Source organism: Pedobacter paludis (assembly GCF_003173575.1).
GTDB lineage: Bacteria > Bacteroidota > Bacteroidia > Sphingobacteriales > Sphingobacteriaceae > Pedobacter > Pedobacter paludis.
The window spans coordinates 115,344-173,014 of record NZ_QGNY01000008.1 but is presented as its reverse complement, the minus strand read 5'-3'; the positions used below and the strand labels follow the sequence as shown (position 1 = coordinate 173,014).

Annotated in this window: 46 protein-coding genes and 1 tRNA gene (1 of these 47 only partly in view); 36 read left to right on the top strand and 11 right to left on the bottom strand. The window is 35.0% G+C overall.

All coding sequences use genetic code 11. From position 1 onward, the window contains the following. Nucleotides 1-154 precede the first annotated feature (154 nt). Nucleotides 155-442: a hypothetical protein gene (locus tag DF947_RS19640; protein ID WP_109932146.1), complete on the top strand. Its 288-nt coding sequence runs from the start codon at nt 155-157 to the stop codon at nt 440-442. Between the two features lie 131 nt (nt 443-573). Continuing rightward, complete coding sequence (locus tag DF947_RS19635; protein ID WP_109932144.1) at nt 574-771, top strand: cold-shock protein; 198 nt, start codon at nt 574-576, stop codon at nt 769-771. 129 nt (nt 772-900) lie between these two features. On the opposite strand, the gene DF947_RS19630 is transcribed toward DF947_RS19635, so the two are convergent. Together DF947_RS19630 and DF947_RS19625 are read right to left on the bottom strand one after the other, a co-directional pair. After that, nucleotides 901-1,080: a hypothetical protein gene (locus tag DF947_RS19630; RefSeq protein WP_109932142.1), complete on the bottom strand. Its 180-nt coding sequence runs from the start codon at nt 1,078-1,080 to the stop codon at nt 901-903. A gap of 109 nt (nt 1,081-1,189) precedes the next feature. Beyond that, nucleotides 1,190-1,711, bottom strand: coding sequence for an RNA polymerase sigma factor (locus DF947_RS19625; RefSeq protein WP_109932140.1), 522 nt, complete (start codon nt 1,709-1,711; stop codon nt 1,190-1,192). A 299-nt stretch (nt 1,712-2,010) separates the two neighbouring features. Here DF947_RS19625 and DF947_RS19620 point away from each other — a divergent pair, with 299 nt between their 5' ends. From DF947_RS19620 to treY, 3 genes are all read left to right on the top strand, one after another. Continuing rightward, on the top strand, nt 2,011-2,244 hold the full coding sequence (locus DF947_RS19620) for a hypothetical protein (RefSeq protein ID WP_109932138.1): 234 nt from the start codon (nt 2,011-2,013) through the stop codon (nt 2,242-2,244). An 85-nt stretch (nt 2,245-2,329) separates the two neighbouring features. Continuing rightward, entirely contained in the window at nt 2,330-4,204 is a 1,875-nt protein-coding gene (treZ, locus tag DF947_RS19615; RefSeq protein ID WP_109932136.1) for a malto-oligosyltrehalose trehalohydrolase, read from the top strand. Further along, nucleotides 4,197-8,252 (top strand): malto-oligosyltrehalose synthase, encoded by a 4,056-nt coding sequence (treY, locus tag DF947_RS19610; protein WP_109932134.1) that lies wholly within the window; start codon nt 4,197-4,199, stop codon nt 8,250-8,252. Before treZ ends, treY begins: the two co-directional genes overlap by 8 nt. Nucleotides 8,253-8,279: 27 nt before the next feature. Here treY and DF947_RS19605 read toward each other — a convergent pair whose 3' ends face one another. Together DF947_RS19605 and DF947_RS19600 are read right to left on the bottom strand one after the other, a co-directional pair. After that, nucleotides 8,280-8,777 (bottom strand): YciE/YciF ferroxidase family protein, encoded by a 498-nt coding sequence (locus DF947_RS19605; protein WP_240615430.1) that lies wholly within the window; start codon nt 8,775-8,777, stop codon nt 8,280-8,282. 355 nt (nt 8,778-9,132) lie between these two features. After that, complete coding sequence (locus DF947_RS19600; RefSeq protein ID WP_109932132.1) at nt 9,133-9,327, bottom strand: DUF3606 domain-containing protein; 195 nt, start codon at nt 9,325-9,327, stop codon at nt 9,133-9,135. Between the two features lie 177 nt (nt 9,328-9,504). Between DF947_RS19600 and DF947_RS19595 the strand changes: the two genes are divergently transcribed. The 12 genes from DF947_RS19595 (at nt 9,505) to DF947_RS19540 (ending at nt 20,887) form a co-directional block, all read left to right on the top strand. Continuing rightward, the gene (locus DF947_RS19595) at nt 9,505-10,314 is read left to right on the top strand and encodes an alpha/beta hydrolase (RefSeq protein WP_109932130.1); all 810 of its coding nucleotides are present in this window, start codon (nt 9,505-9,507) and stop codon (nt 10,312-10,314) included. Nucleotides 10,315-10,444: 130 nt separating this feature from the next. Continuing rightward, on the top strand, nt 10,445-11,524 hold the full coding sequence (locus DF947_RS19590) for a PAS domain-containing sensor histidine kinase (RefSeq protein WP_109932127.1): 1,080 nt from the start codon (nt 10,445-10,447) through the stop codon (nt 11,522-11,524). A 39-nt stretch (nt 11,525-11,563) separates the two neighbouring features. Next, nucleotides 11,564-12,214, top strand: a complete 651-nt coding sequence (locus DF947_RS19585; protein WP_109932125.1) for a response regulator — start codon at nt 11,564-11,566, stop codon at nt 12,212-12,214. Between the two features lie 132 nt (nt 12,215-12,346). Continuing rightward, nucleotides 12,347-12,865: an RNA polymerase sigma factor gene (locus DF947_RS19580; protein ID WP_109932123.1), complete on the top strand. Its 519-nt coding sequence runs from the start codon at nt 12,347-12,349 to the stop codon at nt 12,863-12,865. Nucleotides 12,866-13,287: 422 nt separating this feature from the next. Further along, nucleotides 13,288-13,692, top strand: a complete 405-nt coding sequence (locus tag DF947_RS19575; protein WP_109932121.1) for a LytR/AlgR family response regulator transcription factor — start codon at nt 13,288-13,290, stop codon at nt 13,690-13,692. Between the two features lie 130 nt (nt 13,693-13,822). Beyond that, on the top strand, nt 13,823-15,208 hold the full coding sequence (locus DF947_RS19570) for a mercuric reductase (RefSeq protein ID WP_109932119.1): 1,386 nt from the start codon (nt 13,823-13,825) through the stop codon (nt 15,206-15,208). 8 nt (nt 15,209-15,216) lie between these two features. After that, a complete protein-coding gene (locus tag DF947_RS19565) occupies nt 15,217-16,179 on the top strand; it encodes an ABC transporter ATP-binding protein (RefSeq protein WP_109932116.1) in 963 nt (320 codons plus the stop codon). Further along, nucleotides 16,172-17,743 carry an ABC transporter permease/substrate-binding protein gene (locus tag DF947_RS19560; RefSeq protein ID WP_109932114.1) on the top strand — a complete coding sequence of 524 codons (1,572 nt, stop codon included), beginning with the start codon at nt 16,172-16,174 and terminating at the stop codon, nt 17,741-17,743. Before DF947_RS19565 ends, DF947_RS19560 begins: the two co-directional genes overlap by 8 nt. Then, nucleotides 17,743-18,891 (top strand): ergothioneine biosynthesis protein EgtB, encoded by a 1,149-nt coding sequence (gene egtB / locus DF947_RS19555; RefSeq protein WP_109932111.1) that lies wholly within the window; start codon nt 17,743-17,745, stop codon nt 18,889-18,891. The genes DF947_RS19560 and egtB overlap by 1 nt, the downstream gene beginning before the upstream one ends. Nucleotides 18,892-18,899: 8 nt before the next feature. Continuing rightward, a complete protein-coding gene (locus DF947_RS19550; RefSeq protein ID WP_109932109.1) occupies nt 18,900-19,874 on the top strand; it encodes an L-histidine N(alpha)-methyltransferase in 975 nt (324 codons plus the stop codon). A gap of 57 nt (nt 19,875-19,931) precedes the next feature. Then, nucleotides 19,932-20,402, top strand: coding sequence for a DinB family protein (locus tag DF947_RS19545; RefSeq protein WP_109932107.1), 471 nt, complete (start codon nt 19,932-19,934; stop codon nt 20,400-20,402). Nucleotides 20,403-20,503: 101 nt separating this feature from the next. Continuing rightward, nucleotides 20,504-20,887 (top strand): VOC family protein, encoded by a 384-nt coding sequence (locus DF947_RS19540; protein WP_109932105.1) that lies wholly within the window; start codon nt 20,504-20,506, stop codon nt 20,885-20,887. A 1-nt stretch (nt 20,888) separates the two neighbouring features. Here the strand turns inward: DF947_RS19540 and DF947_RS19535 are convergent, their stop codons facing one another. Beyond that, on the bottom strand, nt 20,889-21,347 hold the full coding sequence (locus tag DF947_RS19535; protein WP_109932103.1) for a MaoC family dehydratase: 459 nt from the start codon (nt 21,345-21,347) through the stop codon (nt 20,889-20,891). A 184-nt stretch (nt 21,348-21,531) separates the two neighbouring features. Then, nucleotides 21,532-21,605: transfer RNA gene (locus DF947_RS19530), tRNA-Ile, on the bottom strand. 412 nt (nt 21,606-22,017) lie between these two features. Between DF947_RS19530 and DF947_RS19525 the strand changes: the two genes are divergently transcribed. The 5 genes from DF947_RS19525 (at nt 22,018) to DF947_RS19505 (ending at nt 32,377) form a co-directional block, all read left to right on the top strand. After that, complete coding sequence (locus tag DF947_RS19525) at nt 22,018-23,232, top strand: Pycsar system effector family protein (protein WP_109932101.1); 1,215 nt, start codon at nt 22,018-22,020, stop codon at nt 23,230-23,232. Continuing rightward, on the top strand, nt 23,232-25,274 hold the full coding sequence (gene ppk1, locus DF947_RS19520) for a polyphosphate kinase 1 (protein ID WP_317046777.1): 2,043 nt from the start codon (nt 23,232-23,234) through the stop codon (nt 25,272-25,274). Before DF947_RS19525 ends, ppk1 begins: the two co-directional genes overlap by 1 nt. A 6-nt stretch (nt 25,275-25,280) precedes the next feature. Next, nucleotides 25,281-26,183, top strand: coding sequence for an SdiA-regulated domain-containing protein (locus DF947_RS19515; protein ID WP_240615424.1), 903 nt, complete (start codon nt 25,281-25,283; stop codon nt 26,181-26,183). 34 nt (nt 26,184-26,217) lie between these two features. Next, nucleotides 26,218-29,823 carry a BamA/TamA family outer membrane protein gene (locus tag DF947_RS19510; protein WP_109932099.1) on the top strand — a complete coding sequence of 1,202 codons (3,606 nt, stop codon included), beginning with the start codon at nt 26,218-26,220 and terminating at the stop codon, nt 29,821-29,823. Nucleotides 29,824-29,968: 145 nt separating this feature from the next. Then, entirely contained in the window at nt 29,969-32,377 is a 2,409-nt protein-coding gene (locus DF947_RS19505) for a GAF domain-containing protein (RefSeq protein ID WP_109932097.1), read from the top strand. Between the two features lie 61 nt (nt 32,378-32,438). On the opposite strand, the gene DF947_RS19500 is transcribed toward DF947_RS19505, so the two are convergent. Next, nucleotides 32,439-34,385 carry an LTA synthase family protein gene (locus tag DF947_RS19500; RefSeq protein WP_109932095.1) on the bottom strand — a complete coding sequence of 649 codons (1,947 nt, stop codon included), beginning with the start codon at nt 34,383-34,385 and terminating at the stop codon, nt 32,439-32,441. A gap of 198 nt (nt 34,386-34,583) precedes the next feature. Here DF947_RS19500 and DF947_RS19495 point away from each other — a divergent pair, with 198 nt between their 5' ends. From DF947_RS19495 to DF947_RS19460, 8 genes are all read left to right on the top strand, one after another. Beyond that, nucleotides 34,584-35,144: an RNA polymerase sigma factor gene (locus DF947_RS19495; protein WP_146202952.1), complete on the top strand. Its 561-nt coding sequence runs from the start codon at nt 34,584-34,586 to the stop codon at nt 35,142-35,144. 125 nt (nt 35,145-35,269) lie between these two features. Continuing rightward, nucleotides 35,270-36,427 carry a FecR family protein gene (locus DF947_RS19490; RefSeq protein ID WP_109932091.1) on the top strand — a complete coding sequence of 386 codons (1,158 nt, stop codon included), beginning with the start codon at nt 35,270-35,272 and terminating at the stop codon, nt 36,425-36,427. A gap of 54 nt (nt 36,428-36,481) precedes the next feature. Continuing rightward, nucleotides 36,482-40,105: a SusC/RagA family TonB-linked outer membrane protein gene (locus DF947_RS19485; protein WP_109932089.1), complete on the top strand. Its 3,624-nt coding sequence runs from the start codon at nt 36,482-36,484 to the stop codon at nt 40,103-40,105. A gap of 10 nt (nt 40,106-40,115) precedes the next feature. Then, the gene (locus tag DF947_RS19480; RefSeq protein WP_158526300.1) at nt 40,116-41,576 is read left to right on the top strand and encodes a RagB/SusD family nutrient uptake outer membrane protein; all 1,461 of its coding nucleotides are present in this window, start codon (nt 40,116-40,118) and stop codon (nt 41,574-41,576) included. 17 nt (nt 41,577-41,593) lie between these two features. Continuing rightward, nucleotides 41,594-42,454, top strand: coding sequence for a putative zinc-binding metallopeptidase (locus DF947_RS19475; protein ID WP_109932085.1), 861 nt, complete (start codon nt 41,594-41,596; stop codon nt 42,452-42,454). A gap of 2 nt (nt 42,455-42,456) precedes the next feature. After that, nucleotides 42,457-43,881 (top strand): TlpA family protein disulfide reductase, encoded by a 1,425-nt coding sequence (locus tag DF947_RS19470; protein WP_109932083.1) that lies wholly within the window; start codon nt 42,457-42,459, stop codon nt 43,879-43,881. 33 nt (nt 43,882-43,914) lie between these two features. Beyond that, nucleotides 43,915-45,540: a S8 family serine peptidase gene (locus tag DF947_RS19465; protein WP_109932081.1), complete on the top strand. Its 1,626-nt coding sequence runs from the start codon at nt 43,915-43,917 to the stop codon at nt 45,538-45,540. 21 nt (nt 45,541-45,561) lie between these two features. Further along, entirely contained in the window at nt 45,562-47,091 is a 1,530-nt protein-coding gene (locus DF947_RS19460) for an aspartyl protease family protein (RefSeq protein ID WP_109932079.1), read from the top strand. A 69-nt stretch (nt 47,092-47,160) separates the two neighbouring features. Here the strand turns inward: DF947_RS19460 and DF947_RS19455 are convergent, their stop codons facing one another. Then, nucleotides 47,161-47,763 (bottom strand): GIN domain-containing protein, encoded by a 603-nt coding sequence (locus DF947_RS19455; protein WP_109932077.1) that lies wholly within the window; start codon nt 47,761-47,763, stop codon nt 47,161-47,163. A gap of 232 nt (nt 47,764-47,995) precedes the next feature. Here DF947_RS19455 and DF947_RS19450 point away from each other — a divergent pair, with 232 nt between their 5' ends. Beyond that, on the top strand, nt 47,996-48,352 hold the full coding sequence (locus tag DF947_RS19450; protein ID WP_109932075.1) for a response regulator: 357 nt from the start codon (nt 47,996-47,998) through the stop codon (nt 48,350-48,352). Here DF947_RS19450 and DF947_RS19445 read toward each other — a convergent pair. Next, a complete protein-coding gene (locus DF947_RS19445; protein ID WP_109932073.1) occupies nt 48,349-49,659 on the bottom strand; it encodes an ABC1 kinase family protein in 1,311 nt (436 codons plus the stop codon). The genes DF947_RS19450 and DF947_RS19445 overlap by 4 nt on opposite strands. Before the next feature lie 6 nt (nt 49,660-49,665). Beyond that, on the bottom strand, nt 49,666-50,319 hold the full coding sequence (locus tag DF947_RS19440; RefSeq protein WP_109932071.1) for a TetR family transcriptional regulator C-terminal domain-containing protein: 654 nt from the start codon (nt 50,317-50,319) through the stop codon (nt 49,666-49,668). Nucleotides 50,320-50,540: 221 nt separating this feature from the next. On the opposite strand from DF947_RS19440, the gene DF947_RS19435 reads away from it, so the two are divergent. The 5 genes from DF947_RS19435 (at nt 50,541) to DF947_RS19415 (ending at nt 56,621) form a co-directional block, all read left to right on the top strand. Beyond that, a complete protein-coding gene (locus DF947_RS19435) occupies nt 50,541-51,395 on the top strand; it encodes an HD domain-containing protein (protein WP_109932069.1) in 855 nt (284 codons plus the stop codon). A 51-nt stretch (nt 51,396-51,446) separates the two neighbouring features. After that, nucleotides 51,447-51,587, top strand: a complete 141-nt coding sequence (locus DF947_RS19430) for a Sec-independent protein translocase subunit TatA/TatB (RefSeq protein ID WP_109932067.1) — start codon at nt 51,447-51,449, stop codon at nt 51,585-51,587. 58 nt (nt 51,588-51,645) lie between these two features. Beyond that, nucleotides 51,646-51,849, top strand: coding sequence for a hypothetical protein (locus DF947_RS19425; RefSeq protein ID WP_109932065.1), 204 nt, complete (start codon nt 51,646-51,648; stop codon nt 51,847-51,849). A 261-nt stretch (nt 51,850-52,110) separates the two neighbouring features. Then, nucleotides 52,111-55,605, top strand: coding sequence for a PKD domain-containing protein (locus DF947_RS19420; RefSeq protein WP_109932063.1), 3,495 nt, complete (start codon nt 52,111-52,113; stop codon nt 55,603-55,605). Nucleotides 55,606-55,607: 2 nt separating this feature from the next. Next, on the top strand, nt 55,608-56,621 hold the full coding sequence (locus DF947_RS19415) for a PorP/SprF family type IX secretion system membrane protein (protein ID WP_109932061.1): 1,014 nt from the start codon (nt 55,608-55,610) through the stop codon (nt 56,619-56,621). Nucleotides 56,622-56,714: 93 nt separating this feature from the next. Here DF947_RS19415 and rpoN read toward each other — a convergent pair whose 3' ends face one another. Continuing rightward, nucleotides 56,715-57,671 carry the 3' portion of an RNA polymerase factor sigma-54 gene (gene rpoN / locus DF947_RS19410; protein WP_109932059.1) on the bottom strand. 516 nt of this gene lie beyond the right edge of the window, so 957 of the gene's 1,473 nt are visible here — the last part of the coding sequence; its start codon lies beyond the right edge, outside the window; it ends in the stop codon at nt 56,715-56,717.

The following is a 57,671-nucleotide window of genomic DNA, read 5'->3' as shown; positions in this document are numbered from 1 at the left end:
TTTGCACAATAATTTTGCACAATCTGTTAGTAACTAACATTTTGTAATTTTTCTTAAAAGAAATTGCCTTACCCTATTCATTTTAGCCATTATATTCCGATTAGCTATGAAATTTAGACTAACGATGTAATTTTGGAGCTGATAAGTTTGAGCTATGAATATAACATTTCGTCTCACTCGTGAAAAGGCTAGGTTACTGGACGATATTCTTAATGAGTTTGGAGAAGAGAAGATAATAAGTACAAAAAGAGTATTGAAATTGTTTAAGGGAAAGGAAAATTTAGCAGTTGAATATATTGCTTTATTGGTTAACCTTAATTTGATTAAAAGAATTGGAATTATAGAAGGTAAGGATTTTCCTACAAGATTGGGGAAGTTGCCTAATGCAGAAGATTTAATGTTGATTGGTGGTTTTGCAGATGTGCATGATATGGAAAGTTGAGACAAGTTAGATAATTGGATAAGATTACATCATCAGGATATAGAGAATAATCTATTAATGAGATGGCTACATCTATAATTTTTATAAAACAATCCTATTTTTATTATGTTTAGATAATAAATCTAACGCAAATGAAGCTAGGAACGGTAAAATTTTATGATAAGGAGCAAGGTTTTGGATTCATTACCTCTTCTAATGGATGTTTTGAATTAAGAGTTTATGCTCATGGCGTAATAGATCCGATAGAATCCAACAACATTGTTCAGTTTGATGTTGAACAAACTAAACTTGGCGTCGAAGCTGTAAAAGTTACAGTGCTTAGTGCGTAATTAAATTAATTGTTCAATTTGTTCAAATAAGAGCAAATAAAAAAGTAATAACTAAATTTATTATAGCTTCTCAGGATTGAAGGCCATATAGAAATAATGACAAAAGGGTAGGGCTTAAGCCTTACCCTTTTATTTTATAATTAAAATTGTTCCGCTGTTTTTTAATTTAAAGTAATATTGATTGCTATTGCGGTGCTTAAGCACTTCAATTTCTTCAACGTAACCTTCTTTTCCATATTCATCTTTTACTTTATCTCCAACTTTAATCGATTCCAGATCTTTTATCGAACTCGTATGCTTAATAATCATGATCCAATAATTAGAATTTAATAGAATAATGTTAAATACGTAACTATTTGATATTCAGATTTTCTACTAAACTATTCATGTTTTTTTTAAAGGTTTTAAAATAAAATCGTTAATGGTTCTCTTCAATTTTTGAATAGGTTTTTAAATACTTTTTGAGCATTTCTCTGGCCACGTGGATTCGCGTTTTTACCGTACCCAATGGAATTCCGAGCTCATCCGCAATTTCATGATATTTAAATCCTTCAAAATACTTAACAAATGGAACACTGTAAGCCTCGGGCAAATGATTTAAGGCTTTGTCAATGTCATCAACAATCATTTTACTAATTGATCCATTTTTTTCCGAACTGTACATTAAATTCATCGAAGAGATATCTTCCTCTTGCGTAATTAAGGTTTTCGACTTCACTATCTTGCGATAATTATTAATGAACGTATTTTTCATAATCACAAAAAGCCATCCCTTAAAGTTTGTTCCTTCTTCGAAATTATTATAAAAACGAATGGCTTTAAGCATAGTATCCTGTACCAAATCGTTAGCATCTTCTACATCTTTGGTAAAATTTAACGCATGCATTTTTAGGGATGCGGAGTGGCTGTTAACCATGTTGTTAAATTCAATTTGAGTCATGATATATAGGTTAGGGTGATATTAAATTTTTAACAAACGCTGTACCATTCCAAAACAATCCTTTTTGTATTAAATACCCGATTAATTACGATTAAATACGCTCTGGCGCAATAGGAATCAATAATAATCGATCGTAATAAATCTGTGATTTTAAATATTGAGTATTAATACGCAGATTTTGTTAATCTTTTTGAAACAGTGTGTTTAAAATATTGTACAATTTTTCCCTATAAGAAAAATGCTGTTTTTTAAACAAAACATTTTGACCGTAAATAAGCTTATAATAAAAACCTAAAACAATGAACGAATTAATAAATCAGCTTAATTATTTTTTTGGCGATAAATCACTGGAGATCAATTTAATTGGGCCTGCCGAAATAAATATTGTTTTGAAAGATCAAGACGATGCGCCTCAGCTATCTCAAGATTTGCAAAATCACATTGTTCAAATTGTAAACGAAGATACACTTGCAAAGATCAATTTCGTAAATGGAGAAGGAAAAACCTTAGATAGCTTTGCTTTAAATCAATAACAGATTTTATTTCTAAGCATTTGTTTTCTTAAAAACCATTAGAATTTTTTGTTGTTCTCAATGGAGAATTGCTGATGCCCAAACGATGGAAATAAATATTCTCAAGAGAAAGATAGGATTAAACTTTAACGAAATTGGGATAGCTGAGATCTGGCTTTGGGCACCTTTTGCTTCTGAAGTTTCGGTTTTGATAAACGATTCAAAATTAAATCTGCCTTTGCAAAAACAGAATTTTGGATATTGGTTTTTGCAATCCGATTTGATTCACCCACTTGATGAGTATCATTTCGAGATATTAAGTAAAGAGGTAAAAGAATCGAAAGAACACAAACTATTGAAAAGGGCAGATCCAGCTTCACTATTTCAGTTTAATGGTGTAAATGGAACGTCTAGAGCCTTTGATCTAAATGCCTTCCAATGGACCGATGAAAATTGGACAGGAATAAATTTAGAAAGCTTCATCATCTATGAACTTCATGTTGGTACTTTTACATCAGAAGGTAAGTTTTCATCAATAGAAAATAAACTGGATTATCTTATTTCGTTAGGGATAACGGCAATTGAGCTTATGCCTGTTGCTCAATATCCCGGAAATAGAAACTGGGGCTATGATGGTGTATTTCCATTTGCCGTTCAGGAAAGTTATGGAGGTCCAACCGCTTTGCAGCACTTGGTTAATGTCTGTCATTTAAAAGGGTTGGCCGTAATTTTAGATGTTGTTTATAACCACTTCGGGCCAGAGGGAAATTTCTTTGCAGATTTTGGCCATTACTTTACAGATAAATATCAAACTCCATGGGGACAGGCCATAAATTTCGATGATGCCAATTGCGACAGTGTAAGAATTTTTTTTATCGAAAATGCTCTGATGTGGTTTAGAGATTTTCATATTGATGCTTTACGAATGGATGCTGTACATGCCATTAGAGATTTTGGAGCCGTGCATATCTTATCAGAAATTAAAACCCATGTAAATCAACTCACAAAGGCTATAGGCAAAAAGCATGAGCTTATTGTCGAACTCGACTTAAACGATAATCGATACATCAATCCACAAGACAAAGGTGGTTTTGGTATGGATGGCCAATGGATTGACGAATTTCATCATGCCTTAAGGGTATCGGCGGGGCAAGAGCGCCACGGTTATTATGCCGATTTTAATGGTGTTGATGATTTGGCAAAATCTTATAATGATGCTTACGTGTACGATGGGCAATACTCTACCCATAGAGAAAAACATTTTGGAACACCAGCTCATGGAAACCTAGGAAAACAATTTGTTGTCTTTTCTCAAAATCACGATCAAGTTGGAAACAGAATGCTTGGAGAAAGAACCAGCGTTTTAGTAAGTTTCGAAATGCTAAAATTAATGGCTGGTGCGGTATTCTGTAGTCCGTTTTTACCCTTAATCTTTATGGGCGAAGAATGGGCAGAAACCAATCCTTTTCAGTTTTTTGTTAGCCATAGCGATAAAGATTTAGTGGAAGCGGTTCGAAAAGGCAGAAAAGCAGAGTTTAAAGACTTTCATAACGAAAGTGATACGCCAGATCCACAAAGTGAAGAAACATTTTATCAATCAAAATTAGATTGGAATAAATTAAATGTCGATCAACACAAAACCATGTTGAATTATTACAGGAAATTAATAGCCCTTAGAAAAAGCAATCCGGTTTTAGCCAATCTTAATCGTAATAATACGAATGCAGAAGCATTTTCAATGCAACAATGTGTGCTGTTAAAACGATGGAATGACCATCAAAAAATAGTGTGTGTAATGAATTTTTCAAATGTGGAGCAGGAAATTCACATCGATAAAGATTTTAAAAATTTAAGCCCATTGTTAGATTCATCTGCAACCGAATGGGCCGGACCAAACCTGTATTCTAATTCTATCTCGCCCGAAGGCAAAATTTCCATTTCAGCAGAATCCATTCTTATTTTTTATAGCCAAGATGTTTAAACCTAGTTCAACTTACCGCATCCAATTTCATAAAGATTTCGATTTTAATGCACTTGATCAAATCATTCCTTACCTAATCAAATTGGGTATCGATACCTTGTATGCCTCACCAATTTTCGAAGCTGTTCCTGGCAGTACACATGGTTATGATGTTGTTAACCCATGGATGATAAATCCTGAGATTGGAACAGAACAACAGTTAATTGCCATTTCCAAAAACCTAAAACATGCCGGAATTTCATGGCTACAGGATATTGTTCCCAATCATATGGCATTTCATCCCGATAATAAATGGTTAATGGACGTTTTAAAAAACGGATCAGAATCAGCATTCGCTTCATTTTTTGACATCGATTTTAAGCAGGGCGATGGTAAGTTAATGGTTCCCTTTTTGGGCGAGGATTTGGATGAGGCTATAGCCAATAAAACATTAAAAGTAGAAGAAATAGATGGAACATATTTTCTGAATAGTGGCGATGCAAATTGGCCCTTAAATGCCGAAACGGTTAAAAAACTATCCAAAGAAAATTTAAAAGCACTAAACAAAAATGATGGCGAATTAAAAAAGATTGTAAATGCACAACATTATCGTTTATGCAATTGGCAGGAGACAAATACGCGGATTAATTATCGTAGATTTTTTACCGTTAATGGTTTAATCTGCATCAATATCCAACATCAAAAGGCTTACGACCTTTATCATAAATATATTTTTGAACTTGTAGAAAAAGGAGTTTTTCAAGGATTGAGAATCGATCACATCGATGGTCTCTACGATCCAAAACAATATCTAGATCGCTTGCGAAAATCGCTCGGGAATGAAGTTTACATTGTTGTTGAGAAAATTCTCGAAAGTGGGGAGGAAATGCCAAGCAACTGGAATGCCCAAGGCAATACAGGCTACGATTTTTTGGCCATAGCGAACAATCTTTTTACCAATACACAATCAAAAAAAAGGTTTAATGAAATCTATCAGCAAGTTATAGATAAAAAGTTAAACCCTTCTGCTTTGATCCACCAAAAGAAAACCGCTATTTTATTTGAGCATATGCAAGGCGAATTGAACAATTTATGCGCCCTGTTTCTTTCTTTAAAATTGATTGAGGTTCCGGAGTCTGAATTAAAAAACCTAAAGTTAGCCATAGCAGAAATGCTTATTCAAATGCCCGTATATCGGTATTATAATTATGGCTTTCCTTTAAATACTGAGGATGAAAAATCAATAAAAACATTGCTAAAACCCATTCTTCTTAACAAAAAACTAAGTAATGCTGGCAATTTACTTTATGAGGCATTCCTAGAAAAACCATTGCTCAATAATGTAAATTACAATAAAAAAATAAAACAGTTTTACCAGCGGTGCATGCAGTTTACCGGTCCGTTGATGGCAAAAGGGGTAGAAGATACGGTGATGTTTACCTACAATCGTTTTATTGGGCATACAGAAGTTGGAGATGCGCCAGATGCTTTTGGTTTAACAGCAAATGAATTCCACCAAAAAATGCTTGATAGGCAAAAAAAATGGCCTCTAAGCTTAAATGGAAGTTCTACCCACGATACAAAAAAAGGCGAAGACGTGCGGGCAAGGTTAAATGTGCTTACAGATTTACCAAAAGATTGGGCCAATTTAGTCGATAGCTTACTGCATAACTTCAAGGAACTTCAATCCATTTATCCATCATTTAAATGGCTTCATAAAAATGATATTTACCTAATCATTCAAACCATTATTGGTGCCTTGCCCTTTACTGGAGAAGAAGATGATGATATTGATCTCCGCTTAGAACAGTTTATACAAAAGGCCCTTCGCGAGGCTAAAAAAAGATCGGATTGGGCAGAGCCGAACGAAAAGTATGAGGCAGAAATGAACAACTTTTCTCAGGCCATCTTGCATAAGAAACACAACAGTAGAATAAAGATTAAAGACTTTTTAAATGATATTTCTGATTTTGCCATTGTAAATAGCTTAGCTCAGTTAACTTTGAAATTTACCTGTCCGGGCATTCCAGATCTTTATCAAGGAACAGAGCTTTGGGATTTAAGTCTTGTTGACCCAGATAATAGGAGGCCAGTTGATTTCGAAATTAGAGATAAATATCTAAATGAGATTGATGGTACACCGATCAAAACACTTTGGACAGAACGTTCATCTGGCAAAGTAAAATTATGGCTTACCAAACAATTACTAGAAATTAGAAAAGTTAATAAAGATGTTTTTGAACAAGGTGCTTACATTCCCCTGCAGGTTAAGGGTAAATTCTCCAAACATGTTTTTGCCTTCGCCAGAAAGTTTGAAGAGGATTGGATAATGACAACAATTCCGCTCGGGCTGGCGGAACTTTGCAAATCACAAAATGTATCTGCTTCTAAATTCAATTGGGCAGATACCCAGATTCTTCTGCCAATTGATGCTCCATCAACTTGGATGGATTTGCTGACAGATAAACAAAGTAATAAAGACATTCTTAACGAAGGCATTTCTTTAAATGAAATTTTTAATGAAATACCAATATCCGTGATTAAACTTTTGCCTAAGAATCACGATCGTTCTGCAGGGATATTAATGCATATAAGTTCTTTACCATCTAATTTTGGAATTGGAGATTTTGGTAAAAATGCATTCGTATTCGTTGATTTTCTACAGCAATCAAAACAAAAATATTGGCAGATTTTACCGCTTAACCCAACTAAAGCCGAAAATGGGCATTCTCCATATTCTAGCAATTCTGCAATGGCTGGAAATGTATTGTTAATCAGCCCCGAAGGTTTGGCAGAAGATGAGCTTTTGGTAGAAAGTGATCTTAATATTTTTGAATTTCCTTCAACAAATATCATCGATTTCGAAAAAACCGAGAAGGCAAAGCGGAAGTTGTTAAAAAAAGCCTACAAAAATTTTGTTAAAAGTGGTGATGATCAACTGCAAAAAGATTACGCTTCATTTTGTATCACCGCTAGCGATTGGCTAGACGATTTTTCTATTTACACCTCTGTGAAGCAAAATTTTAAAAATCTAGAATGGTATAATTGGCCTAACGAATTTAAATACAGAGATTCAAAGACTTTAGCCAATTTCGAAAAAGAAAATCAAAAGGAAATTGAAGAAATAAAGTGGGAACAATTTATTTTTTATCGCCAATGGTATAAATTAAAACAATATGCAAACGAAAAAAAGGTGCAGATTATCGGCGATCTTCCATTTTATTTAGATTACGATTCTGTTGAAGTTTGGTCGCAACCTGGCAACTTTCTTTTGGATAAAAAATTGAATAAAATAAAGGTTGCAGGTGTTCCGCCAGATTACTTTAATGAAAAAGGACAGCTTTGGGGTATGCCTATTTTTAATTGGGAAGTTCTTAAAGAGGATGGTTATACCTGGTGGATTAACCGCTTAAAAAAGAACCTCGAATTATATGATCTTGTTCGATTGGATCATTTTCGGGCTTTTTCGTCTTATTGGGAAGTACCGGCAGAAAATGAAGATGCCATTAATGGGGTTTGGCAACCCGGCCCAAATGCAGATTTTTTTAAAATAATTAAGGAAAACTTAGGCGAACTACCCTTTATTGCAGAAGATTTGGGTGATATAAGCGATGATGTTGAGCAGTTGAGAATGCAATTTAAACTGCCTGGAATGAAAGTACTTCAGTTTTCGTTTGGAGCAGATTTAAGTGGATCGGCTCACATGCCGCACAATTACAAATCAACAAATTGCATTGTATATTCTGGTACCCACGATAATAATACCTTACAAGGATGGTTTCAAAATGAGATTGATCTTAACACATTAAAACGTATTTCGATTTACACCGGAATGGTGGTTAACAAAAACAACATCAATAAGATCATTATTAAACTTTGTTATTCATCTATTGCAAAAATTGCAATAATTCCAATCCAAGATATTTTAAGTTTGGATGAAAACACAAGAATGAATTTGCCCGGAACGAACGAAGGCAACTGGTTGTGGCGATTAAAGAAGAATGAGATTAAACCTTCAACCATAATTTGGTTAAAACAACAAACTGAAATGTACGGGAGAAATGTTTAATTCTCCCATACATTAAGCTTATATCTTTTATTCAGCAGCAGCATCTTGATTTACAAAACCTTCAGCAATTTCTGTTAAAGCAACATCGGTTGCTTTTTCATTTTCAAGCGTTTGGCTCAATAAATCTGCAACATCTGTATGTCCCATGTTTTCAGCAAAAACTTTTAAAGTTCCGTAAGTAGCAATTTCATAGTGTTCAACTTTTTGGGCAGCTAAAATTAATCCAGCATCGCGAATCATTGTACCTTCCTCAGTCTCTTCGATTATTCCATTGGCTTCTTCTAATAAGCCTGCCATGGCATCGCATTTTTTTGCAACAGCTTTTTCATCAAGTAAAGAGAAAATTTGTTCCAAGGTATCAATGTGGCTTTCTGTTTCAACGGCATGTTTATCAAATGCTGCTGCCAATTCTGGACTTGTCGCCGCTTTTTTCATTTTAGGCAAAGCCTTAGATAAATGTTTTTCTGCCCAATAAATGTCCTTCAGTTCGTCTACAAAAAATTTGTGAAATTCAGAATCTTCCATTTTACCAGTTTTATTTTGCGGTTTTGGAGTAGATTTTAAACCAGCTGTAGATTTTGTACTAGCTTTAGCTGGTGAGGTGTTTTTAGTAGCTGATGTTTTAGTATCAACCTTTTTCGTGGTAGTTGCCATAGTTTTTATATTAAGATTTATATGAACAACCATTCAATTTTTGAAAAGGTTTAAAGTATTTTTAAGAAAATAATTGTGATTAGAAATAACTTACCGAGTCTTGTTATCGAAATCCCCACTTCGGTTACTATAGAGCAGAGTATAACAGTACCATCTGCGAAGAACTGCAGGGTGCTCGTTTTTTAAAATTAAAATAATTAAGTTTTTTGGAGACCCAATTTGGTTTTTAAGCAAATTGACTATTGTTTTGCTGATTTAAGTACGCCGTAATGTGATCAAGCGCTATACTTTTAGTTGCTCTAATGGCAGATTTTAAAGTTTCGGCAGTTACGCCTAATCTCGAAGTCCAATAATTTCTGTCTGTTTCTTCCGAAATGAGCACAATTTCTTTTTTAATGCTTGTTTGGCTAGCAATTTTCATAATGTGGAGATTAATCTTTATGATTAACAACAGTTTTGCAATAAAGTTTTAACTTTTTTTGTTTTTTTTCTTTAAAATAAATTTGATTTTTAATATTCCGATCTGTTGTAAGTTTAGTTACGCTTTATTAAACAAATATTTGTTGGTCAAGGTATTAATAATAGAATATCACATCCTATGAAAAACACAATTGTATTAATACACGGCATGTTCCAAAACCCCAAAAGTTGGAGAAATTGGATCGATTTTTTTGAAAATAAAGGTTATGAGGTTATTGCGCCTGCTTGGCCATTGCATGAAGGAGAACCATCAGTTTTGCGTGAACAGGTTCCGTTAGGTCTTGGCGATCTTGAGCTTGACACCGTAATAACGGCAATAGAAACCTTAATTTACAAACTACCAGAAAAACCAATTGTAATTGGCCATTCGGTTGGCGGTTTAATAACACAGCTTTTGGTAAATAGAGGTTTGGCAAAAATTGGCGTTGCAATAAGCTCTGTAGCGCCAAACGCAATGGTAGCATTCGATTGGTCTTTTGTTAAGAATGCGGCAACAATAGCAAACCCGTTAAAAGGAGATCAACCAATTTTTATGGATGAAGAAACCTTTCACAGTGCATTTGCAAACACATTATCAGAAGCAGAATCTAACATAGCTTTTAATGAAACAGCTACACATGATAGTAGAAATGTTTTTAGAGATTGCATGGGAAGTTCGGCGCAATTAGATGTTGAATTGCCACATGTTCCATTGCTGTTTATTGCAGGCGAAAAAGATCAAATTTGCCCAGCAGATTTAAATGAGAAAAATTTCGGGGCTTATAGCGATAAAACAAGTGTTACGGCCATCCATGAATTTGCGAACCGCAGTCATTTTATTTGTAATGAACCTGGTTGGGAAGAAGTGGTTAACTATATAAGCAACTGGTTAGATGCACAGGAAGAACTGGTAAACGATCATCCTAGGCCAGCATTTAAAGAAGTATAATAAACACAAATTCGTTTAAAGCTCGATAGAAATCTATCGGGCTTTTTGTGTTGACTATAAATTGTTAAAACCTTTTAAAGAGATTGATGTTTTGGTTGGGTTAGCATTAACAATCTTAACCTAAACAAATATGTCTGAATCAAGTAATGAGCTCTTTCGTAAATTGGGAGATGTTTCTAATGATGGATATTTTATTTACAAAGTATCTTCCAAAAAATTCGAATACCTTAATCAAGCGGTTTCTAAAATTTGGGAACTCAATATTGAAGATATTAATCAAAACCCACAATCACTTCTAGAAAAGATTCATCCAGAAGATGTTGAGCATGTTATTGCCTGTTATGAAGAATGTTTGTGCGATGGCACTCCAAAAAAATATGAATTTCGCTTAATGCTCGAAATAAACCGCGAAAAATATGTTCGGGTAGTCATTTCATCCATTAAACAGGATGATGAATTTATTTTGGCCGGAACTTTAGAAGATACAACGGTAATGCGCCACAACAAAATTCACATAGAGCAAATTAATGCCCGCAAAAACATTACCTTAGAGGTATTGGCTCATGATCTTAAAGAACCGCTCGGTATGATGAGTTTGGCTGCATCCTCAATAGAAGATGGTATTGCTCAAACCGGCGATCAGTATTTGATGAGTTCTCTCGAATTTATTAAAGAAATGTGTGCCCGAAATCTGCTGCTGGTTAGAAGCATGATTAACAAAGAATTTTTAAAATCAGCAGAAATAGAAATTGGGAAAGATCGTGCCGATTTAGTTTGGGAACTTAGGGATGTCGTTCGGTTTTACAAAAGATCTAGGCTTAGCGATACAAAAACATTCAATTTTACCACCTCGGCAGATCGAATTTATCTTTATTTGGATAGTATGAAGTTTCTTCAGGTAATCAATAACTTAATTTCAAACTCTATAAAATTTACAGACGAGAATGGAGTAATTGATGTCCGTATAGAAGATTACCCTAATTCGGTCGTAATTTCTGTTGCAGATAATGGAATTGGAATTCCCCATGAAATGCAATATGGGTTGTTTGATAAAATTCCAGAAACGCTTAGACCCGGATTAAAAGGAGAGGAAAGTGGCGGTTTTGGAATGGGAATAATTAAGGCTATTGTTGATTTGCATAAGGGAAAAATCTGGTTTAATAGCAAAGTAGGTGTTGGAACCACATTTTACATAGAGTTGCCGAAGTAGCCATTTTAATTTTTACAAATACGTAATTAAATTTGGGCTATGATTAAAATTATCCTAGTGGATGACCACCACATTATTCGAACCTCATTACACGCACTTTTAGAAAAATATGAAGGCATAAAAGTAGTGGCAGAAGTACCTAATGGTTTGGAAGTTTTGAGGCTATTCGAAAACGGGATAGAAGCAGATATTATCTTGTCTGATGTGATGATGCCAGAGATGGATGGACTGAGTTTAATAACTGCTTTAAAAGAAAATCACAATCATACTAAAGTCGTATTGCTTTCTGTTTTAGAAGAAGACAAATACGCTTCAAACGCCTTTGTTTCAGGTGCTTTTGGTTACTTAACCAAAAACGTAGATGCCGATGAGCTGCTGTTTTGCCTACAACATGTTATGAAGGGAAAACGTTATTTATCATCAAACTTATGCATTTCTATATTAGAGAGATTCAATAAATATCTGGGAAGATTATCCGAAAATTCCAATCATCACATCGATTTTTCTGAACGTGAACTGAACGTTTTAAAGCTCATTGCAGATGGCTTAACAAACCAGGAAATCGCCGATCAGTTATATCTAAGTAGGCGAACGGTAGAGAGTCAAAGAGAAGCTTTGATCAATAAAACTGGAACTAAAAACTCAGTTTCCCTGATCCGTTTTGCCATGCGAAATGGGTATATTCAGTAGGTATTTATACCCAATTCGACCATTTTTAATGCGTTTTTTTGGATAGAAAAATATTCCGTAAAAAAACGGGTATTTCTCCGATAACCAAAAGAGTAGGCTTTTTGTTGTTAATTCAATTAATCGAATCTACCTATGGAAAGCTTAAATTTTAAGTGTGACATTTACCAATATAAGCAATCCCTTTTGGACCGTGCTTTTGCTTATACAAGAGATGAAGATGATGCTGCAGATTTGGTGCAGGATACCTTTATGAAAGCCTTCCGCTTTTCTGCAAAATTCGAATTGGGTAGCAACGTTCGAGCATGGCTTTTTACCATATTAAAAAACACATTTTTAAATCACTATCATAAAGCGAAACGCAAAAATGAAATTGTAACCCAGGGTGATGAACTAACATCCGTACAATTATTTCAGAGTGCTTCCTTAAACCATGGAACAAATAAGTTCATGATGGAAGACATTCAAAAAGCACTGTCTTGCTTGCCAACAGATTGTAGATATTGTTTTACAAGATATTTTGAAGGATATAAATACCATGAAATAGCCGACGAAATGAAAATTCCCCTAGGCACCGTTAAAACGAAGATTCACCTTTCTCGAATTCTTTTAAAAAAGATGCTTAAAAACTATAATGTAGGGGTTAATACTTAGAAACGTATTAATTCAAGTATAAATACTTGATTTTAACGTTTTGTGAATTTCCGATCTCCAATTGCAAATTCAGTTCCCAAACACTTATCGCTAATTAGGCCATAAACAGTTTTGGAAAACTTACTGATGACAGTTTTTTAATTCTAATTCGCTGAAATGGTTAGCAAGTTCTATAGAAATATGCGATCGTTTTTAGATGATATATCCGATATTTTAACCAGCGATGGTATGGGCCAAAATATTTAAGGTAGAATGATAAAAATGCCTATTTTAAAGGATAATTAATCTGCATTTAACAAATTATTAATATTTGGAAAAGCTTTTTTGTTTCAACTTTCTGTTTATAAGCAAGTTAGCTTTCTTAAAAGTTGTTTGAATGTTTTTGGCTCGTAGTTTGCTTTCGGCTGTGTATAACTAACTAAATGAAAGCCTCTACCTTACCCAAATACAGATGTGCAATTATCGATGATGACCGCATGACTGTTGATATTCTTAGCAATTACATTTCTAAAATCGCTAAGATAGAAACCATTTATACTTTTACCGAACCTTTAAAAGCACTAAATCAGATAACCAAGGATGATTTAATCGATTTCTTATTTCTTGATATTCGAATGGATATTTCCGGGATTGATGTAGCGAGAGTACTTCGTGATAAGGTAAAATATTTAATATTTGTAACCAGCTATAAAGAATATGCCCTAGATGCATTTTCTGTTGATTGCGATAAGTATATTGTAAAGCCTGTACTCTTTCCTGAATTTTTGAACGCAATAAACGAGATTATTATAAAAGAAAAAAAACTCTCGAGAAAGCCAGCCAAATAAATCTATTTTCCTTCTTATTGTTATTATTTAGTTAAGTTTTAATTTAAATTTAACGGTATCAAACATTGCCATTACCTTGCTGTTATATTCGTGATTCTTATTAATTTAAAGAATCCAAATACAACAAAATATGAAACATTTTGACGCCATTATAATCGGTTCCGGTCAGGCTGGTGTTCCACTGGCAAAAAAACTTGCACAAGCTGGGAAGAAAACAGCTATAATAGAAAAAGGCAATATTGGCGGAACCTGCATAAATGTGGGTTGTACGCCTACAAAGGCAATGGTAGCTTCTGCAAGAGCAGTTTATCAAGCCAAAAAGGCAAGCGAACTTGGAATCGAAATTACTGATGTTAAGGTCAATCTAAAAAAAATAAAAAATCGTAAAGACGAAATTGTTGAAACTTTTAGAGCCTCTGCCCAAAAAGGTTTAGAAACAACGAAAGGTTTAACAGTATTTCACGGAGAAGCCAAATTTTCGGCATCAAAAGAATTGACTATAACTACAAGCGCTGGCAAAGAAGAAAAAGTAACTGCCGATTGGATTTTTATAAATACAGGCGCCACAACTGTTGTTCCCGACATTGAAGGTCTTTCGGAAATTGATTTTCTAACTTCTACAACCATTCAGGATCTTGAAGATGTCCCCGAACACTTAGTTGTGGTTGGCGGGAATTACATTGGGTTAGAATTTGGACAGATGCTCCGCCGTTTTGGAAGTCAGGTAACCATTCTAGAAAAGTCCAATCGCATTATGGGAAGAGAGGATGAGGATATTTCCAATGAGATTAGTGAAATTTTTAAAAGGGAAGAAATCGAAATTTTAACAAACACCGAGATTGCCGAAATTAAAGAGGAGAAGAAAAACAAACTTATTCTTAATGTGAAATCGAAAGGTAAAAATCATAAAATAACCTGTAGCCATGTACTAATTGCAACTGGTAGAAAGCCACAAACCGAAAAATTAGGCTTAGAATTGGCTGGGGTTAAAACAGATGATAAAGGAAATATAATTGTAAGCGAAAAGCTCGAAACCAATGTAAAAGGGATTTTTGCCTTAGGAGATGTGAAAGGTGGCCCAGCTTTTACGCACATTGCTTATAATGATTACACAATAGTTTATCGTAACTTAATCGAAAATACAAACTATACCATTTCTGATCGACCTGTACCGTATTGCATGTTTACTGATCCGCAACTTGGGCGAATTGGTTTATCAGAAAACGAGGCAAAAGAAAAGGGATTAAACTACAAAGTGGCGAAAATGCCAATGTCGCAAGTAGCAAGGGCCATCGAAACGAATGAAACTTTAGGCATGATGAAGGCCGTTGTAGATGTAGATACAAAAAAAATTCTTGGTGCATCGATTCTTGCATCAGAAGGCGGCGAAATTATGTCGGTATTAGAAATGGCAGTAGAGGGCGGAATTACTTATGATCGGATTAGGTATTGCGTATTTGCGCATCCAACTTATTCCGAATCATTAAATAATCTATTCATGAAAATCGAAGATTAATTTATCAAATGATTGAATTAAAAAGCGTTAGTAAAAGTTTTGGAAATACGCAGGCTGTAAAACAGATTTCATTTAAGGTAAACGAGAAAGAAAATCTGGTTTTGCTCGGCACCAGTGGTTGTGGCAAAACAACAACGCTTAAAATGATTAATCGCTTAATAGAACCAGATAGTGGCGAAATTATCATCAACGACGAAGACATTACCAATCAAAATCCTGAGATTCTTCGCCGAGGCATTGGTTACGTCATGCAAAATATCGGTTTGTTTCCACATTATAACATTGCCGAAAATATATCAGTTGTTCCAAAACTTTTAAAGTGGGATAAAGAAAAAACAGATCAAAGAATAATAGATTTAATTAAAAAACTCCATTTACCAGCTAGCTGTTTAAAAATGTTTCCTCATGAGTTAAGCGGTGGGCAACAGCAACGTGTTGGTCTTGCCCGTGCTCTGGTTACAGACCCCGCCATACTTTTGATGGATGAGCCTTTCGGTGCGCTGGATAATGTAACCCGGGCCAGCATTCAGGCAGAATTTAAGGCCTTGGAAGAATTGAAGCGGAAAACAATTGTAATGGTTACTCATGATGTTCAGGAAGCTTTCGAACTTGCAGATCGCGTCTGTTTAATGGATCAGGGAGAAATTATTCAAATTGGCACACCTAAAGATCTTCTTTATAATCCGATAAATGATTTTGCGAGAAAATTTTTGGATGGACAACGTTTAACGCTTGAATTTAAAGTGGTTACAATTGATGATGTATGGAGCTATCTTTCATCAGATAAAATTTCAACCGAAGAAAAACCTTTACTTTCATCATCAAATGTTTGGGATGCAATGGAAAAAATTAGATCTGTTTCTAAAGGAAAAGTTCAAATTTCCAATCAACATAACGAAATAAAATCCGTTGATTTCCAACAGTTAACTCAGGCATTTAATCGATATAAATATAACAATCGGCATGAATGAGCAACAGCAAACTTTATGGGGCTTTATGTTTCAACAGTCGGATAAACTGCTGAACCAGACTTTACAACATCTCGGTTTAACGTTTATTTCTCTTCTTTTTGCCATTGCAATCGGTCTTCCCTTAGGGATTTTAATTGCCCGGAAGCGAAAACTTTCGAGCAGTATTTTGGGTATAGCAGGCATATTGCAAACTGTACCAAGCATTGCGTTATTGGGTTTTATGATTCCGGTTTTAGGGATTGGTGCAAAGCCGGCCATTGTTGCATTATTAATTTATGCCTTACTGCCCATTATTAGAAATATGTATACCGGCATAATCGGAATCGACAGATACATTATAGAATCGGCAAGAGCGCTGGGTATGAGCAAAATACAAATTCTTTTTAAGGTAGAATTGCCATTGGCCATGCCTGTTATTTTAGCTGGGATTCGTACTGCAACAGTTATAAATGTTGGGGTTGCAACACTTGCTTCCTACATCGCCGCTGGCGGATTGGGAGAATTTATTTTTGGTGGCATCTCGCTTAACAATACCAATATGATTCTGGCTGGAGCAATTCCGGCTGCCTTATTGGCCATTATTCTTGATTCTCTATTGTCGATCATTCAGAAAATGGATTTTAAAAAACTGAGGAAAGTGCTCTATGTATTCCCAATATTAATTATTGTTCTGAGTGCTTTTTACATTCTGCCTTCCGCTTATGGTTCAAAGTTAACAGCCGGGTTTACCCCCGAATTTATGGGCAGGCAAGATGGGGATCTTGGATTAAAATCCGAATACGGACTTAAAATTCACACCATTGTAATTAGTGATGCGGTAATGTACAAAGCAGCTTATTTAAAAGAACTTGATGTAATTAGCGGTTATTCTACCGATGGACGATTGAAAGCATTTGACCTTAAAATTTTAAAAGACGATAAGGGGATTTTTCCACCATATTATGCTGCGCCAATTGTTAGAGCAGGATCGTTAAAAAAATTCCCCGAACTCGAAAAAGTATTGAATCTTCTTTCGGGAAAAATTACCGATTCGATTATGACGGATTTAAATTATAAAACCGATTACCTCCATGAATCACCAGAAAAGGTTGCGAAAGATTTTCTAATTAAAAATAGCCTCTATAAAAATCCGCGAAATGGTAAGGATGGTATGGTTCGAATTGGTTCGAAAATCTTCGGTGAACAATATATTTTGGCCGAAATGTACAGCATGTTGATTAAAGGAAATACTGATTATACTGTTTCGACTAAAACCGGATTAGGAGGTACTAAAATTTGTTTCGATGCTTTGGTGAATGATCAAATCGATTTCTATCCAGAATATACCGGAACAGGGCTTTTAGTATTACTGCAGCCCAACCCAAAACTTTCAAAAGAAATTGCGCACGATAAAACTAGAACTTACAATTATGTTAGTAGTGAGTTTAAAAAGAAATACGGCATAAAATGGTTGAAAGCGATTGGATTTAACAATTCTTACGCACTTATGATGAGGCAAAAACAATCAAAACTATTAAATGTTAATACGATTACAGACCTTAAAAACTATCTAGATAAAAATTAATGAATCTTGCAGAACAATACATCCAGATTAGGAAATATTCTGAAAAAATCTGTGCGCCATTAGCTACTGAAGATTATGTAGTTCAGCCAATTGTTGATGTAAGTCCACCAAAGTGGCATTTAGGTCACACGACTTGGTTTTTCGAAACATTTTTGCTAAAACCCCATGCTATTGGCTATCAGGAATATGATGAGAATTATAATTATGTTTTCAATAGCTATTATGAAACCGTTGGCAACCGTGTAATTCGAACCGATAGGGGGAATTTGAGCAGACCAAGCGTAGCCGACATTTATAAATACAGGACTTATGTAGATGAAGCGATGGTGAGATTTTTAAATAAGCCAATCAATGGAGAACTAAAAGAACTGATCGATCTCGGCTTTAACCACGAACAGCAACATCAAGAACTCTTAATTACCGATATTAAATACATTTTAGGAAATAATCCGCTGTTTCCAGCTTATGATAAGGATTGGGAAACGGATTCTTCAAAAATAAGTGAAACAGAATTAATTACCATTGAAGAGGGTGTTTATGAAATTGGTTATCAGGGAGATGCATTTCATTTCGATAATGAACTTAACAGACACAAGGTTTACCTAAACACTTTTTCTATCAGTTCTAATTTGATCAACAACGCAGAATATTTAGAATTTATAGAAGCCGGTGGTTATCAAAATTTTAATTATTGGCATGCTGAAGGTTGGGATTGGGTAAAAACAAACCAAATTTCTGCACCAATGTATTGGCATTTAATTGATGGAGAATGGTTTAATTATACATTTTCAGGGCTACAAAAATTAGATAAAAGCCAGATTTTAACTCATGTTAGTTATTATGAAGCTTATGCCTTTGCCAGCTGGAAAGGCATGAGATTGCCAACAGAATTTGAATGGGAAATTGCGGCTAAACACTTCGATTGGGGGCAACGATGGGAGTGGACAGAAAGTGCATATTTGCCCTATCCAGGTTTTAGTAAAGCGCCGGGGGCAATCGGCGAGTACAATGGGAAATTTATGGTCAATCAAAAAGTACTGCGAGGCGCATCAGCAGCTACACCAGAAAACCACAGCCGCATTACTTATCGAAATTTTTTTCACCCAAATTTAAGATGGCAGTTTACAGGTATTCGCCTGGTTAAATAATCAAGTTTATGAGCATCATTACCACAGAAACAGCAACAAACAAAACACAATTTTTGGAAGAAACGTTAATCGGTTTGAAATCCGATCCGAAGTTTATGCATTCCAAATATTTCTACGATGAAACTGGCGATTATATTTTCCAGCAGATTATGAATATGGAAGAATATTATTTAACGAACGCAGAAATGGACATTCTTTCCAATCAAACCAGCGAACTTGTACAAGTAATTTCGGCACATGGTGATGCATTTGATCTTATTGAGCTTGGTGCGGGAGATGCCACAAAATCTATTCATCTCCTTAAAGAATTAATCGATCAAAAGCATAAGTTTACCTATTTTCCAATCGATATTTCCGAACATGTTATATCAGATTTAGAAGAAAATTTTCCCCTAAAACTTCCAGAATTAGATTTACAGGGGTTAAACGGAGATTATTTTGAAATGCTTAAACGAGCAACTGAACTTTCTGATAGAAGAAAAGTGGTTTTGTTTATGGGTGCAAACATCGGTAACATGAATGTTGAGGAAGCCCGTAATTTTTGCATTGAATTAAAAAACGTACTTTCTGAAAATGATATGTTGATAGTTGGCTTCGATTTGAAAAAAAATCCACAGCAAATTCTTTCGGCTTATGATGATCAGGAAGGGATAACCCGCTCCTTTAATTTAAATCTTCTACAAAGAATTAACAGAGAGTTAGACGGAGACTTTAAACTCGAAAATTTTGAACACTACGCATCATACGATCCAGAATCTGGTGCCTGTAAAAGCTATCTCATTAGTCTTAAAAACCAACAGGTTAAAATTGGAGAAAGAGCTGTCATAAATTTTGAAGAAAACGAATATGTTTTTATGGAAATTTCGCAAAAATATTCATTAAGGGAAATCGATCAGCTTGCAAAATCATCGGGTTTTAAATTGCTTACCAACTTTTTTGATGATAAACGACATTTTGTAGACTCTGTTTGGACAATCGATTGAGTTCTCTTAAACCGAAAGCAGATCTATTTGTTAGTAAATATAAATAGGATTCAAATTATGGAAAAAGACATATTAATTTCTGAACTGAAAAAGCTTTTAAATGGTGGAACGGCGCATGTAGGTTTAAAAGATGCAATTGCAGATTTACCTTTCGAATTGCTTGGAGAAACGCCGCACAATCTACCTTACAGCATCTGGCAATTAACAAGCCACATTAAAATTGCCCAATGGGATATGCTTGAGTTTAGTAAGGATGCCAACCATAAATCGCCCAAATGGCCCGATGAATACTGGCCGAAAGAAAAAGCACCAAAAGATCAGGAAACCTGGAATGCAACCGTTAAACAGATTGATGATGATCTAAAAAGTTTTATCAAGTTAATGGAGTCTGAAGATCTATTTAAGCCCATTCCACATGGAGATGGGCAAACGATTTTGAGGGAAGCATTTCAAGTTGCAGATCATAATGCCTATCATATCGCCGAAATTGTAGTGATAAGACGCTTATTGGGTGCGTGGAAAAGTTAAGGCTTATTTGCCCCCTATGTTTGGCGCATCGCCACCCTAACGCCTTCTCGTTTTTTAGCGAAATTTAAATAAGCAAAATTGGTATTTAAAAACACAAGATTATGTTAAGCAGCAAAAAGGTATTTAGTTCATTCTCTGTGGATGACCTATCGAAAGCAAAAGAATTTTATACAAATGTTTTGGGATTGGAAGTTAAGGATAATCCGATGGGAATTATTGAAATCGAATTTCCAAATTTGAGCACCGTTATGGTTTACCCAAAACCCAACCATACTCCGGCAACATTTACGGTTCTTAATTTTCCTGTTGATAGCATTGACCAGGCTGTTGATGAGCTAATTGAAAAAGGTGTAAAGTTTGAAATTTATGACGAAGAGCATCTAAAAACAGACGAAAGAGGAATTTCCCGAGATAATGGTGGGCCATCCATAGCCTGGTTTAAAGATCCTGCAGGAAATATTTTTTCGGTATTGGAAACAAAATAGGTTAGAGAAAATGATAAAGGAAAACCACTTCGCCCGTGTAGGCAGGTTTTGGTTGATCTTTAATAACCAATATCGATTCTATTACAACCTTGGTAGTTCCCCTAAGGTTGGTTATAGAGATAAGTTTAGCCTTTAATTGAATTTCATGATCAACTAAAACAGGTTGACCAAACTTAAAATATTCAATGCCGTAATTTATCTCCATTTTGGTATTGCGAATATCTGCAATCTGTTTCCACAGATAAGGAATTAGCGAAAGCGTTAAATAGCCATGTGCAATAGTCGACTTAAAAGGGCCTTCATTTTCTGCTTTTTCTCTATCCACATGGATCCATTGATGATCTAAAGTTGCATCAGCAAATTTGTTTATTTGATCCTGATCTATCTTATGCCATTGGGAAATGCCAAGTTCTTTACCTAGATACGACTCATATTCTTCAAAACTATTAACTATTAGCATAAACCTGTTTTTTATCAAAACTATATTAATTTCTGAGGAAAAAGAGCTTATCTCTAAAAAACTTTAAAATAGTCGATAATTTAATAAAGGTTGTTCAGATGATTTAAGAAGGAAACAGGAAGATAGTTGCCTTTGTGGACATAAAAAAAGCCCTTTGAGAATCTCAAAGAGCGATTTTTGTTTGTGGGCCCAGCTGGGCTCGAACCAGCGACCAAAAGATTATGAGTCTTCTACTCTAACCAACTGAGCTATAGGCCCCGGAAAAAACATTTGTTTTTTGCGAGTGCAATGTTACAAATTTGCATTCAATTTTGGAAAAAGTTTTTAGCTAAAAATTGAAAAAAATAAATTTAATCTCATTTTCAGTTAATTAATTCATAAATCAAATTTAACTTACGCTTGGTTAAACCTATTTAAGCTTTTATTGTTTATGAGATTAACAAATAAATCAGGTGTTAAACTTTTCAAGGCGTTCAAATCCATAAATCAATAAGAGGCCAAACAGATAACGCTATTGTAAAATAAAAACAGCATTCTTATTGATCGTAGAGGCACGTAATATTTTTATGAAATTTAGCGTAATTTTATCCTCATTATAGAAAATTATACCCAGATTAGATTTAAATGATATCATTTCCTTTTTACCAGAACCCTTTCAAAATATATGCTCATGAATTATAAGCAACTCCAAGAAGATGTAGAGCAACACGTTAGCAATTACTTCGATACCCATAGCGATCCTCGATTGGTTTACCACAACTATAAACACACAAAAGAAGTTGTAAATGCAGCACAGCAAATTGGCAACCACTATCAGTTAAGCGAGCAGGATTTCTTTATCGTTACCGTTGCGGCCTACTTTCATGATACAGGTTATTTTGAAGATGCACTTAACCACGAGGCTAAAGGTGCAGAACTGGCAGATTTATACTTAGAAAAACATAAAGTTAGCGAAGAAGTCCGCAAAAGTGTTTCAGAGGCAATTTTAAGCACTAAAATTCCACAAAGCCCAAATACGCAACTGGATAAGATTTTATGTGATGCCGATCTTTTCCATCTAGGGCTTCCAGATTTTAGAGATAAGGGAAAACTGATGCACAAGGAAGTAGAGCTGATTTATAAAAAGGACATCAATAAAAAAGAATGGCGTAAAAGAGACATTCAGTTTATGGAATCCCATCATTACCATACCGATTACGCTTCTTTGTTGCTTAATGATCAGAAGCAGAAAAATATCGAAAAGCTGAAAAGCAAGTTAACTTCCCAAGAGGTTATTGCAACAGAAATTGAAGAACCTAAAAACTTTGCGCCAGAAGTTGTAAAAAAAGGCAAGAAAAAGGACAAAGACAGTAGGCCAGATAAAGGAATTGAAACCATGTTCAGGATTACTTCGGCGAATAATCAGCGTTTAAGCGATATGGCCGATAACAAAGCACATATTCTAATCACCGTAAACTCAATTATGCTATCCTTAATTGTGAGTTTGCTTTTAAGGCGGTTAGAAGATCATGGTAATTTAATCATACCAACTTTTATCCTTTTAATGGTAAGTTTAACCTGTGTGGTGGTTTCTATTTTATCAACCCGTCCATCAATTCCAAAAGGAGAATTTACCCAAGAGGATATGGATAAAAAGAAAGTAAATCTACTTTTCTTTGGCAATTTTTATAAAATGAGCTTGCCAAGCTACACCGATGGAATGATTAAGGTAATGAATGATACCGATTTCCTGTACGGAACATTAATTACCGATGTGTATTCGCAAGGTGTGGTTTTGGGCAGAAAGTACAAACTTATCCGTTTGGCTTACAATATTTTCATGTTCGGTTTAATTGCAGCGGTATTTGCTTTTGTTATTGCATACGCAGTTTACGGTAAACTTTAATGGAGCAAATGATTGCAACATCTTTTTTCAACAGAGATTTAAGCTGGCTAAAGTTTAACGATCGCATTTTGGTAGAAGCCGAAAGAAATACTGTTCCGCTTTTGGAGCGGATTAAGTTTCTATCCATCTTTTCTTCCAATCTTGATGAGTTTTATCGAGTTAGAATGCCGGTACTTTTGGCTTTAGAGAAGCTGAGTAATAAAGAAAGTAATGATATTCAAATAGATGACGATCTTTTAATTACTGCAAATCAGCTTATTTCCGATCAGCAGCAACGTTACGGTAAGGTTCTAAAAACCGATATTATTCCGCAACTCAAAAAGAATCATATTAATTTAATCTATGCTGAGGTTTTTCCCGAAGAAATTAAAAAAGAAGTAACCCGATATTTTTTAAGTCAGGTGATGGCTTTTTTACAGCCCATTTATGTAGATGAAACCTCCAATTTTTTTCCATCCAACAACGAACTTTATTTTCTGATTAACTTAAAAAATGGGGAAAAATCTAAAGCTGTTGTACTGAATATCCCATCAAACGAACTTCCACGCTTCTTAAAAATAGAACAGAACAAAGAAACCTTCATTGTTTTTCTGGATGACATTTTACGACATCACCTTAAAGATGTTTTTCCGAACGATGAAGTTTTAGGCTGCTTCAGCTTCAAAGTTACCAGAGATGCAGAGATCGATTTAAAAGATGAGTATTCCGGAAACTTGTCCGATCAGCTCGAAAAACAATTGCTGAAAAGAGACTTTGGCTTGGCCACACGTTTTCTGCATCAGCCTGGAATCCCCGTTAATGTTTTAGATCTCCTTAAAAAGCTTTTTAATTTAAAAAAAGCCAATATGGTAGAAGGTGGCCAATACCATAACCTTAAAGATTTTATGTCTTTTCCGGTAAGTCTGCCAAATTTATCGAATGAAAAATGGTCTAAAATCTGTAATACGGATGCTGTTCAAAAAACGCTCACAGAAGAAATTTACAAGAACGACATTATAATCCATACGCCTTACCAAAGTTACGATAGCATTTTACGCTTTTTTAACGAGGCTGCGGTTGATGAAACCGTAGAAGAAATATGCGTTACGCTTTATCGCGTTGCCAGCGACTCTAAAATTGTTAACGCATTGATCAGCGCAGCAAAAAATGGCAAAAAAGTTTCTGTTTTGGTTGAGCTAAAGGCACGTTTTGATGAAGCAAACAACATCAAGTGGGCAAAAAAAATGAAGGCTGTAGGGGTGGAGATAATTTACAGTGTTACGGCACTTAAAGTTCACGCAAAGGTTGCTTTGGTGAAAAGAAAAATAGGGGATAGAACGCGTAATGTTGGGCTTTTCGCTACAGGAAATTTTAATGAAAGTACGGCAGCCTTTTATACCGATCATATTTTAATGACCGCCAATAAGGATATGCTTCGCGAAGTTGAGCTCTTGTTTATTTTTCTTCGAAAAAGGGAAAAGCCTACTTCATCCGATTTAATCAAATTCGAGCATCTCTTAGTTGCACAATTTAATCTTCAACAAGCTTTTTTAAACTTAATCGATAGAGAAATTGAGCACGCCAAAAAGGGAAAACCTGCGTCAATTACAATTAAGATGAACAATCTCGAAGAGAAGGTTTTAATTACTAAGCTTTACGAAGCATCAGAAGCGGGTGTTAAAATCGATATGATTGTAAGAAGCATTTGCAGGTTAATTCCTGGAGTTGCCGGAATGAGTGAGAACATCAAGGTAACCCGAATCGTAGACCGCTACTTAGAACATGGCCGTATTTTTGTATTCCATAATTTAGGAAAAGATGATGTTTATTTAGGTTCGGCAGACTGGATGAACAGAAATATTTACCGCAGAATAGAAGTTTGCTTTCCCATTTACGATAGGAAAATAAAGGCAGAAATTTTAGATATTATCAATATGCAAAAACAGGATAACGTTCAGGCTGTTCTTATTGATGAGAAAATGAATAACATTCCTGTAGAACCGGGAAAGATTGCAATCGAATCTCAAAAGGAAATTTATCAGTATTTAAAAAACAAAATTTAAAATTCTATGAAACACACAAAAATCACCATATCCTTACTTCTAGTTTTAACTGCAATTGCTTTTTTCGGTATTTCTTGTGTAAATGCGGAACATAAAGATGGAGAAACAGCTGCCCAGGCAGATCAACCAAAAGCGGAATTACCCTACGATTTGGAAAATCCGGTAAAGTATAATATGCCACATAATCTTTTCGAAATCTCTGGTATTGTGTTTCATAATGGCGATCCAAAAGAAGTTTTTGCCATTCAGGATGAAGACGGAGATTTGTTTCATTTAGGGTTAAGCGATAAAGAATCGAAGTTTACAAAGTTTGGAGGTAAAGGCGATTACGAAGATTTAACCATCATTAAAAATCACATTATCGTACTTAAAAGTAATGGCGAATTACACGCTTTCCCGATTTCTGAAATTAATAAACCCGAAGTTGTAAACGTGGTAAAAACCAAAGATTTAGTTCCAAAAGCAGAATATGAAGGCTTAGCAGCCGATGAAAAAGCTGGTTTAATTTATATTTTAACAAAAGATAGCAAGCCAGATTCAAAAGCAAAAAAATCTAGTATTTATGCCTTTAGCTTTGCTAATGACGGAACATTAAAGCCAAGTGGGGAGTTTGGTTTATCCCACAAAGATATTGAGGCAATTTCTGGAAGCAATAAAAGCAGGTTTCGCCCTTCAGCATTAGCCAAAAACCCGCAAACCAACGAATGGTATGTGCTTTCTTCAGTAAATAAATTATTGGTTATTACCGATGAAAATTTTAAAATCAAAGCAACTTTCCCTTTAAACGGAAGTTTATTCAATCAGCCAGAAGGAATCGCTTTTGATAAAGACAACAATCTTTACATCTCAAATGAAGGTGGAACTTTAGCCGCTGGAAATATTTTACTGTTTAAACATAAGAAACCGTAAATTTAGGCTTCCAATAATCGATAAATGCTCGGCTATGATTAAAAATTTTACCCTATTTTCTTGCTTATTTTTACTTTATTTCAATGCCTCAGCACAAAAGGATGTTAAATACCGTGTAATTTTGTTCGGCGATGCCGGAGAAATGAATCCAGGCCAAATGCAGGATTTAAAAAATGCAGCCAAGCAGATTATTCCTAAAAAAACTACGGTTGTATATCTGGGCGATAATATTTATCCAACAGGAATGGGCTTGCCGGGCAGTGTAGAAGAAGAAGATACCAAAAAAATTCTTCAATCGCAGTTCGAGCCTATGCGTAAAATGGGTGCGGCAGTTTATTTTGTTCCGGGTAATCACGATTGGGACAAATCTGGCCCAAAGGGTTTAGCCAAAATTAAGGCTCAGGATGATTTTCTAAAGGCACAAAATGATCCTTTGCTCAAGTTAATTCCACAAAATGGCTGTCCCGATCCAGTGGCCATTCAGCTAACCGATAAGTTAACCATCATTGCTTACGATAGCGAATGGTGGCTTTTTCCTTATAATAAACAAAACTCCGTTGGCGAATGCGATTGTATAACGAAAGATGAAGTTTTAGTAAAATTTGAAGACTTACTAGAGCAAAATAAAGGCAAAGTTATCTTGCTGGCTTCGCATCATCCCTTTCAGAGTTATGGTCCACATGGTGGATATTTTAACCTCAGAAATCATTTGTTCCCCTTAACCTCGCTTAATAAAAATTTATACATCCCAATGCCGGTTATTGGATCAGTTTATCCAATACTAAGGTCAACTTTGTTAAGCCCCGAAGATTTAAATCATCCGGCTTACAAGGATATGATTAAATCGATAACAGGTGTATTCGGAGATTATCCCAATGTAACCTATGTTGCTGGGCACGAACATGGGTTGCAGTTAATTAAAAGCAAGCAGTTGCAGATTATTAGCGGTTCAGGTTCAAAAGTTTCTCCAAATAAAGAAGGTAAGAACTCATTATTTCACGAAATGCAGCAAGGTTATGTGGTTGCAGATCAATTGATGAATAACGATATGCGTTATGAATATTACGTTTATGCAGATTCAGGCGTTCAACGAGTTTACAGTTACACCAAAAAATTCGAAACCATTACCCAAAAAGTTAGAAACCGCGACAAACCAATTTTAACCGACAGTATTACCGTCAGAATCAAACCTGAATACGATAGTGTTGGGCGTTTCCATAGATACCTGTTCGGAGAAAACTATCGTAAAGAGTATTCGCAAAAAACAACAGTTCCCGTTTTAAGGGTTTCCAAACTTTTTGGAGGATTAAAAGCAACCCAACGCGGTGGTGGAAATCAGTCTCGTTCGCTCCGTTTGGAAGATAAAAATGGTAAAGAATATGTACTTCGAAGTGTGGAAAAATATCCGGAAGTGCTTTTGCCAGCCCAGCTTCGCGAAACTTTTGCAAAAGATATTATAAAGGATAACATGTCTGCGCAACATCCATTTTCTGCTTTGGTTGTTCCAGAATTGGCAAAGGCTGGTGGAGTTCCACACACCAATCCAATTATTGGCTGGGTTTCGCCCGATGATAATTTAGGAGAATTTGAACCCGCTTTCGCAAATACGCTTTGCCTGTTAGAGGAGCGAGAACCGATCGGCGAATCGGATAGTTCTCCCAAAATGGACAAAAAACTTACCGATGATAACGATAATACTTTGGATGGGCCAGCTTGGCTAAGGGCAAGATCGTTAGATGTTCTACTTGGCGATTGGGACAGGCACGAAGACCAATGGCGCTGGAAAGAAACCAAAAAGGATGGCGGATCGCATTACTCGCCAATTCCTCGAGATCGTGATCAGGTTTTCTTCAGATCAGATGGTTTTTTACAGCGCTATACACAAACATCATCACTTTTGCCAATGATGCAAGGTTATGAACGGGATATAAAAAGAATTGACTGGTTTTTATGGGAAGGAAGAGAAATCAGCAGCCGGTGGACCGCCAATATAAGTGAACAAGAATGGGATAAAATTGTAAAGGATTTCTGCTCAAATTATAACGATGCAGTTTTCGAAAAAGCATTGAGAAAACTTCCAGAGCCAAGTTATTCGCTCCATCATGATGAGATTTTGGCTCAAATGAGAAAAAGGATTAAAATGTTGCCAAAACTTATGAACGATTATTATCATTTCTTTAATCGTATTGTAGATATTGAGGTAACGAATAAAAATGAACTGATTCATATCTCTGATGCTCCAGATAATGGAATGGCCATTAAAATCAATAAGATTTCTAAGGAAGGAAATATCAAGGAAGAATTATTTAGCCGCGTTTTTGATCCAAAGGTTACCAAAGAAATTCGTGTTTATATGCACAATGGTAATGATAGTTTAATTCTTAACAACAAAACATCGAACATAAAACTTCGAATAATTGGTGGCAAGGGAACCAAATATTACAATTTTGAAAATGTAAATGGTTCTGTAAAACTTTATGGAAGAAAAGATAAATTTACTTACCAAGGCGAAGATGCAGATAAGGTTAGAAAAATTATTTCGAACGATACCTCAAACTTCAGCTACATTCCAAAAGACATGTACAGAAGAAGTTCTGTGCTCTTAAATGCGGGTTTCAATAATGATGATGGCTTATTACTTGGTTTAATTTACAAACAAACTAATCCGGGTTTTAGAAAACAGCCTTACGGCAATTCGCAAACGGTTTCATTTTTACACTCATTCTCAACTTCAGCTTTTAGGTTTAATTATAAAGGCGAGTGGCTTAAAGCATTGGGAAAAGGCGATTTTATTCTAAAAGCCGATGCCTATGCCCCGAATAATACACAGAACTTTTTCGGCTTGGGTAACGAAACTCATTTTGATGAACATGGTGATGACATCAGATATTATCGTGCTAGATTTAATCTTTACCAGGTAGATCCGATGGTGCGTTGGAGAAGGCCGAAATCTACATTCAGTGTTGGACCGTCCTTTCAATACTATAAGTTAAATCAGGAGGATAATGCTGGTCGTTTTATAGAAAATGCACCACAATTGCATTCTTCTGATAGTCTTACCGTTAGAAATGAGAAAATGTTTGCAGGTGCGATTGTAAACTTTACCAATAATACCCGCGATAATGATTTACTGCCAACATTGGGCAGTTATGTAGATTTTAAACTGGTTGGATACAAGGGAATCAACAAATATTCAAATTCGTTCGGACAGCTTACCGCAAGCATTTCACTGTATAAGAATTTAGATGGTAGAAAGGCATTTATTCTTGCCGATCGCTTTGGTGGTGGTGTAACCGTTGGAAAACCTGCCTTTTATCAGGCGCTCTATCTCGGTGGACAAGGAAATTTGCTTGGTTACCGCCAATTTAGATTTGCTGGCGAACATATGTTCTATAATAATTTAGAACTGAGGGCTAAACTGGGCGATTTGGTAAGTTATGTTTTACCCGGACAAGTTGGCCTATTAGGATTTTATGATGTTGGCAGGGTTTGGAAACGAGATGAAGTTTCTACCGCATGGCATCATGGAGTAGGTGGGGGCGTATATTTTGCTCCGGCATCACTCACGGTTGTACGATTTGTTATGGGCCACTCTACAGATGGCTGGTATCCATACGTTTCGATAAATTTAAGGTACTAAATTTGTGTAACATAATTATAGATAGATTATCCAAGTATTACGTTAAGCAGACGAATAATCTTTTAACCTGTATGTATCTTTGTTAAATATTTAACATTTATTAACATACACCATTTAATTTCACGTCTATAATAAAACATATACAATGAACACCAATGTAATACAGATTAATAAAAACGAATGTATTCATTGCCAGGTAGAATCTAATCTGTCATTCCGCCCCCTTGTGGAATATTTAAAAACCAGATTAAAAACAGAGCAATCTGTAAAATCAGAATTTTATAGATTTCTGTTAGAAAAAATTCAGAAGAATGAAGCCCTTTTAGGCAATATTAAAGCTGAAGAACTATCAAAATATAAAGATACATTAGAATTGATTTTTACAATTCTAACGCCTTTGATGGCAAACGAAGATGATCTTTTCTGGGCATTAAGCACACCAATACCCGATCAGATCTTTTTTAGTACAAATGCATTTTACAAATTTTTTAAGGATCACGATCCTAAAAATAAAGTAACCAAGGATAACGATCCGGTTGAGAAAAAACAGCTTAAATTTATTTACAATTTAATTTTAGGCCGTTTCTATAATTTCAGTTCGGTATTAAAGAATGAAATTATATATGCGCATATCGATCCGGAAACTAAGCTAACTTCTTATTATAACATCCAGAACGATACCAAATTTATCGAGATTTTGCATAAGGGAGATCTTCCTGAAATTAATTTTGAAGAGCTTGGTCAGCATTTTCAAGATAACACAGAGTTAGAATACCTTACAAAAGCCTTACCGCTTAAAGATTTCCTTTTTGAAGGTTTTAGTGTGATTTCGATTACTGATGTTACGCTTCAACATGCCATAGATGGCATTAGAGATGCTTTGGTTAACCATAATTACCAAACAGAAGCTTATACACATGTTATTCAGGCTTTAAAAACGCTCGGTGGAAATGGAAACTTGGAATTTGGTTTAATGCCATTTTTAACGGTTAACAAAAAACTGGTTTTTGATAATAAGGAATTTTCTCAGAGCATGCTGATTAATTCGGCGAAAGCATCCAATCTGGAAGAAGAAGTTTTTTATTCTCTGGTTGATAAATACAAAGAAAACCCAAGGGCAATCTTTGTAAGCTCTATCAATGATGATCAAATTGATAAAGATCCGTTTTTAAGAGTTTTAAAGGCTGCTGGCGTTTCATCATATTCTGTTTTGCCGGTGTATTATAATACCCAGCTTGCAGGTGTTTTGGAAGTTTATTCAAACAAGGAAGTTTTGGTAGATGATAAGCTTTTATCAAGATTAAGGCCAGCAATGCCATTAATCGGTCAACTTTTCCAATATAGCATTGAAGAATTTGATGCTAAAATGGATGAAGTTTTGATGGATAAATTTACAGCTTTACAACCTTCTGTACAGTGGAAATTTAACGAAGCCATTTGGCATTTTCTTCAGCAGAACAAAAACAAAAGCTACCATAAGCTTAAAGAGATAGAAACGGTAACGTTTAAACATTTGTATCCATTATTTGGAGCCATTGATATTCGCAATTCGACTATTGAGCGTAATAAGGCTTTAAAGGATGATATGGAAGTTCAGTTGAATAGCTTAATCCGTACTTTAAAAGCCATTCGCAAACATGTTTATTTAGAACTTACAGATAAACTGTTGTTTAACTGTAAAGACTGGATTAAACGCATTGGCGATTTTGCATCATCAAACGAAGAAAACTTACTTAACGAGTTTCTAGAATCAGAGGTTTATCCTTTCCTTTCAATTATTAGGAAAAATTATCCGCAGACAACAGAAATTATTGAGCAATATTTTGAAGTGATTGTTCCAGAAACTGGCGACGCTTTTAAAAATAGAAGGCAACTTGAGGTTTCCATGCAGTTGATCAATACAGAAGTAAGTCAATATTTAGAAACCGCTCAGCAGAATCTTCAAGCTTCTTACCCTTGTTATTTTGCCAAGTTTAGAACAGATGGTGTGGAATACGATATTTATATTGGACAGGAAATTGCACCTGAAAAACCCTTTGATTTATTGTATTTAAAAAATATCCGTTTGTGGCAGTTAACATCAATGGTAGAAATTGCCCGCTTATCTAAAGGTTTAATTGGCGAAATGCCTAGACCATTGGAAACTACGCAGTTAATTTTTATTCACTCTAATGCAATTGATATCAGTTTTAGAAACGATGAGCGTAGATTTGATGTAGAGGGTGCTTATAACATTCGTTATGAAGTTGTTAAAAAACGTATTGATAAAGTTTTAATCAAGAATAAAAACGAACGTTTAACACAGCCACATAAAATTTCTATGGTTTATTTTAATGCTGAAGAAGCGAAAGAATACATGGAATACATCAAATACATGCAAGATCAAGGTTTGCTAAACGATGATTTAGAGCTCTTGGAACTGGATGAATTACAAGGCGTTTCTGGTTTAAAAGCTTTAAGAGTAGGTGTTAAATATTTAAACGAAAAAAAAGCTAAAGAAGTTAAGCCAATTGATTTCGATATGATTGAAAAGGAATTGGAAAAACAATTGTAATAATTACAACTTATCCATAATAAAAAAACCTCGCAGTGTAAAAGCTGAGAGGTTTTTTGTTTTAATACCTCAATTTTCCATCCTTAAAAAGATCAAAAGCCGTTTGGTAGTTTGCAATACCTTGATTAATAATTGCTTTAGGCAAAACAAATGGTTTCTGCTCGTTTTTAGCTTTATTGTATAAATAGGTATCAACTTTTCTCTGCGGACTCAAAATAACCAAACTGTCGCCTTTCATGTATACCAGTTTTTGGTAAGTTCCTAAGAAAACGCGTGATTCGTATTTTTTATCCAAAACGTTTTTTCCATAAAACTCGCTGGTGTAATCCCAGCCGAGTAAGCTCCACAAAGTTGGAAACAGATCTATCTGAGAGGTCATTTTAGAGATGTTCATTTTCTCCGTATTTTTCAGATTTAAAATCATGCAGGGAATCTGGTATTTAGAAATATCGATTTCATTTTTACCGGCACTGCTTGCACAATGATCGGCTACGATAATGATTACCGTATTTTTAAACCAAGGTTTGTTCTTAATCTGATCTATAAACTGCCCTATTGCGTAATCGGTGTATTTAACAGCGCCTTCTCTTGTTCCAGAAGCCATATCTATTTTATTGTTTGGGAAGGTATAAGGCCTGTGGTTTGAGGTTGTCATGATGAAATTATTAAACAGCTGGCCTTTTTTATACTTCTGATCGGCATCTTTAATCACCACGTTAAAAATATCTCCATCACAAATTCCCCAGGCATTTTCAAAAGTTACGTCGTTATCAGGAATAAGCATTCTTGTGCCATCGTAATTTTCATTTAAAAGCTTTCTGCCTCTATCAACAATATTGTATCCGTTGTTGCCAAAAAAATGGTTCATGTTGTCAAAGTAGCCATCTCCTCCATAAAAAAATGTATTAACGTAACCTTTCTCCTTAAACACGTGGCCAACGGTAAATAAATGCTCGTTGTCCATTCTTCTTACAATACTGCTTCCCGGTGTAGGCGGAATGCCCAATGTTAAGGCCTCCATGCCTCTAACGGTACGCGTGCCAGTCGCATACATATTGCTAAAGAATACGCTATTGTTCGCGAATGTATCTAATCTTGGCGTAATGTGTTGCGTATTGCCATAATGGGCAAGAAAGTCTGCGCTTAAACTTTCAACAGTAATCATAATTACGTTTGGTTTGTAGACAGAATCGGTTCCTTTAATATTTCTTAAAATAGAAAGACTATCGTTTTTAAATGTTGTATTGCTTTCGGTAAGCTCTTTTTTTACTAACGTAAAAGCGTCTTTATTTCCAATTAAGCTATAAAAATCGTGATAGTTGAGTTCGTTGTTTTTAAATGCTGCAAAGAAAGAATAAATACCCGATTTACTTAACTCGTTTGTATACCGATTGTTGCCTTGTTCTGCCCAACTGTTTTTAACAATTAGCGAAAAGAGTATTGCAGGTATAATAATTAAAGAAGAATACACGAGCCTGGTTTTAAAGCGGGTTTGGCTGGTAAAACTTGTATTGAATATTTTTAATTTATGAAAGACATAAGTAACCCCAATGGCAATCAAAAGCATCCCTCCAATTAGTAGAGGCAAAGGGTATGACTCGTTAATGTTATGAATTACTTCGTAGGTGTAGATCAAATAATCTACAGCAATAAAATTAAATCTGCTTTCAAATTCCTGCCAAAAGGTAAGCTCTGCAAAAAATGAGAAAAGGGTAATGATAAGAAAAATGAAAAATGAAGAAAGACAAATCATTCGGTTCCATCTTTTATGGTAAAATCGGTTAGGAATTATTAACAGATATAAAGCATAAAAAGCGGAGAGGATTAACCCTGTGCCCAAATCAAAAAATAATCCAACAAAATAAAATCTTATAACTTCTAAAAATGTAAATTCTGCTTTCTGTGCTGCAGAAACGAATAAAATACTTCTAATGATGAAGGAGAAAAGTATAAAATAAGCAATAAAACCCAAAAGAATTGAGTATCTGCTTTTAAATATTTGGTTCATTAATGATGGGAGTTTTCCGCAATGTACTAACTGATTCTGAAGAAATACTGAAGTTCCCCTCATAAATATTTTCAAGCTAATGAAGAATCAATCCATCGCTCATCTTAAATGATTTATTTATTACATTTCAGTTTTGGTGAGTTTTAATTTATTTTTACAGTTGATACTCCTTAAAATCTTAACTTATTCTTAAATAAATTGGCCGAATACTCTGATATAGCCTCATTCGAAATGTTGTTTAAGAAACATTACAAGTTTTTAGTGCTTGTTGCTTTTCAATTAACTAAGGATGAAGATGCTTCAGAAGATATCGTTCAGGATTTCTTTATCAGTTATTGGAATAGAAGAAACGAGGTCCAGATAGAAAGCACTTTTCAATCATACGCCACTCGTGCTGTTAAAAATCTTTCCTTAAGCTTCCTTAAAAAGCAACCACTTTCCGTAGAAATAACAGATCAAAATCAAATAGAAGTACAAACTGACTATTTGGAAGAAGAAGAAGCTTTGCATTTAAAAGAAAGTGCCGATGAGAAAGTTCTAGGTCTGGTTAACTTACTACCTGAAGATCGTAAAAAGGTTTTTTTACAATATGTGGTGGATGGATTAAGTTATGCAGACATTGCCAAAGCCAACAACATCTCCATTAATACAGTTAAAACCCAAATGAAAAGGGCTTACGCCTTTCTAAAAACCAAAGCTGCAGAAGATCCGCTTTCCATAATTTTTATCGCCATCTTATTGGGCAAGGGAAAATTATAAATCAAATCAAATATAATATTTTATTTTACTGATAATCAGTTAATTATAAATTATTTAATAATTTATTAATATTTCTGTCACCCTAAATTAACCTAAGTTATACTATATATTAATCCATCTACGAAATGAACGCAAAAGAAAATATCTGGATTGAAGTTATCCAACAGTTAAATACCAATGAATTGCCAAATCAGCACTTATTGGATCAACTGAGTACTGAGGAAAGAGAATTGATTGATGCTTTACAAGCTGATAAAATGATTTCTAATGCAAATGTTTTGATTAATAAAATTAATCAGGATAAAGCCTGGAATAGAATTCAAACTCACTTACAAGTTAAAACTGTAAAACTTATTCCAGCTTTATTAAAATACGCAGCTATTCTTTTATTGCCAGTGATGATTTTGGCTGGAGGAATTTTCTATTATATAAAGAATAACGAGCCTGTTGCTTTAAACATAGCTAAACTTAATCCAACAGACCATAATAGAGCTACATTGGTTTTAGCTGACGGCAGTGCGGTAGAACTATCAGATAACGCAAACAAACAATTGGCAAAGGTTGCAGGAACCTGCATTACCAATAAAAACAAAGAATTGTTAAGCTACAAGCAAGATGGTGTAGCAAGTGAAAAGCAAGTATTTAATAAATTGATTATCCCGAGAGGCGCAGAATATAAACTGGCTTTGGCCGATGGAACTACAGTGATGATTAATTCGGCATCAGTTCTGCGTTTTCCGGTAAATATAAATGCGACTGATACACGTAATGTTTATTTGGAAAAGGGTGAGGCCTATTTCCAAGTGGCTAAAAACCCGAATAAACCATTTGTTGTACATGCCAACGGAATGGACGTTAAAGTTTTAGGAACAACATTTAATGTAAACACGTATACAAAAACAACACGAACCACATTGGTTGAGGGTAAGGTTGAGGCTAAATCTGCCAACAATCAAATCGCCATTTTGGCGCCGAACCAACAAGCTATTTTCAATCAGCAGACTAATTCCTTAACCAAAACCGACGTTGATGTATTGCCTTATGTGGCTTGGGCAAATGGAAAAATCGTATTTGAAGAAGCTACGCTAGATGAAGTAATGGATCAATTGAGTTTGTGGTACGATTACGATGTTGATTTTCAATCTGATAAAATTAAGCAGATTCATTTTTCCGGAGAGATTGAAAGATACAGTGATATAAAAGTAGTACTCAATATTATAGAACAAACCGGCGGAGTAAAATTCAGCATAAAAAACAGGAGGATATATGTAGATCAGCGTTAAACGAAACATCTAACCAAACCAAATCCAAAAATCAACCAAACTATTCAAAACTAAATGAAAAAATATTTACAAAATTATTTTTCGCCTCGATTAAGCTTTTTTACGAAAACGATAAGTGCCACAATCTGTGCGATTATAATTTTTGGCTTATCAATAAAGGCACAAACCCCAGTTAACATTTCTATAAATGTTAAAAATGCAAAGCTCTCTGATGCCGTAAAAACAGTAAGCAGACAAGCAAAAATGCAATTCTTTTATAATGCCGATCAATTGGATAAAAACCCAAGAGTTACGGTATCGTTAAAAAATAAAAACTTAACTACGGTTTTAAACACACTTTTAAACGGAACTGATATTACTTTCGTTATCGATAAAGATGTGGTTATTTTTAAAACCAAAGCCGTTTCAACAGCAGGTAGTCCATCTATTTCCCAAAAAAAAATCAGACTGACTGGTAAAATCACAGATGAAAAAAACCAGGCTATCCCTGGGGTTTCTATACAGGAGGTTGGTGAAAAAAATGTAACATCAACGGATGAAAATGGAAACTATGTGCTTTTGGTGAACGATAATGGTTCGGTTAGATATCAATATATCGGTTATAAAGCAGAAGTAAAAGCTGTTAATGTAAAAGCAGGTACAGATGTATTTGTATATAATGTTAAACTTCAAGAGGCTGCCCAAGGTCTTGATGATGTTGTAGTTACAGGTTACCAAAACATTGCAAAACGCGATTTTGTTGGGGCACTGTCTTCAGTTAAAATGGAAGATATTAAAGTGGCTGGAACCAATCAAATCGATAAATTATTACAAGGACAATTGCCTGGTGTTGCGGTAAGCAATTCATCCGGTTTAGTAGGTTCAAAACCAAAAGTTAGGGTTCGGGGAACATCAACTCTATTGGGTAACCAAGAACCTGTTTGGGTTGTAGATGGCATTATTCAGGAAGATCCGATTCCATTTGATTACCAGCAACTAAATTCTTTAACACCTGGAACTTCGGATGATGCCATAAAAAATTTGGTAGGAAGTACAGTAGCTTTTTTAAACGTTGATGATATTCAGGATATTACGGTTTTAAAAGATGCAACATCAACAGCAATATATGGTGTTAAGGCCGCGAACGGTGTTATCGTAATTACAACTAAAAAAGGACGTGTTGGTAAAACGGCGGTTAATTATAGCACAAATTTTACCACTTCTCAAAGGCCAAATTACGGGATGTTCAATTTAATGAACTCTAAAGAGCGCATTGATGTTTCCAGAGAGATTTATGCGAGAGGTTTACAATTCGAGGTTACTCCAGATCCTGTTTCATATGAGGGTTTGTCATCAGATTTATTCGATAAAAAAATAACACAAGAACAATTTGTTGCAGGCGTTAACAAATTAGAAACGAATAATACCGATTGGTTCGGTTTGCTTTTTCAGGCGCCAGTTAGTCAAACACATAGCCTAAGCCTTTCAGGAGGATCTGATAAAACAACTTATTACAGTTCCATCGGAATTTTGAGTGATAAAGGAAACACTAAAGGAAACGAACAAACAAGATATACGGCATCAATTAACATTAACAGTACACTTACTGATCATTTAAAAGTAGGCTTTAAATTAAATGGCGCCAAAAGTACAACCGATGGTTTCTTTGGTGTAGATCCGTTTAATTATGCATTTAATACAAGTAGAACCATTCCGGTTTATGGCGATAATGGTTTGCCTTATTTTTATACAAGCCCAAACACAGGTTCGGGTGCATTTAGATACAATGTTTTAAATGAACTGGCAGAAAGTGGAAACACAAATAAGCTAACTACCGTTAATGCATCGGCAAATCTGGAGTATAAATTTTTAAAATTATTTACTTTTCAATCCTTACTTGGTTATGGTTATAATCAAACCAATGGGGCAACCTACTCTACAGAACGCACAAATGCAATAACACAACTTCGTGGATTTGAATATGGCACAGCAGTACCGAATTCTGTAGATTATTTAGCATCACGAATACCTGTTGGTGGGGTTTATAACTCTTTTGCGGTCAACAATCAAACTACAACTTTTAGAAATACGCTCGCATTTAATAAAAGCTTAAGAAATAATAAGGACGGCCTGAATGTTATGGTGGGTCAGGAAATTAGAAGTTCAAAGTATGATGGTTTAAAACAGACCAACTATGGCTACATGCCAGATAGAGGCCAATCTTTTGCACAATTGCCACCAACAACAGTGAATACTGGGGTTACTTTAGTAAACGGCTTATTGGCAAATACTATTCCGACTATTACGGATAGAATTTCTAATTATGTTTCTTACTTCGGTACTGCGACCTATAATTTTAACCAAAAATATGTTGTAAATGCGAATATCCGTACAGATGCATCTAACCGATTTGGACAATATGCAAACCACAGATTTTTACCGGTTTGGTCAATTGGTGGTAAATGGAATATTGCCGAAGAAAATTTCTTAAGTAATGTGGGCTGGTTAAACCAACTTTCTGCTCGTGTAAGTTTTGGTTTTCAGGGTAACGTAGCAGAAAATTTTAGTCCGGATTTAGTGGCTCAAATTCCATCTGGTGCAGCATCTGTTAATCCGATTTCTGGCGATCCAATTTTATTGATCAAAAGTTTAGCTTACAAAGATTTACGTTGGGAAAGAAATAAAACACTAAATTTAGGTTTAGATTTTGCTTTCTTAAAAAATCGCATCTCTGGTAGTTTCGAATATTATAAAAAAGCAGGTTTTGATGTAATCGTTCAAAAAACCATTCCGTTGGAATATGGTTTGCTTTCAATGCCAGTAAATGCTGGTGACATTACTAATAAAGGCTTTGAATTTACTTTAAATCTATTTCCGGTAAAAACTAGAAATTTTGAATGGGGCGTTAATTTCAACACTGCAAAGGTTGTAAACAATGTTCAGGAATCTGGAATTATTTCTTTAACCAGCTGGCAATCTGCAGTATCTGGAGGCTTGTATAAAAAAGGATCTCCAGCAACGGGAATTTGGTCGTTTGATTTTGCAGGCTTAGATGCGCAAACGGGCAAACCCTTATTTAATGGTTTAAATGTTGCCACGAATCCAGAAGCAGCTACTGATGTAACCAAGGCCTTGGTATATTCGGGTCAGTTAGATCCAAAATTTACCGGTGGCTTAGGCAATAATTTTCGTTATAAATCATTCACATTAAATACCTTTTTCTATATCAGTACAGGTAATGTGAAACGATTAGCACCACTATATACCTCTGTTCGTGCAACAACATCAGCTCCTTATCCTTTCCAAAATCTATCAGCAGAATTGAATAACCGCTGGCGCCAACCAGGTGATGAGGCTTTTACCATCATCCCTTCATTACCCTCAGCAAATTCGGTTGCCTTAAACCAAATTCCTGTTCCAGGCTCAACCGGAACATTTTCTCCATATCAGTTATACGATTATTCGAATACAAGAATTGTTGATGCAAGTTTTATCAGACTTAGAAATCTGGCATTGGGTTACCTAGTTCCGAGCGATAAAATTAAAAGAATTGGTTTAAAATCCTGCCAAATACAGGCATCTGTTTCTAATTTATTTTACATCGCTGATAAAAGATTAAACGGACAAGATCCAGAAGTAAATGGGAATAGTCTGCCAATTCCAAGAACCTATTCTCTATCACTTAACATTGGTATATAACAAGCAAATTATGAAAAGATATTTTAAATACATTGCCCTTATTTGCTTATCAGTAAGTGCATTATCATGCAAGAAAGGCTTTTTGGAAGAAAGTAGCCAAGATCTTGTGCGCCCAACAACAACGGTTGCGTTAAATCAATTAATGACAGGTGAGGCATATCCATTAAATTCTGTAATAACGGAGTTTTCAGATTTATTAACAGATGACATTCAATCTGAATACAATGCAAACGCAACGGTTGTTTCTGCACTAAATAAATATGCGCCGGCCTTTACCTGGCAAAAAAATATGATCGACCGTTTATTGGAAAATTCAGCAACGAATTCAAATATATGGTACAACTATTATGCTCGAATTAAGGGTTGCAACGTAGTTCTTGATTATGTAGATCAGGTTGATGGAACTGAATCAGAAAAGCAGAATCTTCGGGGGCAGGCTTTAGCGTTGCGTTCATTCTATTACCTTATGCTGGTAAATTATTTTGGCAAACCTTATTATGGTGCAAACGGAAATCCAGAAATCGATTTAGGAGTTCCATTAATTTTAACTGCCGATGTAACAGATAATCCTGTTGGAAGATCGACCGTGAAAGCAGTATATGCACAAATTGAGAACGATCTGTTAGCTGCTATTCCACTTCTTGATGCAGCAGGGGCGGGAAATCACATCTATAAATTTAATGGAACATCGGCAAGGTTTCTTTTATCGCGTGTTTACTTATATATGGGCAACTGGGATGCAAGTATTCGTTATGCTGATGCCACACTACAGAAGAAATCTACATTGAAACAAATGAACGAAATTACAACAGCCACATTTGGAATTTCATCTGCGGTTTCATCTCCCGAGGTAATTTGGGGTTATGGTTTCAACGCAGAGCTTTCTGTTATGCCCTTTGGTGGTGGTCAATCGGTTTCGAAGGCAGCTTATTTTATTTCTGATGATTTAGGTAATACTTTCCCAACAACCGATTTAAGAGCTAAATACAGTTTTACCAGTGTGGCTTATATTACCACAACCCTTAATACTTATAAGGGGCGATCGGCTAAATTTGTAGCAGGCAATACAAATGGTAAGGCTTTTAGAACTGCAGAAGTTTATTTAAACAGGGCAGAGGCTTATATTCAAAAAGCGATCGCAGGTGATGGTTCAGCATTGAACAAGGCACTCACGGATATCAATTTACTGAGATCGAATAGAATTACTTCAGCAGCATATACACCAATTTCAATCACCAACGCACAAGATCTTTATGCGTTTTACAAGGCAGAACGTAGAAGAGAGTTGTGTTTGGAAGACAGCCGTTGGTTTGATTTACGCCGCTGGGGAATGCCAGAACTGAAACACACCATTCAATTAAGCGCTGGAACACCTCAGGTAGAAACGCTCCAACAAAACGACAATCGTTATACTTTGGCTATCCCAACAGAGGCACTAACCAGAAATCCGAATCTGATTCAAAATCCATAATCTTTAAAACAAAGAACATGAAAAATCTAAAATATATAATCTTCTTATTTGCAATCTCAATAATCACCTTCGGATGTAAAAAGGAAGAAGCTTTAGAACCTTCAGACATTGAAGTGCAGTACAAATTGCCCCAAGGCAACCACGATTACGATCCCTTATTGGTTGATCTTAATAATAAGTATGGAACGTTTTTCTTATATAAATTTAGTGCAATAGATTTTGGCGCAACTCCGGTGTACAGCACTGCAAACTTTGGTAATAATTACACGGTAGATATTGCAGATGAGGCTTACGTAGGGAAAGTTTTAAACTTTGTACAAAAAAACTGGCTAAATTATTATTCTGATGCTTTTTTGAAAAACTTTTTACCATTTAAGGTTTTACTTGGGCAAAATTTAAGAAGCAAAACATCTCCAACAACCACCTACACTGTACTTTCTAGTTATAACCAAATGACATTGAGTAACTTTTCATCATCATTTGATAGTATGACGGATGCCCAAAAGAAAACTTATGTAAATAATTTACATGTCGAGTTTTTCAATTTTATTAACAATCGAGGGAAACTAGATATCCCTGCAGATTTTTTAACCGTAACAAATTACACACAAACAGGTGTTACCGCCACCAACTTTTATACATACGGTTATGTGTCTTACGTTGTTTCCTTACAGGATAATCGACCAACTAGAGATTTTCTTTCATTCATCGCTTTAATTACTTCGAAAACGAAGGCCGAATTAGATGCGACCATATTAAAACCATCAAATGATACAGCAGGTCTTGTAAAAAAGAAGTACGATATCATCATCAATTATTACAAAACAAAATATAATGTCGATTTACAAGCCATTGGAAACGCAGGTGTAATCAATTAATTATGAAGTTAAAAGGTTTAAGTTTTTTAATGGTGGTTTTATTTACACTACCAGTTTATGCTGCAAAGGTTCGCGGTAGTAGGGTTGGGGCAAATGAAAAATCAGCAGGTTTTTTTGTTGAAGCTTTTTCATCAAAAGGCAGGGTTTTGTACAAATCAATTAAGCTCGATGAAAATGGTAAGTTCGAAATTAATTTCCCGTCAAACGAATCACTGGTTTACTGGATTGATAACTATCCAGTTTTTGTTAAGCCAAATGAAGATCTGGAAATTATTTTACCTGAAAAAAAATCGAATGTATTTGTTTTAGGTGGAGATAATCCGCAAAAAAATGTGGCGGCAACTGATCAAAAAGGAAGTTCAAATATTCAGATTGCTGGAAAATCGTCAATTAACAGCTTATTGATTAGTGAAATCGAAACATCATGGGGAAATTTTGTGAAGGAGAAAAAAGGACTTCAAACAATAGAAGAAATTAACGGACAATATTTGCTTGCAACAAAACTCATAAAGAATTCCAAAGATATTGAGATTAATAAATATGCTTCTTTTTACAACAATTTCCGTTTGCTAGAGTCCAAAATTCAATATTTAAGAATGCATCCTGATGTTAAGTCAGATAAAAGCTATTTCGATGTTTTGAACAGGATTTCACTTAATGATCAAGCTATTAATTCACTGAAGATAATTGGCTTAAGAGCGTTAATCAGTAATTATTATGCATTTCTTAAACTTAGCCTAGGTGCAAAAATCTCGGATGATGACTTGTCTGACAACGGCTCTATCGGTAAAATGGAATACCTGCTTAAAAATGTAAGTGCAGAAAGAGTTATTAACGAAGAACTTAATCAAAGTATTATTTATCACCTATCGATAAAAGGTTGGAGCCCAGAATTGGATAAAGTAATGGTTATTGCTATTGAGAAGATTACCGACACGGCAACGAAGAAAAACTTAACTGAATTGAGAGAAAAATACAGTAAGGTTTCTAAAAATACCATCGCTCCAGCCTTTTCAATCCCCGATGCATCAGGCAAAATGGTAAGCCTAAACGATTTTAAGGGTAAAGTTATAGCAATAGATGTTTGGGCAACCTGGTGCATACCTTGTATGCACTCTTTACCTTTTTTCTTAAAGCTTCGCGATAAATACAAAAATAATCAAGATGTGGTTTTCGTGTCTATTTCTACGGATAACGCCAAATCAAAAGATAAATGGATTAGCTTTTTAAAATCTAAGGGAATGAATGGAGTTGATCTCCATGCAGGCGACGAATCAGCAACTCCATTCGAAAAAGCATATAATATCACCGGAATTCCGAGGTACATTTTAATAGATAAGCAAGGAAAAATTATCGAAGATCATGCACCTCAGGCATCAGAACCTGAATATGAAGCCTTAATACAAACCGCTCTGCAAACAAAATAACGTTAAGAGAACAGAACCAAAATCAATTTTAAAATGAAAAAAATTAGCAGACTATTTTTAGTTTTATTGCTACCGCTTTGCTTAAACGCACAGCAAAAAGTAGGTTTTACCGCAGCTAAGAAAAAAGAATTGTTTACAAATCATCCTCAAAACTGGCATTTGCTCTCTATCGAAAAGGATAGTGTTTATGGTACGGAGGTAAATAGGGCCTATACTGAAATTTTAAAAGGTAAAACAGCTAAAAAAGTTGTAGTAGCCATAATTGATGCTGGTGTAGATATCAATCACGAAGATTTAAAGTCTGTAATCTGGACAAACCATAAGGAAATTCCTGGAAACGGAATAGATGATGACCATAACGGTTACATTGATGATGTTCATGGATGGAATTTTTTAGGCAGTGCGGATGGAAAAACGAATATCGAATTTGCAACGAGCGAAGATGACCGGGAGTTTGTTCGCCTTAGCAAGCTTTATGAACATGTAGACACTACAAAACTAAATGTTAGCGATAAAAAATATCTTAACCAGATAAAAAGAAAATCAGCACTGGCACAATCTATTAGGGCTTTAGGAAATGCTGAGGAGCTGGCCAGTAAAATAGATTCAGTAGATCGCTTTCTTAAAAAAACATTTCCCAATAAAATTATCACCGTTCAGGATTTGTACGATACTAAACCAGAGTTTACAGAAGATAAACAAATGGTTTTATTGTATGAAATTTTAAAAATGAGAGCCCAGGCTTTAAAATACAATCCAAACCTTCCAGTTAATTTGGTTTACAAATTCGGTGATTTTACCATTGATGCGGCTAAGAAAAACTTACAGCAACAATATATCTCGTCTTTAAAAGATAATAGAGAAATAATTATGGCAGGTTTAAAGCCAGGCCAAAACTGGGGTAATGGCCAATTAAATTTTAAAAACTCCGATCATGGTACACATGTAGCTGGTGCAATTGGAGCCGATAGAACCAATAAAATTGGGATAGAAGGAATTGCTGGTGATGTAGAAATTATGCCCATTCGTGTGGTAGTTCCGCAAGGCGATGAGTATGATGAAGATGTAGCTAAAGCAATTCGCTATGCGGTAGATAATGGCGCAACATTAATTAATATGAGTTTTGGTAAACGGGTTTCGCCACATAAGGCGCTTGTAGATGAGGCAATTGAATACGCAGAGAAAAAAGATGTACTGATTGTTCGTGGTGGTGGAAACTTTACTGAAAATGCCGATCAATTTGTTTTCTATCCATCTCAGTTTTATAATAATGGCAAAAAAGCAGGTAACGTAATCACGGTAGGCGCAACAAGTCCGGCGGGCGAAATTATGGGTTTTTCTAATTTTGGCAAAAAATCAATCGATCTATTTGCACCAGGTTTTGATGTGTATTCAACTGAAATGAATAATAAATATTCTGGCATGCATGGTACAAGTATGGCTTCGCCTGTTGTTTGCGGCATTGCCGCATTAATACGTTCTTATTACCCAAAATTATCAGCACCAGAAGTAAAAAATATCCTTATGCAAACGGTAACCGTTATTCCAGTTGAATTGCAAGGGAAATTAAAACTGCAGGATCTTTCTGTTTCAGGAGGAATTGTAAATGCTTATCAGGCACTTAAATTGGCCGATACACAATCAAAACAAACAAAGTAGTCAACTGAAATTAAAGATAAAATGAAAAAGATTCTATTTATTGCATTTGTAGGTTTAGCAAAATTGTGTTCGGCCCAAACGCAACCAACAGATGTTCAGATAAAGTATGCATTAACGGTTTTTGGCAAAAGCTTAAAGGCTCACAATTTACAGGATATTGGAAGTATGCTTGACGAGAATTTTCACGTAGCCGAATTTAGAGATCAGAACTTGAAGAATGTTTTGCCACAGTTAATTAATCCTGTTCAATTGGATACCGTTTACTATAGCCAGATCATAAAAAAGAATGACCGTATTTACGCCCAACAAACTGCAGTGCCAAAAAGTGGACCAAAGATGGTTTCATGGGTGCGCTTAAACAAATATTTAATGTTTGAGCGAATTGGTCATTTTGAGCAGTTAATGGGAATGACCGATCCAATTGCCCAGGAACTTTTGCCTGCTAAATTACTTTCTACGGTTCCAATTCAACGTTCATCAGGAATGATGTTTGTTCAAATTTCAATTGATGCGAAGGTTTACGATTTTTTATTTGATAGTGGTGCTGGTGCAACATCAATAAATAAAGAACTTGCAGAAAAACTGAATCTTAAGGCTAGTCAAAATAAAACAGATATCAAAACTGCGGGTAATGGTGGAAGTTTTAAAACCATCGATACTTTAAATATGAGTTTAGGTGGTGTTAAAGTTTTGGGCAAACAAGCTGTAATTGCCGATTTAACTGGTTTGCAAAATGCAGTTGGTCATAAAATGGACGGAATAATTGGCTTTGACTTATTGAAAGATTATCAAGTTTCAGTAAATCTGGATAATAGCAAAATGGATATCTACTCATTCGGAGATTTAAAAAATTCTTACAAAAATGTTTTGCCAATTACATTAAGCGGAAATATCCCAAAGGTTGATGTAGTTTTAAATGTAAATGATGTCGATTATAAAACCCGCTTTACATTCGATAGTGGAGCTGGCGGAGCCATTTATGGTAATTACTTCTTAAACGCATATACTTTGGGTTTAATCGATAAACTTAAAAACAAAAGCAGCTCTGCCTCAATGGATTTAAGTGGTGCTGTTTCCAAATCAGAGGTTGGAATGGTCAACAGTATATCTGTAGCTGGCCTTAAAGTTAAAAACCCAACAGTGGCTTTAGATTTACCCGCAGAACAATCGCCCTATGGATTTACGCAACACGGTTTAATGGGCATGGCGATTATCGGGAAATTCAATATATTATTTAATTATAGTTTAGGTTTTATAGCCATAAGTCCCAATAAAATATTTGATACGCCATTGATTCCTCTTTATGCCTTGGGCTTGGGGTTTCAAAAAGATGGAGATAAATTTGTAGCTAAAAGCGTCGATGAAAAAGGCTTAGCTTATCAGGCTGGATTAAGAAAAGGAGATGAGCTTTTAAAAATCAATAACATAACTCCAGAATCTATAGATCAGATTACCCAACTGTTAAGGACGCTTTCAAAAAATAAAGTGCCATTAGAAGTTAATCGCAACCAGCAAAAGATAAAAATTGAATTAAAGAAGTTCGATATTTAAATCGTTCCAAAAAACAAAAGGCTTTCTGATCAAATCAAAAAGCCTTTCTTGCATTTGTGTGTTTGCTTATTAGTTTAATACAGCAACTTCTTTTTCTACCGCGTTAGTTTCAATAGCGCTTATATTGGTTTTTAATGCAGCAAATCTCTCCATTGTTAATTTTGGTGTTTTACCCATAACCAAAGTGTGGTTGTCGGTAGATCCACTTAATTTTAAATCGGCATTGTCTTTAATTACAGTGTATAATCCTTCGGTGCTCGTATTTAAATCCGCGTGAGCATTTCCTTTTAAAAATACCTGAAGATATTTTGTTGTAATTTTTCCTTCAGTTTTAACAACCGCATTTTCCGAAGCTTCAATTCTAAAAATGTTGTTTACATAAACAATAAGTTTTGTGTAATTTTTATCTGTTGAGTTAATACGAAGAATATCGCCTTCTTGCGTAATACTCACTTTACCTGCATTGTCTTCAGCATAAGCCACACCTTCCGTACTTCTTTGAACCAATACAATTTCTACATTTCCTTTTACAGAAACTCTTTTAAAACTAGTTGGCGCAGATACTGTTTTTTTAATTTTATCAGCAGCGGATACACTTGTGGTAAACATAGCTGTAGATAATACAATAGCTGTTAATGATGATGCGATTAGGGTTTTGATTGAGGTTTTCATAATATTTTGGTTTAAAATTTTCTTAAGGTTTTGTTGATAAGACGTTGCCTTTTAAAAAACGTTGCAGGCATTTCGCCGCTTTTATACTATCGCGATAAACTAATCGACGAACGGGCAATTATTAAAGACCAAAATTTTTATAATCTTTAGAGTTTTGTAAAATAATAGAAGAATTGTTTTGAGATAATACTTTTTATTATCTTTAAGCATAATTTTAGCCCTGTAAAATCTTATGAAGAAAAAAGTTGTTCTCGTTCAGGATAATAAAGATATCCTAGACATTATGGATCAAGTTTTGGATGAGGAGGGATTTGATGTTACAGCATCACTAACAACCGAACCGATAGAAAAGATAGAGGAGATTGAACCCGACATAGTTATTATTGACGACCATATTAAAGGCACAAAAAAAGGATCAGAAATTATTAACGAATTAAAATCTGATCCTGAAACTGAAGACATTTCCGCAGTATTAACTTCTACATCCAATAAATTACCCCAACAGGCTGAAGACTGCAAGGCAGATGATTACATCGAAAAGCCATTTGATATTGATCACATGGTAGATGTTGTAAAGAAAAATGCTTAAAATTCTTTTTCTAAAGTTGGCTTAAACGTATCTGTATTTACAGTAGCGTTTAATTCGTGTAAAATGGTATACAAACCAAAATTGGTACGATTTACATAAATGAAATGCTTAACCCCGCGGGCTTGCTTAAATTCGGGCATTTTAGATATCTTTTCTCCGTACGCATATAACCGTTCGAAAAATTCTGGCTTACTAAAATCAAAAGATTTGCTTATGTAAGGTTTCGCAAACAGCTCGATCATTTCTTTATAAGATTTATAGTAAAATTCGATTTGGGCTGGGGTATCATCCTTATGGATCATATCCAGTTTTCTAAAAGCATCTATCGTTTTGTCCCGATCGTTAATTACATCAGTAGAAATTAAAGAGAAAAAGGGGTAATAAAAATCATCAGGCATTTCTTTAATGCAACCAAAATCAATTACACCGAGATTTTCTTCTGGCGTAATCATAAAATTTCCTGGATGCGGATCTGCATGTACAGCCCTTAATTCGTGTTGCTGAAAATTATAAAAGTCCCAAAGTGCCTGTCCAATTTTATTTCTTAATTCCTGCGACGGATTTGTTTTTAAAAACTCTTTTAAATGCAGGCCCTCAATCCAATCCATCGTAATAATCCTTTTTCCAGATAATTCTGGATAATATTTTGGAAATACGACATGATCAAGCTTTTTGCAGGCTTCAGAAAATTCGATTGAGCGCTTAACCTCTAATTCGTAATCTGTTTCTTCCAGCAAGCGTTCCTCAACTTCTTTTATATAAACATTTAAGTCTTTTTCAGACATGCCCAATAACCGAAATGCAAATGGTTTTACCAGTTTTAAATCTGATGAAATACTATCGCCAACACCAGGGTATTGAATTTTAACGGCTAATTTCTTTCCATTTAATGTAGCCTGATGAACTTGGCCAATTGATGCCGCATTGCTTGATGTTAAATTAAAGCTATCGTAAATGTTTTCTGGCGTTTTGCCAAAATTTTTGGAAAACGTTCTAACAATTAGCGGCCCTGATAATGGAGGCGCATTGTATTGCGATTGTGTAAATTTATCAACGTAAGATTTTGGCAACATGTTTTTATCCATGCTTAACATTTGCGCAATTTTAAGTGCACTGCCTTTTAGCTCACTTAAAGATTTGTAAATATCTGTTGCATTATCTTCATTAAGCTGCTCTCTATCCAAATCTGGATTAAAAAGCTTTTTTGAATAATGTTTTATATAATTTCCGCCAATCTGAAAACCTGTTTTAACAAATTTTGCCGAACGTTCTACCTTTGTTGTTGGAATACTCTGTTGTGTTTTCATTCAGTTTTAAAACCCCATTCTCTCTTTAAATTTTCCATTTCTGGATAAAAATTTCCCGTATTCTAATAAATTATCAATAGGAGAGTGTTGAAAAAGATCGAAAGTTACGTTAATGCCTTTTTCAATGGCTTCATCACTTTTCTCAAAGCCCTCACTATCGTCGTTTACCCAAAAATTAACAATAAATGCAAACTGAATCCATAAGGCATCTTTATAGCGCTTACTTAAAAATTTGCGTTCGGCCAATTCTCCACTCTCCAATCCTTCAGTTATAATGTCTTCAGCAAAGTTTTCGAAAATTGGTTTTACGCCTGCAAGTACATCAGGTGTAGAAAATTTACCTTTATAATTTTTCAGGCTATAAATAATAAAACTTCTTTCGTTCTTCAAATTTTCTAGATAACTATAAAAGAAAGAAAGCATTTTTTCTCTTGACGTATATTGACTCCAAACCTCTTGTTCTTTGATTTTGGATATCGTATCGTGGGTCAGTTCAAACCAGATTGTTTTCTCAATACTTTCAAAAGATGAGAAAAACTGATAAAAATCTGCTTCCGTAATTTTCAATTTCTTAACAAAACTGTAAACTGTTTTTGGTTTTTCGTTGTTTGTTAAAACATAGTCGAGATATGCATTTCTGATTTGTTGAGCCGTTGCCATTTTGGTTTCTTTTTAATTTATAACGGTTAATTTACAAACTTGGTTTTGTTTGGGTAAGTTTTCTCAATCATTGCATTGTAATAATCATTTTCAAAATATTTGAAAGTTAGTTTGTTAGCCAATTAAATTAGTTTATTAAGTCTTTTTGTGGAAATTTAATGTTCTTAAATACTAAAATTTTTAGTAATATTGTTTATTGATAATTTGTTAATGCGAATGATATGATTCAACTAAATGATTTTTTGTATGGTAAAATGGAATTCCCTCAAGTATTTGAAGATTTATTAAATACCGATGCTTTAAAACGTTTAGCCGGAGTACACCAAAGCGGAGCCATATATCTGGTTAATCCAGATATTTGTCATTCTCGTTTAGAACATGCAATTGGTGTAATGATGCTCATTCGTTTGCTTGGAGGCTCGGAGCTAGAGCAAATTGCGGGTTTATTGCATGATGTTTCGCATACTGCTTTTTCTCATGTAGGAGATTATGTTTTTGATAATACCGATGAAAATTACCACGAGCAAATTTTTGATGAGGTTGTAACAAATTCAGAAATTCCTCAGGTTTTAAACAATCATGGTTATTCTATTGCACAAATTGTTACCGGTAAGTTTACTATTCTTGAACAACCATTGCCTTTGCTTTGCGCCGATAGATTGGATTATACTTTAAGAGATGGGATTTATGCCGGTGTTTTTTCCAGACAAAGAGCAAAACAGTTTTTAAGTTCTATAATTTTGAAAAACGGAAAAATTGCTGTTACAACAGAAGCTGATGCTGACTGGATCAATCTATCTTTTAAAAAGCTAAATAACGAAGTATTTAAATTGCCGCTTTATTTATATGCAAATGGTAAAATGGCAGAAATAATTAAAGATTTTATAAAAAAAGGGATTTTAACAAAAGGCGATCTATTTAAAACCGATACCATGTTGTTAAATAAAATAAGAAGCAATTTTGCTGGTTACGAAGCGATAAAATCGATAAAACAACTTCGTGGTTTTGCAGAATTTATGAGGAATGGAGCAGTGCCTAAAGTTAAAGACAGAACTTTAAATGTTTTAGTTGCTTAATCATTTAACCCAAATTATATTATTTGGCGTATATTGTAAAAAAGGAAAACCATGTCTGCTTTAGAAATTATCTTAATTGGTGTTGTAATATTATTGATTTTCGGCGGTAAAAAATTACCTGAACTGATGAAGGGAATTGGTAAAAGTGTAAGGGAATTTAAAGCCGGAAAGGACGAGCCTCCCGTTAAATAGGTTGCCACAAACTTTATTGCTTTTTAGCTGTTCTTTAATTGAAATTAAATTATAAAAAATGGATATTAAAAAAGACCTCGATTTGGCTAGCAATGACAACTCAAAAGATAAGGCAGAAAATCCTGAACAGGGAATAAACGATTGGAACGATCGTTTAGATGAAAACCTAGAGCCTAAAGCACATAACGATATTTCTGCTGATGAAAAGGCTGAGGATTTTTCTAAAAAGTATGGAAGTGGCGATCAATCAGATCAAGGCTAATTGAATGTTATTTTCTTGGATAAGACTAGCTTAAGCTTGTATTATTTTTCTCGGTCTAAAACCTGTTTTGAATATTGAATTATAAGCTATTTAAATATTTTTTTACATCAACCCTCTAGAGTTTTACATCAACCTAATGCTTTTTGATTGTTAAAAGTGTTAATTTTTATAAACTTGTTTTTTGTTGTATTTCATAAATGGTATATTGCATTCCTGTTTTGACAAAAAATGCATCATACTCCCAAACAATACAAGTAAGAAATGAATAAGGTTGTACTCTTTATTTTAATTTTATTTGTATCCTTTACTTCCCGCGTACTAGGTCAAAATATTTCTAATGAGGGAACCAATTTTTGGGCTGTATTTCCTACGCATGTGCCCAATAGTCAAGCAACATTGGCCAACCTTGCCGTTTTTGTTACTTCCAAATTTAATACTGAGGTTACAGTAAGTTGCGGCGCTTACACATCTACCAAGACAATCCCTGCAAACACGGCAGTTCAGTTCGATGTAGATCGAAATGCGGCCTATGTAAATTTAGCCGAGGCCAATACAAACCTTATCAATAGAGGAATTCATATAAAGGTTACGGATGGTATGCCAAAAGTTTCTGCTTATACGCATATTTATGCAGGTGCAAGATCGGCGGCATCCTTAATTTTGCCCTTTGAAACGCTAGGGCAAACCTATTATTCCATGAACTATACGCAATCGGCAGGTGGAAATAATTTTCTTGCTTTGGTTGCTGCAGAAGCCAATACTACTTTGTTAATTCATGAAAAAGGTGGTACGGTTAAAACAGTAACGCTGGTTAATGCGGGCGATGTTTATGAATATGTTGGTAGTACAAACTCCGATTTAACAGGTGTATATGTAGAATCGGATCCAGCTACTTCTTCCTGTAAACGCTTTGCGGCTTTTTCAGGTTCTTCTGTTGTAATGATCGCCTGTTCAGGATCTCAAGACCCTTTATATCAACAACTTTACCCAACAGTAAGCTGGGGCAGAAATTATGGAATTGTTCCTTTTATTGATCGCCGCTATATTCTTAGGATTTTAGCTCAGGATGATAACACAATTGTAAACCTTGGTGGCCAAACCATAACTTTAAATAAAGGTGCTTTTTACGAAAGTTCTATTTTAACTGAACCTACTTTTATTACTTCAGATAAGTTAATCAGTGTTGCGCAGTATTCTTTAACGCAAAGTTGCTCTTCTGTTAATGGAACAAATCTGCTCGGAGATCCAGAAATGGTAATTTTGAATCCGATAGAATTTAACATAAAAGCAGTAACGGTATTTTCTTCTACTTTGCAGGCAATAGCGGTTAGATATCTTAATATTTTAATCAGAGCCAATAAAACCGGAACATTTAAAATTAATGGTGTAGCTCCTGCGGTTACCTGGAAGCCCTTAACAGGGAATCCAACTTATGCTTATGCACAGATTACGGTAACCTCAAATAGTTTAACCCTAACTGCCGACGAAGGTTTTAATGCAATTGCCTATGGTTTTGGACAAGCCGAATCCTATTCTTATTCTGCAGGGACAAACCTTTCTTCGAACAACTATTTAACCGTAGTTAATGAAGCTAAGAATGAAGAAAATCCTAATGGCTGCATTGGCTCAGAAGTTGATTTTAAGATAAATCTTCCATATCAGCCAGATAAAATAACCTGGACTTTGGATGGCGAGGCAGAAGTGATCACCTTAAACCCTGTACCGGAAATTAAAACAACCAATGGTCAAAAAACTTATATTTATCGTTATCCGGCAAATAAAATTTATACAACCACGGGCGAATACCATTTAGGTGTTGTTGCGCATGTTCCAAACAATGCATCCAACTGTGTAAGTGGGGACTTGGTTACCAATTATGTATTTACAATTTACGATTTGCCAACAGCTAAGTTTAATGTAGCGAAAACAAGCTGTGCAAAATCTGATGTTGCTTTTACCGACCAAAGCACTTCGAATTCAGCTGACTTTGCCATAACCAATTGGCTCTGGGATTTTGGCGATGGAAAAACTTCAACAGATCAAAATCCAAAACACCAATATGATGGAGAAGGCAATTATAATGTCACTTTATCTGTTAAATCGGGAACCGGATGTTATTCTGATCCAACACCAATTAAAGTTGTAAGTATTTATCCTTTACCTGTTTCTAAATTTACGGCACCTATATTAAGTTGCACAAATACCGATGTTTTGCTAACTGATCAATCTACAATTAGTAGTACATTATCACCCAACACGATAAAAAATTGGCATTGGGATTTTGGGGATGGAAGTATCCCTGTAGATCGAACTACCTCAGCACCCTTTAACCATCAATATACATCTCCTGGCAGTTATACAATAAAACTAACAACCACATCCGCACACGATTGTGTAAGTGATGTTGTTACATCCAATATTGTGATAACAGATTTACCAATTGCAGATTTTTCTCTTCCAGATATTTGTTTGAGTGATGCTTTTGCAATATTTTCAAATAAATCAGTTGATGCTGCTGGAGGGAATGGTGTTTTTACATATCAATGGACCTTTGGTGATATAGCCAATTCTACACCTGCCAATCCAAATGTAACCACTACTAAAGATGGGAAACATAATTATTCTGTAGCGGGTACATACAAAGTAACCTTGCAAATTACGAATGCAAATGGTTGTATTTCAGTTAAAACCCAAGATTTTACTGTTAACGGAGCAGTAGAGAAGGCCGATTTTACAATAAAAAATGAAAATAGCCTTTGCAGCAATCAGGATGTCATAATTAATAACACTTCGAATGCATTTTTTGGTAAGATAACCAAGCTTTTTATTTATAAGGATTTTATCAATGCGCCAGAAGATTTCATCACCATACTTAACCCCACAAGTGATGATATTAAATTAACCTATCCATCTTTTGGTGGTTTGGCAGATAAAAAATATACCATCAGATTGGTTGCCTATTCAGGAGAAACCTGCTTTAAATTTAAAGAGACAGAAATTACGCTTAAACCCGCCCCACAGTTGGAGTTTGCAGAGCTTGCAGCGGCCTGCCAGAATGATGGTTCTGTTGTTATTACACAGGCTAGGGAAACTTCCGGTATTTTTGGTACAGGGGTTTATTCGGGAGAGGGTATAGACGAAGCGGGTAATTTTAATCCAAAAATAGTTGATGTTGGAACACATACCATTACCTATACTTTTATAGCAGCTAATGGTTGTCCAGCTTTTATTACGCAAACTATAAATGTTTACAAATCTCCATCTGCTGATGCCGGATTTCCAATTTATATTTTGTCTGGAGGGGAAACCAAAATTCCCGCAACGGCAGAGGGCGATAACTTAACCTATAAATGGACACCATCTTTGGGTTTAAGCAATGATCATATCTTAAATCCAATCGCATCACCAGAAAAAGATACTGAATATACGCTTGTAGTTACTACAGATGAAGGTTGCACAGCTACATCGTCAGTTACCATAAAAGTTCTTCAGGCTTTAACACCACCAAATTCCTTTACACCTAATGGCGATAATATAAATGATGTTTGGAATATTCAATACTTAGATACCTATCCAAATGCAACTGTCGAAATTTTTAACAGGAATGGAACTAGGGTATTTTTTAGTAATGGATACAAAATTCCTTTCGATGGTAACTTTCAAAATGTACCTTTACCTGTCGGAGTTTATTATTATATTATCAACCCAAGAAATGGGCGTAAATCTGTATCAGGACCTCTCACTATAATTAGATAAAATTGAAAAAGTTAATTGTATTATTAGCCCTTACTATTCTTTCCTACGAAGGTTTTTCGCAGCAAAAGCCACAGTACACGCAATATATTTTTAACCAATATTTGCTTAACCCTGCATTGTCTGGAATAGAGAATTATCTCGATTTTAAAGCGGGTTACCGAAAACAATGGGCAGGAATTAGCGATGCGCCTCAAACCTCATTCGTATCGGCAAACTGGGCTTTGGGCGATAATCAGTTGTGGAGTAATGCCTTAACCTCGTTTCCCGAGCAAACCGGTAACCCAATGGATCGGAATTATACACAGAACTATATGTCATCTCCAGCCCACCATGGGATGGGAGTTACTGCCGTATTGGATAAAACAGGTCCCTTATCTCGGTTAGATGCCAATGTAACATACGCTTATCATTTACAATTGAGCAATAATTTTAATTTATCGGTAGGTGTTGCAGCGGGGATTTCGAGAATTGCGTTAGATGTGAATGCATTATCATTCGAAAATCCAATCGATCCAATTTTATCAAGAGCTTTGGTAACACAGGTAAAGCCCGATGTAAGTATTGGTTTATGGTTATACGGCGCACGCATGTTTGCTGGCTTATCTGCCCAACAGATTTTACCTCAAAAGCTAAGCTTTACAGGAGATGAGTCTTATAATCAGGGAAAAGAAGTTCCGCACGTTTTTGCAACCGCAGGTTATAAATTTTTTGTTGATGATGAGATTGCCGCTATTCCATCCATCATGGTGAAATATGTATCTCCATCCCCAGTATCAGTAGATTTAAACATGAAGTTTGCTTTTAAAGATAAGGTTTGGCTGGGCGGAAGCTATCGTAAAGATGATTCCTTTTCGGCCATGGCTGGGTTTAATATCGGTAAAATGGTAAATCTGACCTATTCTTACGATTTTACCACTTCTGACTTAAATCAGGTAAGTAACGGAAGTCACGAAATTGTTTTAGGATTATTACTGAACAATATCTATAAAGTGCCTTCTTACATTAAAATGTGGTAAAGTAGTTGATTAGGTGATTGGTTTTTTGCGGTGTTTGGGTTAGGGTCTTATTGATAAACTAAATAACCAGCGTCCAAAAAACTAACCAACCAATTAAAGTTCTTTCCTTAACCTTGCAACCGGGATATTCATTTGCTCACGATATTTTGCGACAGTTCTTCTGGCAATATTATAACCTCGTTCTTTTAAAATATCGGTTAGTTTTTCATCTGCCAAAGGCTTGCGCTTATCTTCGTTTCCAATACAATCTTCCAGAATTTTTTTAACCTCTTTATTGGAAACTTCCTCACCATTTTCTGTTTGAATGGCTTCAGAAAAGAAAGATTTTAATAAAAATGTGCCAAACTCTGTTTGTACGTATTTAGAATTCGCAACTCTGGATACCGTAGAAATATCCATATCAATTTTATCCGCAATATCTTTTAAAATCATCGGACGCATTTTACGTTCATCAGCAGTTAAAAAATACTCATACTGGTAATGCATAATTGCATTCATGGTTTTGAGCAAGGTCTGCTGTCTTTGTTTTATCGCATCGATAAACCATTTTGCAGAATCCAGCTTTTGCTTAACAAACTGAACGGCTTCTTTAAGTTTTTTATCTTTCGACGATGCCTTGTCATAATGCTCGAACATTTCTTGGTAAGAGCGGCTTACCTTTAATTCTGGTGCATTTTTTGAATTTAGCGTTAGGATTAAAATACCATCATTATTACTGATGTGAAAATCAGGAATAATTTGCATTTGTTTGGTGGTAACTTGATTAGCATCACCTGGTTTTGGATTTAGACGAAGAATTTCATTAACAACTTCTTTTAGTTCCTCACTATCTAAACCTAAGCTTTTTTCGAGTTTATCGTAATGTTTACGTGTAAATTCATCCAAATAATTTTCAACCACATTCATGGCTTTTACTATAATTGGATTATTTGCATCTTTTCTTTTTAACTGGATAAGCAGGCATTCTTTTAAATCTCTTGCACCAATTCCTGGAGGATCGAAGCTTTGGATTAACCGTAGCATTTCTAAAACATCTTCCTCTTCAACCAT

Excerpts from the sequence above, each read along its gene's own strand:
- DF947_RS19640 (WP_109932146.1), top strand. The coding sequence starts at position 155 with ATGAATATAACATTTCGTCTCACTCGTGAAAAGGCTAGGTTACTGGAC.
- DF947_RS19635 (WP_109932144.1), top strand. The coding sequence starts at position 574 with ATGAAGCTAGGAACGGTAAAATTTTATGATAAGGAGCAAGGTTTTGGA.
- DF947_RS19630 (WP_109932142.1), bottom strand. The coding sequence starts at position 1,080 with ATGATTATTAAGCATACGAGTTCGATAAAAGATCTGGAATCGATTAAA.
- DF947_RS19625 (WP_109932140.1), bottom strand. The coding sequence starts at position 1,711 with ATGACTCAAATTGAATTTAACAACATGGTTAACAGCCACTCCGCATCC.
- DF947_RS19620 (WP_109932138.1), top strand. The coding sequence starts at position 2,011 with ATGAACGAATTAATAAATCAGCTTAATTATTTTTTTGGCGATAAATCA.
- treZ (WP_109932136.1), top strand. The coding sequence starts at position 2,330 with ATGGAAATAAATATTCTCAAGAGAAAGATAGGATTAAACTTTAACGAA.
- treY (WP_109932134.1), top strand. The coding sequence starts at position 4,197 with ATGTTTAAACCTAGTTCAACTTACCGCATCCAATTTCATAAAGATTTC.
- DF947_RS19605 (WP_240615430.1), bottom strand. The coding sequence starts at position 8,777 with ATGGAAGATTCTGAATTTCACAAATTTTTTGTAGACGAACTGAAGGAC.
- DF947_RS19600 (WP_109932132.1), bottom strand. The coding sequence starts at position 9,327 with ATGAAAATTGCTAGCCAAACAAGCATTAAAAAAGAAATTGTGCTCATT.
- DF947_RS19595 (WP_109932130.1), top strand. The coding sequence starts at position 9,505 with ATGAAAAACACAATTGTATTAATACACGGCATGTTCCAAAACCCCAAA.
- DF947_RS19590 (WP_109932127.1), top strand. The coding sequence starts at position 10,445 with ATGTCTGAATCAAGTAATGAGCTCTTTCGTAAATTGGGAGATGTTTCT.
- DF947_RS19585 (WP_109932125.1), top strand. The coding sequence starts at position 11,564 with ATGATTAAAATTATCCTAGTGGATGACCACCACATTATTCGAACCTCA.
- DF947_RS19580 (WP_109932123.1), top strand. The coding sequence starts at position 12,347 with ATGGAAAGCTTAAATTTTAAGTGTGACATTTACCAATATAAGCAATCC.
- DF947_RS19575 (WP_109932121.1), top strand. The coding sequence starts at position 13,288 with ATGAAAGCCTCTACCTTACCCAAATACAGATGTGCAATTATCGATGAT.
- DF947_RS19570 (WP_109932119.1), top strand. The coding sequence starts at position 13,823 with ATGAAACATTTTGACGCCATTATAATCGGTTCCGGTCAGGCTGGTGTT.
- DF947_RS19565 (WP_109932116.1), top strand. The coding sequence starts at position 15,217 with ATGATTGAATTAAAAAGCGTTAGTAAAAGTTTTGGAAATACGCAGGCT.
- DF947_RS19560 (WP_109932114.1), top strand. The coding sequence starts at position 16,172 with ATGAATGAGCAACAGCAAACTTTATGGGGCTTTATGTTTCAACAGTCG.
- egtB (WP_109932111.1), top strand. The coding sequence starts at position 17,743 with ATGAATCTTGCAGAACAATACATCCAGATTAGGAAATATTCTGAAAAA.
- DF947_RS19550 (WP_109932109.1), top strand. The coding sequence starts at position 18,900 with ATGAGCATCATTACCACAGAAACAGCAACAAACAAAACACAATTTTTG.
- DF947_RS19545 (WP_109932107.1), top strand. The coding sequence starts at position 19,932 with ATGGAAAAAGACATATTAATTTCTGAACTGAAAAAGCTTTTAAATGGT.
- DF947_RS19540 (WP_109932105.1), top strand. The coding sequence starts at position 20,504 with ATGTTAAGCAGCAAAAAGGTATTTAGTTCATTCTCTGTGGATGACCTA.
- DF947_RS19535 (WP_109932103.1), bottom strand. The coding sequence starts at position 21,347 with ATGCTAATAGTTAATAGTTTTGAAGAATATGAGTCGTATCTAGGTAAA.
- DF947_RS19525 (WP_109932101.1), top strand. The coding sequence starts at position 22,018 with ATGAATTATAAGCAACTCCAAGAAGATGTAGAGCAACACGTTAGCAAT.
- ppk1 (WP_317046777.1), top strand. The coding sequence starts at position 23,232 with ATGGAGCAAATGATTGCAACATCTTTTTTCAACAGAGATTTAAGCTGG.
- DF947_RS19515 (WP_240615424.1), top strand. The coding sequence starts at position 25,281 with ATGAAACACACAAAAATCACCATATCCTTACTTCTAGTTTTAACTGCA.
- DF947_RS19510 (WP_109932099.1), top strand. The coding sequence starts at position 26,218 with ATGATTAAAAATTTTACCCTATTTTCTTGCTTATTTTTACTTTATTTC.
- DF947_RS19505 (WP_109932097.1), top strand. The coding sequence starts at position 29,969 with ATGAACACCAATGTAATACAGATTAATAAAAACGAATGTATTCATTGC.
- DF947_RS19500 (WP_109932095.1), bottom strand. The coding sequence starts at position 34,385 with ATGAACCAAATATTTAAAAGCAGATACTCAATTCTTTTGGGTTTTATT.
- DF947_RS19490 (WP_109932091.1), top strand. The coding sequence starts at position 35,270 with ATGAACGCAAAAGAAAATATCTGGATTGAAGTTATCCAACAGTTAAAT.
- DF947_RS19485 (WP_109932089.1), top strand. The coding sequence starts at position 36,482 with ATGAAAAAATATTTACAAAATTATTTTTCGCCTCGATTAAGCTTTTTT.
- DF947_RS19480 (WP_158526300.1), top strand. The coding sequence starts at position 40,116 with ATGAAAAGATATTTTAAATACATTGCCCTTATTTGCTTATCAGTAAGT.
- DF947_RS19475 (WP_109932085.1), top strand. The coding sequence starts at position 41,594 with ATGAAAAATCTAAAATATATAATCTTCTTATTTGCAATCTCAATAATC.
- DF947_RS19470 (WP_109932083.1), top strand. The coding sequence starts at position 42,457 with ATGAAGTTAAAAGGTTTAAGTTTTTTAATGGTGGTTTTATTTACACTA.
- DF947_RS19465 (WP_109932081.1), top strand. The coding sequence starts at position 43,915 with ATGAAAAAAATTAGCAGACTATTTTTAGTTTTATTGCTACCGCTTTGC.
- DF947_RS19460 (WP_109932079.1), top strand. The coding sequence starts at position 45,562 with ATGAAAAAGATTCTATTTATTGCATTTGTAGGTTTAGCAAAATTGTGT.
- DF947_RS19455 (WP_109932077.1), bottom strand. The coding sequence starts at position 47,763 with ATGAAAACCTCAATCAAAACCCTAATCGCATCATCATTAACAGCTATT.
- DF947_RS19450 (WP_109932075.1), top strand. The coding sequence starts at position 47,996 with ATGAAGAAAAAAGTTGTTCTCGTTCAGGATAATAAAGATATCCTAGAC.
- DF947_RS19445 (WP_109932073.1), bottom strand. The coding sequence starts at position 49,659 with ATGAAAACACAACAGAGTATTCCAACAACAAAGGTAGAACGTTCGGCA.
- DF947_RS19440 (WP_109932071.1), bottom strand. The coding sequence starts at position 50,319 with ATGGCAACGGCTCAACAAATCAGAAATGCATATCTCGACTATGTTTTA.
- DF947_RS19435 (WP_109932069.1), top strand. The coding sequence starts at position 50,541 with ATGATTCAACTAAATGATTTTTTGTATGGTAAAATGGAATTCCCTCAA.
- DF947_RS19430 (WP_109932067.1), top strand. The coding sequence starts at position 51,447 with ATGTCTGCTTTAGAAATTATCTTAATTGGTGTTGTAATATTATTGATT.
- DF947_RS19425 (WP_109932065.1), top strand. The coding sequence starts at position 51,646 with ATGGATATTAAAAAAGACCTCGATTTGGCTAGCAATGACAACTCAAAA.
- DF947_RS19420 (WP_109932063.1), top strand. The coding sequence starts at position 52,111 with ATGAATAAGGTTGTACTCTTTATTTTAATTTTATTTGTATCCTTTACT.